General features: G+C 46.1%; 51 protein-coding genes (2 of these 51 running past the window's edge). 33 read left to right on the plus strand and 18 right to left on the minus strand.

From position 1 onward, the window contains the following. Together ACRD67_RS07660 and ACRD67_RS07665 are read left to right on the plus strand one after the other, a co-directional pair. A protein-coding gene (locus ACRD67_RS07660; protein WP_430966487.1) for a hypothetical protein crosses the window boundary here: on the plus strand, positions 1–342 show its 3' portion. The gene continues 807 nt to the left of window position 1, outside the view; only the last 342 of its 1,149 coding nucleotides appear in the window; its start codon lies off the left edge, out of view; its stop codon occupies positions 340–342. Between the two features lie 138 nt (positions 343–480). Then, entirely contained in the window at positions 481–657 is a 177-nt protein-coding gene (locus tag ACRD67_RS07665) for a hypothetical protein (protein WP_430966489.1), read from the plus strand. A gap of 269 nt (positions 658–926) precedes the next feature. Here the strand turns inward: ACRD67_RS07665 and ACRD67_RS07670 are convergent, their stop codons facing one another. Next, positions 927–2,243, minus strand: a complete 1,317-nt coding sequence (locus ACRD67_RS07670) for a hypothetical protein (RefSeq protein WP_430966491.1) — start codon at positions 2,241–2,243, stop codon at positions 927–929. A gap of 120 nt (positions 2,244–2,363) precedes the next feature. Between ACRD67_RS07670 and ACRD67_RS07675 the strand changes: the two genes are divergently transcribed. The 3 genes from ACRD67_RS07675 (at position 2,364) to ACRD67_RS07685 (ending at position 6,246) form a co-directional block, all read left to right on the plus strand. Continuing rightward, positions 2,364–3,473: a hypothetical protein gene (locus ACRD67_RS07675; protein ID WP_430966493.1), complete on the plus strand. Its 1,110-nt coding sequence runs from the start codon at positions 2,364–2,366 to the stop codon at positions 3,471–3,473. Continuing rightward, positions 3,473–4,528: an alpha/beta fold hydrolase gene (locus ACRD67_RS07680; protein WP_430966495.1), complete on the plus strand. Its 1,056-nt coding sequence runs from the start codon at positions 3,473–3,475 to the stop codon at positions 4,526–4,528. The genes ACRD67_RS07675 and ACRD67_RS07680 overlap by 1 nt, the downstream gene beginning before the upstream one ends. Before the next feature lie 410 nt (positions 4,529–4,938). After that, on the plus strand, positions 4,939–6,246 hold the full coding sequence (locus tag ACRD67_RS07685) for a ComEC/Rec2 family competence protein (protein WP_430966496.1): 1,308 nt from the start codon (positions 4,939–4,941) through the stop codon (positions 6,244–6,246). On the opposite strand, the gene ACRD67_RS07690 is transcribed toward ACRD67_RS07685, so the two are convergent. From ACRD67_RS07690 to ACRD67_RS07705, 4 genes are all read right to left on the minus strand, one after another. Next, the gene (locus ACRD67_RS07690; protein WP_430966498.1) at positions 6,243–6,608 is read right to left on the minus strand and encodes a nuclear transport factor 2 family protein; all 366 of its coding nucleotides are present in this window, start codon (positions 6,606–6,608) and stop codon (positions 6,243–6,245) included. The two genes, ACRD67_RS07685 and ACRD67_RS07690, sit on opposite strands and share 4 nt — an antisense overlap. 22 nt (positions 6,609–6,630) lie before the next feature. Further along, positions 6,631–7,131, minus strand: a complete 501-nt coding sequence (locus ACRD67_RS07695; RefSeq protein WP_430966500.1) for a DUF4199 domain-containing protein — start codon at positions 7,129–7,131, stop codon at positions 6,631–6,633. A 119-nt stretch (positions 7,132–7,250) separates the two neighbouring features. After that, positions 7,251–7,649, minus strand: coding sequence for a helix-turn-helix transcriptional regulator (locus ACRD67_RS07700; RefSeq protein WP_430966501.1), 399 nt, complete (start codon positions 7,647–7,649; stop codon positions 7,251–7,253). Between the two features lie 105 nt (positions 7,650–7,754). Next, entirely contained in the window at positions 7,755–8,681 is a 927-nt protein-coding gene (locus ACRD67_RS07705) for a GntR family transcriptional regulator (protein ID WP_430966502.1), read from the minus strand. A 112-nt stretch (positions 8,682–8,793) separates the two neighbouring features. Between ACRD67_RS07705 and ACRD67_RS07710 the strand changes: the two genes are divergently transcribed. From ACRD67_RS07710 to ACRD67_RS07790, 17 genes are all read left to right on the plus strand, one after another. Beyond that, the gene (locus ACRD67_RS07710; protein ID WP_430966503.1) at positions 8,794–10,704 is read left to right on the plus strand and encodes a tetratricopeptide repeat protein; all 1,911 of its coding nucleotides are present in this window, start codon (positions 8,794–8,796) and stop codon (positions 10,702–10,704) included. An 80-nt stretch (positions 10,705–10,784) separates the two neighbouring features. Next, positions 10,785–11,642: a helix-turn-helix transcriptional regulator gene (locus ACRD67_RS07715; RefSeq protein WP_430966504.1), complete on the plus strand. Its 858-nt coding sequence runs from the start codon at positions 10,785–10,787 to the stop codon at positions 11,640–11,642. A gap of 270 nt (positions 11,643–11,912) precedes the next feature. Further along, on the plus strand, positions 11,913–12,410 hold the full coding sequence (locus ACRD67_RS07720; protein ID WP_430966506.1) for an anthrone oxygenase family protein: 498 nt from the start codon (positions 11,913–11,915) through the stop codon (positions 12,408–12,410). A gap of 78 nt (positions 12,411–12,488) precedes the next feature. After that, positions 12,489–13,328, plus strand: a complete 840-nt coding sequence (locus ACRD67_RS07725) for an NmrA family NAD(P)-binding protein (protein WP_430966507.1) — start codon at positions 12,489–12,491, stop codon at positions 13,326–13,328. A gap of 407 nt (positions 13,329–13,735) precedes the next feature. Beyond that, the gene (locus tag ACRD67_RS07730) at positions 13,736–16,798 is read left to right on the plus strand and encodes a SusC/RagA family TonB-linked outer membrane protein (protein ID WP_430966509.1); all 3,063 of its coding nucleotides are present in this window, start codon (positions 13,736–13,738) and stop codon (positions 16,796–16,798) included. 11 nt (positions 16,799–16,809) lie between these two features. Then, a complete protein-coding gene (locus tag ACRD67_RS07735) occupies positions 16,810–18,369 on the plus strand; it encodes a RagB/SusD family nutrient uptake outer membrane protein (protein WP_430966510.1) in 1,560 nt (519 codons plus the stop codon). Positions 18,370–18,386: 17 nt separating this feature from the next. Continuing rightward, positions 18,387–19,838 (plus strand): hypothetical protein, encoded by a 1,452-nt coding sequence (locus ACRD67_RS07740; protein WP_430966511.1) that lies wholly within the window; start codon positions 18,387–18,389, stop codon positions 19,836–19,838. 98 nt (positions 19,839–19,936) lie between these two features. Beyond that, positions 19,937–20,983, plus strand: a complete 1,047-nt coding sequence (locus ACRD67_RS07745; RefSeq protein ID WP_430966512.1) for a glycoside hydrolase family 16 protein — start codon at positions 19,937–19,939, stop codon at positions 20,981–20,983. Between the two features lie 130 nt (positions 20,984–21,113). After that, the gene (locus ACRD67_RS07750) at positions 21,114–22,607 is read left to right on the plus strand and encodes a xylulokinase (protein WP_430966514.1); all 1,494 of its coding nucleotides are present in this window, start codon (positions 21,114–21,116) and stop codon (positions 22,605–22,607) included. Beyond that, positions 22,604–23,929, plus strand: a complete 1,326-nt coding sequence (gene xylA, locus ACRD67_RS07755; protein ID WP_430966516.1) for a xylose isomerase — start codon at positions 22,604–22,606, stop codon at positions 23,927–23,929. Before ACRD67_RS07750 ends, xylA begins: the two co-directional genes overlap by 4 nt. Positions 23,930–23,945: 16 nt before the next feature. Then, positions 23,946–25,562, plus strand: a complete 1,617-nt coding sequence (locus ACRD67_RS07760; protein WP_430966518.1) for a sodium:solute symporter — start codon at positions 23,946–23,948, stop codon at positions 25,560–25,562. Positions 25,563–25,616: 54 nt separating this feature from the next. Further along, positions 25,617–27,152 carry a sugar porter family MFS transporter gene (locus ACRD67_RS07765; protein WP_430966520.1) on the plus strand — a complete coding sequence of 512 codons (1,536 nt, stop codon included), beginning with the start codon at positions 25,617–25,619 and terminating at the stop codon, positions 27,150–27,152. Continuing rightward, on the plus strand, positions 27,149–28,744 hold the full coding sequence (locus tag ACRD67_RS07770) for a glycoside hydrolase family 43 protein (RefSeq protein ID WP_430966522.1): 1,596 nt from the start codon (positions 27,149–27,151) through the stop codon (positions 28,742–28,744). The genes ACRD67_RS07765 and ACRD67_RS07770 overlap by 4 nt, the downstream gene beginning before the upstream one ends. A 10-nt stretch (positions 28,745–28,754) precedes the next feature. Next, entirely contained in the window at positions 28,755–29,882 is a 1,128-nt protein-coding gene (locus ACRD67_RS07775; RefSeq protein ID WP_430966524.1) for a glycoside hydrolase family 26 protein, read from the plus strand. Between the two features lie 10 nt (positions 29,883–29,892). Next, complete coding sequence (locus tag ACRD67_RS07780; RefSeq protein ID WP_430966526.1) at positions 29,893–30,600, plus strand: phytanoyl-CoA dioxygenase family protein; 708 nt, start codon at positions 29,893–29,895, stop codon at positions 30,598–30,600. Between the two features lie 9 nt (positions 30,601–30,609). Further along, positions 30,610–31,593, plus strand: coding sequence for a Gfo/Idh/MocA family protein (locus ACRD67_RS07785; protein WP_430966528.1), 984 nt, complete (start codon positions 30,610–30,612; stop codon positions 31,591–31,593). A gap of 11 nt (positions 31,594–31,604) precedes the next feature. Next, entirely contained in the window at positions 31,605–32,633 is a 1,029-nt protein-coding gene (locus ACRD67_RS07790; protein ID WP_430966529.1) for a LacI family DNA-binding transcriptional regulator, read from the plus strand. Between the two features lie 34 nt (positions 32,634–32,667). Here ACRD67_RS07790 and ACRD67_RS07795 read toward each other — a convergent pair whose 3' ends face one another. Then, positions 32,668–33,174 (minus strand): hypothetical protein, encoded by a 507-nt coding sequence (locus ACRD67_RS07795; protein WP_430966531.1) that lies wholly within the window; start codon positions 33,172–33,174, stop codon positions 32,668–32,670. 343 nt (positions 33,175–33,517) lie between these two features. Here ACRD67_RS07795 and ACRD67_RS07800 point away from each other — a divergent pair, with 343 nt between their 5' ends. Beyond that, a complete protein-coding gene (locus ACRD67_RS07800; RefSeq protein ID WP_430966532.1) occupies positions 33,518–33,865 on the plus strand; it encodes a YciI family protein in 348 nt (115 codons plus the stop codon). Continuing rightward, positions 33,862–35,112, plus strand: a complete 1,251-nt coding sequence (locus tag ACRD67_RS07805) for an RNA polymerase sigma factor (RefSeq protein WP_430966534.1) — start codon at positions 33,862–33,864, stop codon at positions 35,110–35,112. Before ACRD67_RS07800 ends, ACRD67_RS07805 begins: the two co-directional genes overlap by 4 nt. 23 nt (positions 35,113–35,135) lie before the next feature. Here ACRD67_RS07805 and ACRD67_RS07810 read toward each other — a convergent pair whose 3' ends face one another. Continuing rightward, complete coding sequence (locus ACRD67_RS07810) at positions 35,136–35,993, minus strand: phospholipase A2 family protein (RefSeq protein WP_430966536.1); 858 nt, start codon at positions 35,991–35,993, stop codon at positions 35,136–35,138. A gap of 301 nt (positions 35,994–36,294) precedes the next feature. Here ACRD67_RS07810 and ACRD67_RS07815 point away from each other — a divergent pair, with 301 nt between their 5' ends. Continuing rightward, entirely contained in the window at positions 36,295–37,068 is a 774-nt protein-coding gene (locus ACRD67_RS07815; protein WP_430966537.1) for a hypothetical protein, read from the plus strand. A 2-nt stretch (positions 37,069–37,070) separates the two neighbouring features. On the opposite strand, the gene ACRD67_RS07820 is transcribed toward ACRD67_RS07815, so the two are convergent. From ACRD67_RS07820 to ACRD67_RS07830, 3 genes are all read right to left on the minus strand, one after another. Next, a complete protein-coding gene (locus tag ACRD67_RS07820) occupies positions 37,071–37,805 on the minus strand; it encodes a LytR/AlgR family response regulator transcription factor (protein ID WP_430966538.1) in 735 nt (244 codons plus the stop codon). A 117-nt stretch (positions 37,806–37,922) separates the two neighbouring features. After that, positions 37,923–38,432 (minus strand): ankyrin repeat domain-containing protein, encoded by a 510-nt coding sequence (locus ACRD67_RS07825; RefSeq protein ID WP_430966539.1) that lies wholly within the window; start codon positions 38,430–38,432, stop codon positions 37,923–37,925. A 197-nt stretch (positions 38,433–38,629) separates the two neighbouring features. Continuing rightward, complete coding sequence (locus tag ACRD67_RS07830) at positions 38,630–39,832, minus strand: MFS transporter (protein ID WP_430966540.1); 1,203 nt, start codon at positions 39,830–39,832, stop codon at positions 38,630–38,632. A gap of 166 nt (positions 39,833–39,998) precedes the next feature. On the opposite strand from ACRD67_RS07830, the gene ACRD67_RS07835 reads away from it, so the two are divergent. Beyond that, entirely contained in the window at positions 39,999–40,928 is a 930-nt protein-coding gene (locus ACRD67_RS07835; protein WP_430966541.1) for a helix-turn-helix domain-containing protein, read from the plus strand. Positions 40,929–40,956: 28 nt separating this feature from the next. Here ACRD67_RS07835 and ACRD67_RS07840 read toward each other — a convergent pair whose 3' ends face one another. After that, positions 40,957–41,994, minus strand: coding sequence for a lactonase family protein (locus tag ACRD67_RS07840; RefSeq protein WP_430966542.1), 1,038 nt, complete (start codon positions 41,992–41,994; stop codon positions 40,957–40,959). 256 nt (positions 41,995–42,250) lie between these two features. After that, a complete protein-coding gene (locus tag ACRD67_RS07845) occupies positions 42,251–42,646 on the minus strand; it encodes a response regulator (protein WP_430966543.1) in 396 nt (131 codons plus the stop codon). Between the two features lie 229 nt (positions 42,647–42,875). On the opposite strand from ACRD67_RS07845, the gene ACRD67_RS07850 reads away from it, so the two are divergent. Beyond that, entirely contained in the window at positions 42,876–44,366 is a 1,491-nt protein-coding gene (locus ACRD67_RS07850) for a S41 family peptidase (RefSeq protein ID WP_430966544.1), read from the plus strand. Between the two features lie 354 nt (positions 44,367–44,720). Continuing rightward, positions 44,721–46,022, plus strand: a complete 1,302-nt coding sequence (locus ACRD67_RS07855; protein WP_430966545.1) for a HEAT repeat domain-containing protein — start codon at positions 44,721–44,723, stop codon at positions 46,020–46,022. A 9-nt stretch (positions 46,023–46,031) separates the two neighbouring features. Here ACRD67_RS07855 and ACRD67_RS07860 read toward each other — a convergent pair whose 3' ends face one another. The 6 genes from ACRD67_RS07860 to ACRD67_RS07885 all read right to left on the minus strand — a co-directional run bounded on the left by ACRD67_RS07860 (position 46,032) and on the right by ACRD67_RS07885 (position 52,442). Then, entirely contained in the window at positions 46,032–47,195 is a 1,164-nt protein-coding gene (locus ACRD67_RS07860) for a serine hydrolase domain-containing protein (protein WP_430966546.1), read from the minus strand. A gap of 136 nt (positions 47,196–47,331) precedes the next feature. Further along, positions 47,332–48,804: an ArnT family glycosyltransferase gene (locus ACRD67_RS07865; protein ID WP_430966547.1), complete on the minus strand. Its 1,473-nt coding sequence runs from the start codon at positions 48,802–48,804 to the stop codon at positions 47,332–47,334. Continuing rightward, a complete protein-coding gene (locus ACRD67_RS07870) occupies positions 48,782–49,597 on the minus strand; it encodes a glycosyltransferase (RefSeq protein ID WP_430966549.1) in 816 nt (271 codons plus the stop codon). The genes ACRD67_RS07865 and ACRD67_RS07870 overlap by 23 nt, the downstream gene beginning before the upstream one ends. A gap of 16 nt (positions 49,598–49,613) precedes the next feature. Continuing rightward, on the minus strand, positions 49,614–50,168 hold the full coding sequence (locus ACRD67_RS07875; RefSeq protein WP_430966551.1) for a phosphatase PAP2 family protein: 555 nt from the start codon (positions 50,166–50,168) through the stop codon (positions 49,614–49,616). Between the two features lie 332 nt (positions 50,169–50,500). Continuing rightward, complete coding sequence (locus ACRD67_RS07880; RefSeq protein ID WP_430966552.1) at positions 50,501–51,775, minus strand: sensor histidine kinase; 1,275 nt, start codon at positions 51,773–51,775, stop codon at positions 50,501–50,503. Further along, entirely contained in the window at positions 51,768–52,442 is a 675-nt protein-coding gene (locus ACRD67_RS07885; RefSeq protein WP_430966554.1) for a response regulator transcription factor, read from the minus strand. Before ACRD67_RS07885 ends, ACRD67_RS07880 begins: the two co-directional genes overlap by 8 nt. Positions 52,443–52,618: 176 nt before the next feature. On the opposite strand from ACRD67_RS07885, the gene ACRD67_RS07890 reads away from it, so the two are divergent. The 5 genes from ACRD67_RS07890 to ACRD67_RS07910 all read left to right on the plus strand — a co-directional run. After that, positions 52,619–53,035 (plus strand): VOC family protein, encoded by a 417-nt coding sequence (locus ACRD67_RS07890; protein ID WP_430966556.1) that lies wholly within the window; start codon positions 52,619–52,621, stop codon positions 53,033–53,035. A 42-nt stretch (positions 53,036–53,077) separates the two neighbouring features. Beyond that, positions 53,078–54,184, plus strand: a complete 1,107-nt coding sequence (locus ACRD67_RS07895) for a DNA alkylation repair protein (protein ID WP_430966558.1) — start codon at positions 53,078–53,080, stop codon at positions 54,182–54,184. A gap of 117 nt (positions 54,185–54,301) precedes the next feature. Beyond that, positions 54,302–55,423: a chromate efflux transporter gene (gene chrA, locus ACRD67_RS07900; protein WP_430966560.1), complete on the plus strand. Its 1,122-nt coding sequence runs from the start codon at positions 54,302–54,304 to the stop codon at positions 55,421–55,423. 160 nt (positions 55,424–55,583) lie between these two features. Continuing rightward, positions 55,584–56,786 carry a PQQ-dependent sugar dehydrogenase gene (locus ACRD67_RS07905; RefSeq protein ID WP_430966562.1) on the plus strand — a complete coding sequence of 401 codons (1,203 nt, stop codon included), beginning with the start codon at positions 55,584–55,586 and terminating at the stop codon, positions 56,784–56,786. A gap of 545 nt (positions 56,787–57,331) precedes the next feature. Beyond that, positions 57,332–57,671: the 5' end (the start) of an EamA family transporter gene (locus ACRD67_RS07910; RefSeq protein WP_430966564.1), read on the plus strand. Its footprint extends 578 nt past the window's final position; the window shows 340 of its 918 coding nt (coding positions 1–340); the start codon lies at positions 57,332–57,334; its stop codon lies off the right edge, out of view.

The following is a 57,671-nucleotide window of genomic DNA, read 5'->3' on the forward strand; positions in this document are numbered from 1 at the left end:
TTGGTAACGTACGGGGATATTAAGCACAATACCAATAAATATGTGGATGGGAATGGAAGCGAACAAGCAGCATCGGTCAATTTTTCCTTTACGGGGACCTCTGCAGAATTTAAACTGATCAGTGTAAAGGACAACGACCTGGTGGGGTCGTATACTTTTTATTATACCCCTTGTGTGGACGGTTGTCGGTATCGGATAAACGCTGCCGGTACGTCCAACAAGTTGCATGCCATTAGCACCGATACCAAGGATACCCCCTACGAATATGTGGCGCCAGATGTGCTGGAAAACTTTTTCAAGGAATGCTCCATCCGGTTGATCAAGGAATTAAAAACCAAATAAATCCAGGCCAAAGAAAATTTAAGGGCATCGACAATGCCTTTTACCGGAACACATCCACCCGTGAATTCCATGACAAGGGTCATTTCAAAAACCCCCAGTTCGGAATATCTTGTGCCCAAACTTTTATATAACCAAAGTATGTCGATCAAGAAAAAAGATAGCGGGGGCGTAGCCATTGGAGGTATGCTCATTGCCGGGGTCGGAGTGGGACTTGCCTTTGTACAGCACTCCCCAATGTTGTTTGTGGCGGCCCTGCTTAGCGGTCTGGGCCTGGGATTGGTAATTGCTGCAATCTTTGCGCACAGAAGTAACTGACGTTCCTATGTTGCCCTTGTCCAAATTCCTAAGTGGCGTGTGCCCAAGCTAAAGGCCAACAGCGTTTAGCCTTTGGAATGGATACCAAATGTAGATCTGTAGCGATAGTAGCGATTCATGCACCAGCCGTTTTCCTGGCTGTAATACAAGCTGCGTTTCGCATAATTCATGTTTAGTGTTTTCATGACGATTTATGTCTTAGTCCTTAACTAATAGACGTTTGCGAAGGGATTTTGTTACAGCCTACGCCGCTCGAAACTGCCTTACGCCTAATTTACGGTTTCCGGTTCCCTTGCTTTGTGCGGTTCAAAATCTTCCGAAAAACGGAGCGTTTGCGTATGGTCCCATAGCCGAACATCATCGATCATCCCAAGCCCGTTAAAAAAGTAGCTTATTTCCTTTATGGCCCCGATAGGTTCGGTGTAGGTCGATGTAAAGATGGGTTTCCCGTTCAGCACAAAGTTCACCTTTTGGTCCACGACAGTAAGCTGCACCTCTTGCCATTGATACATTTCCGTCCCGAACATGGTAAGATCCTGGTATTTGCCAGGATGTTGCACTTCGCCCAGGCGTGTGTACAGTTCACTTTCACAACCTTTAAGTCCGAACATGATCCAATAGTAACCCGTTTCTCCCTGTACATGGAGGTTTATGTTGGGACAGGGAACGGCATCCAGAGGGTCCATCTTAAATAGGGTACTATAGCTAAAATTATCACCGTCCATACCAAAATCCCTCACTAGATAAAAAGCCAGTTGAAAGGCTTGGGAGGGATCAATATGACCTGCCCGAAGTACGTCTTCATCAATGCCCATATGAGGGGCATCCGACCAGTACTTACGGTCAAAGGCCCGTATCGTGGACATGGGTTGCCGTGCAGCCATAAACCAATCGTAATGTGTAATATGGATGGGTATTTCCTTGATGACCACGGTATCGGCCAGGAGTCGCGCCGTATAATAGCCTGGTACGTAGTAAATATCGGTTTGCTCCGTATTGCCCTTATAGATTTCCACCCTTCGGCTCTCATCCCAACTTTGCTGAAGAAAAAACCGATCGGCCGTCACGGATTCCACATTGTAATGAAAAACAACGGTATTGGGAATTATTCCTTCCACGGATTTTTTATAGGAGAAGGTCACAGCCTCCCTTTCAGCAGGGGATAGGGTAGGGGTTTTGTCCAATGCCAAGGAAAGGAGGACGCCCAGGCCAAACAGCAGACCTAGAATAACCACAATATAGATCAGCGGATTACGCTTCCCTTTCTTTTCACCTACTAAGGCGGGATCTGTCCAAGGCGTTCTGGACAGCCATTTTTTCTTTAAGCTTAGCCAGTCCATTTGATAGGCCAATTGGGCAAGTACATCCAAGGTGGAGATATGGGGCAGTCGGTGATATTCGTTTCGCCATATCCGTTTGATGGTGGAAAGACTTAGGGGTACCCCGGTCTGGTCCTCGATGTAAAAAACCAAAAACTCATAGTCTTTCTGCACCCAATCGGTCTTGCCCTCAAGGCCGGAAGCCTTAACGATCCGCCGCTTGATACTTTTCAACAATTCCCGGTCTATGGTCGCCAAAGTGTTCATTTACAGCCGTGTATAGTATTGATCGAAAAAAGGTCCTAAAATAAGTGTAAAACGAAAACAGGCCTTCCTACACTTCCTTTAGTTTAGGATAAAAATAAACGATTTTAAAACCTCTTGTACATGAAAATTCCAAAAACAGTACTTACCTTATTTTCCCTGGGGTACACACTTTGCGCTCTGGGACAGCAAAACCTATTTGAGCAGGATAAATGTACCATTCTATCAGAAGACAACCAACCCACAGCCTATATCGATACCATTTTTAAGGGTAAACAAAGCTTAAAACTGGACAGTAAAAAACAGTCCATTGCTTTGACAAAAGCGGTAGAAGCCAAAAATTTTAGGGTAGAGATGGATATTGCCGGGGCGGTCATGTCCGGTCTAGGATTTCATGTGGCCAACGAGCACAACTATCAGTTTATCTATTTTAGGCCCGGTTTGGGAGGAACCCGGGAGGCCATACAATATATCCCAATCTACAACGGTGCTCTAAGTTGGGTGTTTTATAATTATCCCACCTATGAGAAGGAGGCCGATATTGAATCCTTGGAATGGTTCCATGCTGCCTTTGAAGTTCAGGGAAACCGCTTAAAGGTCTTTGTGAACAATAGCAAGGAACCACAAATGGAGGTAAGGTTGTTGGACAAAGAACTAAACGGCGAGCATTTTCTATTGCGTAGTATGTTCGGCCCCTCTTACTTTGCCAATGTCACTTTCAAAGCCCTACCGGAGGTAGCACCCAAGGTCGCCAAGCCGCTCTCGGCATCTTTTTTGCGTGAATGGGAGATTTCCGTCCAATTTCCCAGGGATACCACATCCAGTCATTTGGCTGCAACAGTAGACCCGAACATCATGTCCGGTCCGTGGAAAAAGGTGTATGAACCCGATGATGCCTTTGTGAATCTATCCCGTTATTTTGAATACCCGACAGGGGTAGCGGTTGCCAAAACGCAGCTTATGGCGGAAAGTGCCCAGACAAAAATCCTGCATTTCGATTTTGTAGGCAAGGTACGTATCCTTTTAAATGGTGAAGAGGTATTTAGTTATGGGAAGATCAAGTTTGAGCGCATGTTCGATGGTATGTTCCGGACGACCCTCGACCTAAAAAAGGGAAGCAATGAACTACTGTTCATAGCGGATGGGGATGCTGCTTTTTTCGGGGAAGGCTTTAAGACCATGGGCCGTCTGCAGCATACCAACTGGGGTTTTATAGCACGGCTCCAAGACTAATGAAAATTCCTGTAACACGGACCAAAAGACATCACCTTTACAACAACATGGAAATGATCCAAAAAATGAAAACCTCCACGACCCTTGCACTTCCGCTTTTGATTATTGGTTTGTTGCTCGGGTGCGGACCCCAGAGGGATGTGGAAGAAAGCGTTGAGAACAGCCACCTGAAAATGAAAGATTGGTTTCTTTCCGCAGGAGATTGGGAGACCGATCCACAATTATACGTTCGTGAGTTCGGTGCTGGTAAGGATACCATTATCGTGCTTCATGGCGGGTGGGGAGCCGAACACAGTGGTCTTGTGACCGCCGTCAAGGATTTGGGGAAGGATTTTCATTTTTTCTTTTATGAACAACGGGGTTCCTTGCGATCGCCCTTTCCGGACTCCCTTATCACCTTTGATCACCATATTGAAGATCTGGAACTTTTACGGAAGGAATTGAAATTAGACCAAATGACGCTCGCGGGGCATTCCATGGGAGGGGTATTGGCCAGTGCCTATGCGCACCGGTATCCGGAACACATCAAGAAACTGGTACTGCTGGCTCCGGCCCGGCTCAGGGAACCCTTACCAGAAACGGACAAAGAACTTCAACACCAAGAATACTTGGCTTCCGTGGCCTACCGCAACCGACCTGAAACCGAAGAAGAATTGGACAAATATGGATTGAACCGGAAATCGCCACCCCTGAGTTCCAAGGAAGAAACCATGAAGTATCGTATCAATATGGGGAAACTTATGCTTTCGGATATTTCAAAATGGCCGCAAATGACAGGTGGGAGGGCTTTGTACAAGGCCCATGTTTACGGACTTACAGAGAAGAGCTATCCACCGGATGGCTGGGACTTCATTGCCGAATTTCGAAAAAGGGATTACCCCGTGGTCATTATCTCCGGCAACCATGATTGGTTGGCCTTCGGAAATCTGTTGAATAAAAAATGGACCTCAGATATCCCACATATGGTCTTCCACGAAATAGACAATGCGGGGCACCTTCTTTGGATCGATCAAGCCGACGAATTGACGCGGGCATTGCGTCAGCATTTAAAATAAAATACGATAAGATCGGTTTTTTTGTGACATTTTCCAACTTGTGGCTACTAATAGAATAACCACAAAATAAAAGGAATATGAAACGTATACCATCGTATAAGGAATTAAGAAGACGCTTCCATGAATTTTATGTGCGTGAAGTACGCACTTTTAACAAGATGTTGGGCATCAAATAAATCAGGGGACTTTATATCAAAGCTAAGCTCCGGAACGGGCCCGGGCATTGCGGGTGAATACCCATTGCCATCTATACACAAAATGGAGCTGGCTATACATATTCCAAACCAAAACCTAATGCATTGAGGTAACTTAAGGTATCTCCTACAGAATTTGTGAGCCGCTTGGAGACAAGAGCGGAATATGGGATTCTGAAGGGGACGGTTTAAACGGTTCAAATAGCGTTGCGCATCATGGCAAAAAAGTTCCTCGGTCAAAAAACGAAACGGTTTTATTTTAATAATGGCGTTGAAGACGTCAGTTATGTCGCCATCTATGGGGATCAATTTGAATTGGATACCGCCCAGGACGGTACGGCGGCCGACCGGCGTGACGCTACCTACCGGGGTCGGCCAGGTGAAATTGCCGCTAACACCCAATTTGTCCAGAAAAGGAGCCTTGAGCTTTATTTTTTGGACATTGGCCAGGGCGATGCTTCCTTCATTGTTACGCCGAACAATACCAAAATACTGGTCGATGGAGGACTCAAGGACAGGGCCCTAGGGTTTTTGATATGGAAATATAGACTGGACCAAGCTGCCAATTCTGTCATTATTGACCATCTCTTTTTGAGCCATGCGGACAAGGATCATGTCGTGGGACTGGTCCCGCTCTTAAACCATCCCCAGATTACTGTTAAAAACATTTACCACAACGGAATTGGACTCTATGAGTCGGGCCACAACGAGGTGCTGGGCACAAGGGTCAACGGAAAGCTCACCACCATCCATAGCAGCCTATCGGATCTGGATGGGGCTGACCTCAAGAGTGGGTTTAAGAATTGGATCGATGCGGTAAAGGCATCGCAAGCCAATTATAGAAGACTGGACAGCACGGAAGGCTTTATGGATGTTGGTGACCCCAACATCAAATTGGAGGTATTGGGACCTGTTTTGGAGACGGACGGTAGTTTTAAGTGGTTCGGAAACAAATCACATACCATAAACGGACATTCCTTGATTTTTAGGATCGATTATGATCATGTGAGGGCTTTTTTCTCGGGTGACATCAACATAGAGGGAAGTGAGCACCTGTTGCAGGTGGTAGGAAACAGTCTTAAAGTAAACGCCCATATCTTTAAAGCCCCCCATCACGGGAGTCATGAATTCTCCCAGGAACTCTTCAACGACATCAATCCCATGATTACCGTGATTTCTTCGGGCGAAACGCCAGATCACGGACATCCCAGGGCCGTTTTTCTTGGAGGTATCGGGAAGGCGGGGAGGGGGAAGAAACCTTTGATATTCTCCACGGAACTATCCGCTTTGTTCATAGATTCGGGCGACCCGGAGGCTGTGGACCATTCCGGGGTCGTAATCACCACCATGGGCGATTTGGATTTTTCACAGGCAGCATCCAACAAGGAAGCGAGACAACGTTTTAAGAAAGTTCTGCCCGGAATGATCAATGTACGCACAGACGGAGAACAGATATTTGCCTTTAGGCGTGTAAAAATGGGCTACCAATGGGAGTCCTACGAGATGAAATTTTCGGACACTTAAGCTTGGGGCTCGGAAAGTTTCCGTTCATCGCTGATTTCCCCCTCAATATTGTAGTAGGCAATAATTACCTGTATCAGGCCATTTTTCCGGTATAACCATTCGCTTACCTCCATGGTAAAATCGTCCTTGGATACGGTATAGCGAACACAGGCTTTATCGGGACCATAGATCTCGTCATGGACGAGGATACGGTTGCCCAAAAATTTGTCCCGGTTGGCTTCTACCAGCTTTAGGTATTCCTTTTTTGATGGTATGGTTCCGTATGGGCTAGTGTGCTTAAAATCGTCGGTTACAGGGATTTCTTGGAAGTTGCCCGTTTCCCAGACGGCAAACCATTTTTTTACTAAATCCTTTATTTCCATTGTACGTTATTTTTGGTTGAAACTATTGGTCATTTATTTCTGCACGCTTTAGGACGAGCGAACTGATAAGATTGATGATCAGACCGATCATGAATACCGTTAGGAACAGGACAAGACCCTGGAACCAGGGGGTAAGGACAAAATCGGGTGTTTGCGCTATTTGGGCCTGCATTTCAGCGAGCTCGGTTTCGGAAAGCCCTTTTCTGCTCCACTCGTCAAAGCGGTCACCGGCCATCGCAAAAAAGAGCATGCTGTACAAAAAGGTGACCAAGGAGGCGATAAAGGTGATGCCCAGCCCTATTTTGAATCCATGGACGAAAGTGAGCTTGCCGCTGTTAAGTTTGTCCCTGAAATACTTAATTCCCAAAGGGACACACATTAGGGACAGGACAATGGACAGATAGCCAATGGCCTGTGAAACCCCAGGGCCATAGATTTGTGCGACCGTAAACCAGTTGATCAAACCCAGTCCAATGGAGATGCCGCCTCCCCATAGGCCGTAACGCAGTACATAATTTTTCATAGGATATCATTTGAATAGTTGCCACAAGTATAGCCCATTGGCTCGAAAAAAAAATCCCCCTAAAGTAGGATTTTTATGTTCCAAGCATATTTCCTACTAAAGTACCAGGGCATATTTCCCTAGATGATATGGAGGTCGCGTCCTATTTTGACAGCCTCCGTCCTGCGTTTGGCCTTGAGCTTTACCAAAATATTGGAAACATGGGTCTTCACCGTACTTTCGGCAATAAAAAGCTGCGCTGCTATTTCATTGTTGGATAAACCGTCGTTCATAAGTAGCAGTACCTTGTGTTCCTGCTTGGTGAGATTTGACTTCCGTAAAATACGCGGTCTATGATTTTCCCTTTTTTGCTGGAGAAACCTATTGATGAGAAAACCGATCAGAATAAACAGCGCCCCCGAGAGGACAATGAACACGTTAGCGGCATCACCTGTGCTCCATAGGGAGAGTTTGTTCAGTTCGAACAGGATAAAAATAGCGGCCGCTAGACTTCCAAAGATCAGTATGGTCTTTCTCATGATGGATGGAAATGCACTATCAAATTTAATCATTCCATTCCCCATTGTCAACCATCCGATGTTTACGGAAGGTTTGGGACCGCTCCTCCACGCCTGGAATACGGACTAAAAGGGTATTTTTAGCGTTCCCGATACAATTTTCCATGAACTGTGGGATACCCTAAAGCGGATTAATTTTACCCGACTGTCCTTTTTGATTGCCCTGGAGCACCTTCCCCAAACCCTGGGGGATAGTAGTAGAAGTTGGTTGTCCGCGTCCTGCAGTATCTCGGTAATCTCGCGCTCGACATCGGTGATCAGTTTTTGCCGAATCTTCATATGTTTGGTCAAATCTTGCACGTCCTTGGCAATATTGGAGGACATATGCCCTTCTAGCTCAACGACCAGGGCCTGGTCCATATCGGTGCGACCTCCGAATTTTAGAAGAAGGTCCGGGTCTACCTCTATAGGAATGTTCACTACCTCCTTGCCCAACTGCTTTCCAAGCTGTTTCACCTCCTGGATGTGAAACCCGGTGGTCAACAAGGTTCGTACACTCTCCGGAATTTGGGAGGACCCGATTTCAATATCCGCTATACAGACAGGCAACACATATGCGTTCAGCTTTTGGTAGATTTCACCCGCATGGTCCTCGGCCTGTTGTTGTGTACACTCCAAAAAAGCATAGGCCGGACTGGTCCGTGCCTCGGAAATGGCCATGTTGTTAAAATAGCGGAAGGTATAGGAAAGATCAAAGTCGGAATGCTTGCCAATAAGTGCTTTCACTTTTAAATATAGTTGGTTTAAACCGGTATCGCCTACCTCATGGGCGGCATCTTCCTTGACATAATAGCCACTGCGGTCCTTGGAGGCTACCAAGCCTATTTTCTCCAGTTCCCTATAGGCGCCCAGAACAGTATGCCGGTTCACGCCCCAAAGCTTCTCCGCTTCCCGAACCGAGGGGAGTTTGAGCCCCGATGGCCATTTGCCCGTCGCTATCTCATAAATGCAATGTTGCACAATATCGGCCTGTTTGCCTTTGATCAACTCCATAGGACCTGTTTTCTGTTTCAAATATAACCAAAAGGAATAGTGTAATTAAATCTGTTATAAAAAATATTACAGATTAAAACTAATTTTGTATGTTTGTCACAAAGCAACATCCATGAAATTCATCAATCTACTCCTTACCAGTTTATCTTCTGTAATGCTTTTTGCATGCAACAACGACCCAGGTAGTGGGGTGGACCCAGGGAGTCATTCCCTTCAAGACGGGAAAAACGCCTATTTTTCCATGGATCATAGCGTAGCCTATTCGGTCTTTACCAATGTTTGGCAGGATACGGTACAGACCCTGGAAGACCGAACCGCCGCCGCCCGCTATTTGGCCAAGATGGACTGGCTATTCTATCGGAAAAACAAAAAAGCGCATGCCCTTCTGGATACCCTGGAGCAACTGGATCATGCCCTAAGTTGGACATACCTTTTACGGACAAGGCTCCTCGCGAAGGAGTTAAAGTGGGATGAGGCCATTGCCGCTTCCTCTTTAGCCTTGGAAAACGGCATTTCCGAAACTGAAAAATATCACGCCCAGTTGTTCTACGTCCAAGCCCTTTTTGAAAAGCAGAAAGCACTTGCCCTTGCTGGCGAAGATGTATCAACATACACCAACCCGAAGTCTCAACAAGCATATGAGCTGCTTCAAAATCTCGCCCGTGATAAGCCTGGAGATGTGGATATCGCGAAACGGTACCTGGGGTATTCCCTACTGTTGGGCAGGGGAGAGGAGTCCTTTACGGCCTGGATGTCCTATTACCGGCTCACCGATATTGATCAGGTGCATCCCTCCCTGTTAAAAGCTCCCCACGCGTTCCGGGACGCCCTGTTTCGTTATACCCCCAATTACAAAACAGAAACCGACCTTGTCGTTATCATCAAAGGTCTGGCGGAATCCGGGTTTTATGAATTTTCGCAAATGGTCAAGAAAGTTCACTTTGGTGATGGGCTCCATACCGATCCGACCATCAATAACATAGGCTCCTATGTTCATTTTCTACGGGGTATAGATAGCGTTACCCAGGCCTTTTATATAAAGACCATAAACGGGAATGAAAACAAAAAACACTATATGCAGGCCATGTTCGCCGAAGGAAAAAAATTATGGGATGCGTTGTCATGGCAAGGGGATAAACCACCCCTTTCTGAGGAAAACCTGGTGAAGGAGCTTAGGAAGCGATTTAAGGCCGTAGTAAAATTCATGAGCGCCAACGGCTATTATGGGCTACATATGGGACACGTGATGTTGGATGATAAAAGAACGATCGAGCAGTACAGGGAAAAAGCCGAGTTCAGGTATGTGGCCATAGACCATATGATATCCAACGGTTATTCCGGCTGGTTTTGGGATGGGGAGGCAGAAACCGGGGGCTGGGCAAACGACGATGGATCCTTTTTGCAGGTGCGAAGTGCCTATACCGGTGGACCTATACTTTCTTGGTTGACCGTAACGGATTCGGTAGAAATCCAAAAAACACAAAAGAAGATACGGAAACTTCGCGCCCTGGACGATTCCCTGGCTTTGGAAGATAAGCATGCCTACCTGCCGGGTTTAAACGAATGGATCAACTATAATGAAAAAAAGGAAATTCTGGACTCCCTGAAGAATACCGGACTAAGCGGTAGCGCGCTGCGGTTAAAGTTCATCAACGCCTTGGAACGTATTGTTTTGGAGTCCAGCATCTACGCGCATGAAGGTAGACATGCCATTGACAAAAAAAACAACTATTCCTATTCCTCGGAAGAGCTCGAATATACCGCAAAACTGTCAGAGATTTACTTTTCTCGAAAACCCTTACTTTCTTTTAATGCCGTGCTATCCAGGAATATTGGCGATGGAACATCGCACGGCAATGCCAACCTAAGGGTCATTAAAAAACTGGTGCAGTGGATTGAGAACCATGCCCATATCATTGCAGCCTATGACACCGACCAAGCCGCCCTGGTCCAGATCTACAAACTTACCGATGCACAGTTGCGCAGTGCGATCCGGGCAATAGACCCTATGGCAAAACAATAAATAGGTAAGGTCGCGGATGATATGTCTGCCGGGGAAACACGCATAAAAATCATATTTTTTGTGTAATTTACCCTGGTGCTATGACCAGGGACATAATAGATATCAATGATTTTACCATTCTAGTGGAAGAATCCGCTTCGGAGCAATCTACGACAGATAGCTGTACGTTTGATGAACCCGTAATTGCAGTGGCGTTCTATGGTTCGGGTAATGTGGACCTTTCTGTAAAATATGCAGATAAGCAAACGGATTTTAATCATACAAAAGGCTTGGCACTTTCATTCTACGCAAATGAAAAGGTGGTGTTCGTCCATACCGTTTCAGCCACGAAACCCCTTCAATGCATTGTCATCGCTACGGCGACGCGAAATCTGGAAAAACTTCCCAATGAGGAAGGGGAATTGTTTTCACAATTGCTGCACCAACTAGTGCATCCTGAAGATCACTACGTGGAAGGTCCTCGATTTTATATGACCCCTGAAATGCAGCACATCGTGGATCAAGTATTCAATATTCGTTATGAAGGAAAAACCAAAATGATGTTCTTTAGGAGCCAGATGACGGCTTTGTTGTCGCATTTTTTTGGGCAACTGGCCACGATGCATACCGATATGATCAAGGCATCCGAGCGCGAAAAGCTATTCGAAGCCAAGGAAATCCTCTCCAACAATCTTGAAACACCACCTTCGCTAACGGAACTGTCCAAGCAAATAGGGCTGAATAGCTTCAAACTGAAAAAACACTTTAAGGAACTCTTTGGGGTTCCGGTTTTTAAATACCTTCAGAACGAACGGCTCACCCGGGCGCACCAGCTATTGAGAAATCGTGAAGCAACGGTCCAAGAGGCGGCCTGGCACGTTGGATACGATTCCCTAAGCTCATTTTCCAATGCTTTTTCAAAAAAATACGGCTTTCGCCCCAGTGAGATAAAGCAATAATCCCTTTCGAACAAATCTTCATCCCTTTCGGACAAGCTCCCCGCTTGTCAATACATCAACTTTGTCCTATCAAAATCACTAAAGGACATGGACATGCAAGGCAATAGGGAAATCACTTCAAGGATACACCGGGTAGCAACCGGTTTTGGCACCCTTGGCACGTTTACACCCACTAACAAGAGGAGTGTTATCGGCTTTCCTGCACACCATTTCAAAACCGAAAAGGAGACATCGGAAAATAACGGCTAACATAACTTAAAATCACTACCCATGGAATTATCTATCAAAATTGTACTGCTGCTTACCGCAACCTTGCTGACGGGACTCTCGGCCGGTCTTTGTTTTACATGGACCAATGCTATAACACCGGGAATAGGACGTTTGGACGATGTTGATTATCTACAGGCTTTTCAACATATGAACAGGACCATTTTGAATCCGCAATTTTTTGTTGTTTTCTTTGGACCGCTACTTTTAATATTGGCGGCGGCCTATACCTATAGGGGATACCCTGGTCATATCCTCTGGCTGCTTCTTGCCGCAGCAGCTTGCTATGCGCTGGGGCTTGTCCTCGTTACCCTATTCGGCAATGTCCCATTAAATGAGGTCTTGGACGGAACAGATTTGATGGAAATAAGTCTGGAGGACGCCCACTCCCTTAGGGCCAGGTTCGAATCCAAATGGAACCGGCTGCACCTGATCCGAACAGTTTCTTCGACTATTTCTTTCGTATTGCTGCTCCTTGGCTGTTGCGTAAAAACAGTTTAGAAAGGCAAGGCCAGGAAGTGGAATTAGAAACTATACTCCAAAAAAAATCGAAACAATTATTAAATATAAAACAGTAAAATGATGACAAACAACGTATTAGTACTCGGTGGAAAGGGTAAGACCGGCCGCAAGGTTGCCCAAGGACTTACCAAATTAGATCAAATTGTTCGCATTGGATCGCGAACCGAAAGTCCGGCCTTTGATTGGCAGCAACCGGAAACATGGGAAGGAGCATTGGAAGGCATGGACAAGGTATACCTCTGCTTTCATCCAGACCTGGCCGTGCCCGGGGCTTTGGAGGCCATTGAAGGATTTACCAAAGCAGCCAAAAAAAGCGGCATTGTAAAGTTGGTACTGCTTTCGGGCAAGGGCGAACGTGAGGCGGAACTATGTGAACAGGTGGTCATCCATTCTGGAATAGATTATACCATTGTACGCGCCAGTTGGTTCAACCAAAATTTTAGTGAAAGTTTTTTCTTAGATCCCATTCTTGCAGGTCATGTAGCCTTGCCGCATGCAGATGCCAAGGTTCCTTATGTGGATACCGATGATATCGCCGATGTGGTGGTCGCTGCCCTTTTGGATGACGTGCATAGTGGTCAAATATACGAACTGACGGGCCCTAGACTCTTGACCTTTGAAGAGGCGGTAGGTGAAATAGCAAAAGCTACGGGAAGGGAAATTGCGTTTACGCCCATTTCCTTACCTGCCTATACCAAGATGTTGGAAGGTTTTGGTGTACCATCGGATTTTATTTGGCTGATCAATTACCTCTTCTCGGAAGTTTTGACCAACCCCAAAAACTCTGTGGTGACCAACGATATCGAAAAAGTATTGGGAAGAAAGCCCAAGGACTTTTCTGAATATACACGCAAAGTGGCTGCCAGCGGTGTATGGAACCAAACCGTCAATAGTTAGGCGAAGAGAAATTGGAAACCCTCGGCAAATCGATGGGGTTTTGGGGCAAGCTTTTGGGCTTGCCCTTTTTTTTTGTGAAAAGGGTAGGTAACAGGAACACGGCCTGTTTGCCTAAAAACAGGCATTTTAAAAAAACCGGGCCCTGAATTCAAAAAATTTACGAAAACGGTTTCGTGAATTTTCGCTCTCTCCTTCAAAGAGTTTGTAATAAACTCAAAATCAATAAATTATATTTTAGTAGATACCTACCTGTTGGGCTTGTAAAAATGGAGAGTGCCCCCTCCCGTATTGTTAAAATATCGAAAATCGCCTCATACATCCGATAATTTTGAAGGGACTGCTGCACATGTTTTATCGATTTTAAAATTACTGACAAAGTAAAAATTAGCTAACTAAACTTAAACTTTATGAGAAAAGAACAGGTGAAAATTATGGGGTCACTGGCCTTGTTGTTGATTGGTTTCAACGGCATGGGCCAGACCGTTTCCGGAAACGTGTCGGATACCTCCGGACCGCTTCCGGGTGCAAGTGTTTTGATGAAGAGCACGGCAAACGGAACCCAAACGGATTTTGACGGCAGCTATACTCTGGAAGATGTTTCGGGCGATGCGGTACTGGTCTTCAGCTATATTGGGTATCTGACCCAAGAGGTTGCGGTAAACAACAGAACGACCATAAATGTGATACTTCAGGAGGATACTCAGGCGTTGGACGAAGTGGTGGTGCTCGGATACGGCCAGACCCAGAACAAAAGAACCGTTACCACGGCAGTAGGAGTAGTGAAGGCGGAACAGATACAACTTTTACCCATATCCCAGGCAGAAGCTGCTTTACAGGGAACCATACCGGGTGTTGTGGTACAACAGAATTCGGGATCGCCCGGATCGCCCCAGACCGTTCGGGTCAGGGGTATAGGGTCACCGAACAACTCCAACCCCCTGTTTATTGTAGATGGGGTACAGGTGCCTAATCTAGGTTTTGTAAACCCCAATGACATTGTAACCCAAACGGTACTAAAAGATGCCACCTCAACAGCTATCTATGGTTCTAGAGGGGGCAATGGGGTAATTTTGGTAGAAACACTGAAAGGGAGCAAACGAAGTACTAAACCAGAATTTACGGTTCGGAGTTCCTACGGTATCCAAAGCCTCGCGAACAAACCGGATTTGTTGAATAGGGATCAATATGTACAATACTACAACGAAGGTGTTGCTGCTGCCGGTGGAGCGATTGTTGCGGGTTTTAGAGGGCAGTTTACCGAGGCGGAACGCGCAGCTTTGCCCGACACGGATTGGTATGATGTCCTTTTCGACGATGCGCCGGTTCAGGACGTATATGCCTCCGTGGTCGGAGGAGGGGAGAACCTTTCCTACGCCGTTTCAGGAGGTTATTTCGGCCAAGAGGGCATATTGGGCGGCAACAATAAGGCCGAGTTCAATAGAAGAAACATAAGGACCGCACTGAGCATTGATCTAACGGACCGCATAAACGTCAGCGGTATAGCACAATATCAGAATCAGGACCGCTTTACCATTGCCCAGAACAACGGTGGTGCAGGTGTTGGCATAAGTAGTTTTATTAATGCCTTACCTCCCATTTATCCAGCATTTGATGAGCAGGGCAACTTTTTTAATCCCGGCCTTCAGGGTATTGCCCCCGTAGCCAATGGCGTAACGCTCAACAGTTTGGGAGCCGTTCAAAACCCACTCTTTTCCGTTGCCTTGTCCGATACCCGGGCCATACAGGATGTGCTTAATCTGACCTTTGCCTTGACCTGGGAACCCATTGACAATTTAAAACTAAAGGGGACCTATGGCTCCTTCAATAATTTTTCCTTTATCAAAACCTTCAGTCCGTTGATTCAGCAACCAAGTCAACAGTACGATACCAGTACCGGAGTTGCTTATCAGGAGAGTACCAATCGTCAGATTAACAGACAGTATGGAGGAACAGCGGAATACGCCTTTGAAAAATTGGCGGAAAAGAACCATAATCTGGATGTATTGCTTGGATATGAGGTGGTTGAAACAGGTTTTTTTGGCGGACCCACCGTACGGGACGCCGGACAATTCCTAACCAACGATTTTAAAGAGGTAAATTTTGCACTTTCAGTTGACAATAGTGATGCCACGCTTACCCCCGGGGTTTCTACTGAAATAGGAATGGAATCCTTCTTTGGCAGGTTAAATTATAACTACAAGGAAAAGTATTTGTTCAGTGCCGTTTTGAGGAGGGATAAATCGTCCAACTTTGGGCCAGATAATAGAGAGGCATGGTTTCCGGCGATTTCGGCTGGCTGGGTACTGTCCGAGGAAGATTTTTTCCAGGGCCTTACTACCATAGATCTGTTTAAGATAAGGGGTAGCTGGGGGATAAGTGGTAATGACCGTTCGTCCAGAGCACTGGCTTTTTTATCTTCCGTGAGCACCAACGCGAGTTATGCAGGCCAACCGGGAATTGTATTGACGGGTTTGGCAAATCCAGATTTGGGATGGGAAGAGTTGACGCAGTTCAACATAGGCTTGGACATCAATGCGTTTAACAACAAGCTCGGCTTCACGTTAGACTACTACTACAAAGAAACCACAGATATATTGCTCTCGGCTACGACACCCTTGACCTCTGGTCTAACACCCGCCGTTCAAAACATAGGTGCTCTTGAGAACAAGGGTCTTGAAATTTTGCTGTCCTTTCGGGATACGTACAACAGTGGTTTTGGTTGGAATGTTGCGGCAAATGCCGGATTTAACGATAACGAGGTCACAGACCTCGGTGAGACTTCGTTCATATCATCGGCTCAAATACAACCGCAGTTCAATGACTTTGCTTCCAGGACACAGGTTGGAGACCCCATAGCCAGTTTTTATGGCTTTGTGGTAGAGGGCGTGGATGCCAACGGTAACCTGGTCTTTAGGGACCTTAATGGCAATGGCAACAATCAATTGGTCCCGGATGGGGGCGATAAGGCCATTATAGGAGATCCCAATCCTGACCTTACTTTTGGATTTAGTTTTGGGGTAAACTACAAGGGCTTTGATTTCACCACGTTCATGTCAGGAACCGCAGGAAACGATATTTTGGATGCGACCATTAGATATGACGCCCAAGGAACCAGCAGACCGGCATCTTACGTTACCGAACCAGGGGCTCCGCGAAATGTTGTTGTAAGCAGCGCTCCCAACAACGGGGAGCAATTGATATCGGACTTTCATATCAAGGATGGAACCTATTTAAAGGTAAAAAATGTTACCCTGGGTTATAGCCTTCCAGAAAGTGTATTGGACGCATTGGGGGCCAAGGAGGTACGGGTCTATGTTTCGGGCCAGAACCTGTTCGTCCTTACTGGATACACCGGAATAGATCCTGAAATAGGCCAGAACAATATCAACACTCCGCTCAATATCGGAATTGACCAGGGCTTTTTTCCACAAGCCCGTCAGGTGCTACTCGGATTTAATTTTAAGTTTTAAAAAGAAGGAAAATGAAAAAATTTCAAAGAAATATATCAAAAAACAATGCACTAAATTTTCTGTTTTTGGCCTTGAGCACTGTGCTACTTCTTGGTTCCTGTTCGGATGATATCACGGATAAAGAGCCCATAACGGAAATTGTTGCGGAAACCGCTTTTAAAACGGAACAAGACGTCCTATCGAGCCTCAATGCCGCTTATGATCCCTTACAATGGCAGAGTGTCTTGAACAACCAGACTTTTCCTTTGATGCAACAGGGGGTGCGGGCTGATGACCTACATTCGCAGTCGGCCAATTTCTGGGCCATCGGGCAACAATACGACCAATTCAGTACCATTGTTTCCACCCTGCCATCGGTCGCTTCGGTATGGAGCAAGTGGTATCAAGGTGTGGCAAGAGCTAATTTTACCATTCAACTGGCTGAGGATTTTGAGGATTTTCAGACCGCTGGATTGCAGGAGCAGATCATTGCCGAGGCAAGATTTCTTAGAGGGCTTTATTATTTTGAGCTCGTTCGCTTATTCGGCGGTGTGCCGCTTTTTCAAGAAGCGGTTACCTCCGCGGACCAAGAGCTTTTCAAGCCCAGGTCTTCGGCATCGGAAGTCTATGCTTTTATAGAATCCGATCTACAGGCCGCTGCTGCCATATTACCGTTTAAAAATAGTGAACGGGTATTGGGTTCGGCGACTTCGGGCGCAGCCCTGGGATTGCTTACCAAGGTATTCCTATACCAGGAAAAATGGGCGGCCGCTGTATCGGCCGCGGAACAAGTAATTGGCCAAGGCGTGTATTCGTTGGAAAGTGATTTTCGAAATAACTTCCTGCAAACAACCGAATTTGGTCCGGAATCCCTTTTTGAGATTAATTATCAAGATGGCCTGTTCGCAGGAGGTTTCAACGGTACAGGGCAACAACAGGAAGGTTCTGGCATGTGGCGCTGGTCCTTTCCCTTCCTTTCCGGGACGTATCCTTCCTTCAACAATTTTATTCCTAGGCAGGATTTGGTGGACTTTTTTGACGACAGCGACCAGCGGAAGGAAGCAACTTTCCTACTCCCAGGCCAAGTGTTGAACTCCCCAGGTTTGGCAGCCTTGAACTTTGACCCCGTACCGGACAACTTTGGTTATGCCATTGGGGTGAACACGGGGGCCAAGAAGTACTTTCTGACCTTCGAGGAGGTTCAGCCCTTATTGAATGTGGAAGGTTCTCCTTTGAATGAAAAAATACTCCGTTATGCGGATGTGCTGTTAATGCATGCCGAGGCATCCTTGATGGGCGGCGGCGGTAATGGGGCCTCGTCATTTCAACAGGTTTTGGATAGGGCCTATGGGCCCGGTAATCCTGCAGCCCCTTCCTATACGCTTCAAGGTGTAAAGGATGAACGTAGAAGGGAGCTGGCCACAGAGGGATGGAATCGTTTTACGGACTTGGTTCGCTGGGGCGATATTCAGGCGGCCGTAAATGCGGTGGGTAAGGATTTTACTGTGGGACGTGATGAACTTCTCCCCATTCCTCAGCAAGAAATAGATACCTACCCGGAAGGCATGTTGGAACAAAACCCTGGCTACTAATTATAAAGAAGAAAGCAATGAAAAAAATGATCAAAATAAAAACATTTCTAAAGGCCAGTAGTATAGGGTTGTTGACCCTGGGGCTTTTTTTTACCACCTTTTCCTGTGAGGAGGATACAGAATTTAATTTGGGCCCTGTATTGGCCTCACATCAGGATGGCATCCAGAATTTGGATGAGGAAGGAATTGACTGTGGGGGCAGTAGTGGGGTGGTGTGCCCTTCCTGTACCGATGGAATACAGAACCAGGGCGAAGAAGGCATAGATTGTGGCGGTCCCTGTATGATGTGCATTCCTACCCCAAGGGCTGATGCCCTGGCCAGCAGTACCATTCCGTATTACTTTACCTTTGAGGCAAACGATGCCGCTTCGGGAAGAAATTTGGTGCCTTTGCCCCAGGCCAATCAAGGAGTTACCTTTAATTTGGGAGCCGCCGATCCGGCGGGGAGTGATGATCTGGTGGGTCAAATCCTTCGTCCACAGAACGGTCCTTTCGGAGGTTTTGAGGATTTTAAATTTCAGCCACAGCCAGGACCCATAGATTTTTCTACCTACGACAAATTCACCTTGGATGTTTACATTCCTTCCAGCAATGATTTTTCTGGGAATTTGGAGCCTTTGGTCGAAGTTATTCTGCACGATAATGTGGATGGCAATTTTTTCCAAAGGTGGACGGTAATTGGGGTCTCTGTGGATGCCTCCGATTTTGATTCCTGGGTCACCTTAAGGTTCGATGGTACCAATGCGGTATCTGCAGATACGGGCACTTTCCTGCGGGATAATACCACCTATGATAATATCACTCTCCGATTTGGCGGAAGCGGCCACACCGAGGCCGGGGAATTCTTTATCAAGGATTTAAAGACCACCACGAGTTTTGTAGCCCCTGGAACCCCTAGGGCAGATGCGCTGGCCAGCAGCGGACTGCCTGTTTACTACACCTTTGAAACTGGGGATGCAAGCTCGGGACTTAACCTCATTCCTGTTGCAGATGCCAATCAGGGGGTAGTACCCAACTATGGAGTAGCCGATCCGGCAGGCAGTGACAACGGGGTGGCAAGAATATTGAGGCCCGCTAACGGACCCTTTGGCGGCTTTGAGGATTTTAAGTTTCAACCTCAATCGGACCCCATAGATTTTTCTGTATATCATAAGTTTAAATTGGATGTCTACATTCCTTCGAGCAATGACTTTTCGGGAAATTTGGTGCCCTTGGTAGAACTTATTTTGCACGATAATGTAGATGGGAATTTTTTCCAACGATGGACGGTCATTGGAGTTACCGTGGATCCCGCGGATTTTGACTCCTGGGTAACGGTGGAGTTCGATGGAACCAATGCCATGTCGGCGGCGGATGGAACCTTACTTCCCGCCAACGATACCTATGACAACTACACCCTGCGTGTCGGAGGTTTCGGCCATGTTGAGGCAGGGGAGTTTTTTATCAAGGACTTTGTACCCTTTGAATAAGTAATGTGTTAGTAGTTTAATTCAGTCAGAAAGGGGCTGGTGCATTGCGCGGCTCCTTTTTTAAAACCGCTTAAAAAAGTGCCCTAAAATACGCTAAAATGAAGAAGATCATCTTGTTTTCCTGGTTCATGTTATTTATTTCTTGTTCTTCCTGCTCATCCAGTTCCTCGGATGGCGATGGGGAACTTGCAGCGAGCTGTTCGGATGCCATAAAGAACGGTAATGAGATCGGAACAGACTGTGGTGGGGACTGTCCCCCTTGCACATCCTGCAGCGATGGTATCCAAAATGGCAATGAGACGGGAGTGGATTGCGGTGGCGATTGCAAGGATTGCCCTTCCCTGGTGTCCCTGCCCGATAAAGGTTATACGTCGCCCACCTCCTACACCGGTTATGACCTGGTCTGGGGCGATGAATTCAGCGATACCGAACTAAGCACGGATAAATGGGGCTTTCATTTGGGAAATGGATGTCCCAATCTCTGTGGATGGGGAAACAACGAAGCGCAATACTTTACCAATAGTGATCGGAATGTCTATCTTTTGGAGGGCAACTTGGTGATAGAGGCCAAAAATCAGAACATCTCCGGGAGTGCCTATTCTTCGTCCCGGATTCATACCGATAATATTTTCGAATTCCAATACGGACGGGTAGACATTCGCGCCAGCATGCCCTCGGTACCCGGAACCTGGACGGCACTTTTTATGTTGAACCACAACTACCGTGTAGATGCCCCTGATTTGTGGTGGCCCCGTGGCGGTGAAATAGACATCATGGAATATTTGGGCGAAAACCCGAACGATATTCTCGGAACAGGCCATTACGGTACGGATTTCCCAGCCAACCATCGTTTTAATTCGGTCCATTTTGATGCGCTGAATGGAGAGGGTTTTGATGAAGTGTATTACGTGTTTTCCATAATCTGGGAAGAAAATAGCATTAAATGGTTGGTCAATGATATAGAATACCATTCCATGACCCCGGCAACGACTGCGGCGAACGGGCAACCTTATCCATTTAACGATGAATTTTATTTGATTTTTGCACTTTCGGTGGGGGGCAACCTTCCCCAGGTAGCGCCCACGCCTACTAATTTCCCCGCCTTTTTGGTAGTAGATTATGTCCGGGTATTCCAAAAAAACTAAAAGCATATCAATAACTGGGAAGTGCTATTGGGAAACGGCTGGATGGGTGAACCTATGGCAACCGTACAGCGAAAAAGAGCATTTAACCATAAAGTAGCCAAAGGGTATCGAAAATTTGCAACAAACAACTATGTATTATTTAGGTCTGGATATTGGCAGTTCGTCCATCAAGGCGGCTTTGGTAGAGGTTTCTTCCGGTAAGAGCATCGGGGTCGTACAGGAACCGGAGACAGAAATGTCCATGCAAGCGCTAAAAAATGGATGGGCAGAACAAAAGCCGGAAGCGTGGTGGATCCATGTCTGCCAGGCCATACAGCAGTTGAAGAAGAAGTATGCCGTTTCCAGAAAACAAATTTTGGGCATCGGAATTTCCTATCAAATGCATGGGCTGGTACTATTGGACGAAGCCGGTAACAGTCTTAGAAAATCCATTATCTGGTGCGATAGTAGGGCAGTGGACATCGGCAACAAGACACTTGCCCAACTGGGAAAGCAACAGTGCAGCGACCATCTGTTGAACGCCCCCGGGAATTTTACCATTTCCAAATTGAAATGGGTCATGGAAAACGAACCCGAGCTGTACACCAGGGCCTATAAATTTATGTTGCCGGGCGACTACATCGCCTATCGGTTTACCCAGGTAATGAACACCACTATTTCGGGGCTGTCCGAGGCGGTGCTTTGGGATTTTAAACAAGCCGGTATTGCCCAGTTTTTACTGGATCATCACGGAATAAGGCCGTCCCTGGTACCGGATATCGTGGACACTTTTGGCATACAGTCTACTGTGAGCAAGCTGGGAGAAGCCGAGAGCGGCATCGCCGAGGGAACCCCTATTTGTTACCGGGCTGGGGACCAACCCAACAACGCACTTTCCCTGAACGTGTTCCGGCCAGGGGAGGTAGCGGCGACGGGAGGTACTTCAGGGGTGGTTTACGCAGTGACCGATAATTTGTCCGTAGTGGAGAGTTCCCGGGTCAATAATTTTGCCCATGTAAACTATGCGAAAGGGGCCGAACCACGGATCGGAAAACTCCTTTGCATCAACGGTGCAGGGATACAGTACCGGTGGCTGATGAACAATCTTGCGGTACGGTCCTACGAGGAAATGAACCATTTGGCCGCGGACATCCCTGTGGGCTCGGACGGCGTCTGCCTGATTCCCTTCGGGAACGGATCGGAACGCATGCTGGATAATCGGGATATCGGTTCCCGTTTGGTCAACATCAACCTAAATAACCACAACAAGGCCCACATCTGCAGGGCAGCCCTGGAAGGGATTGCCTTTTCCTTTGTTTATGGCATGGAAATCCTGCAATCCGATGGTATCGATATTTCCGTACTCCGGGTAGGGAACGATAATCTATTCCGGTCAGAGATCTTCGCGAATACTATCGCCACGCTAATTTCATACGAAATAGAGGTCTACAATACCACAGGTGCCATTGGTGCAGCTAGGGCGGTAGGGTTGCGTGATGGGGACTATGCCAAATTTGGATCTTATATCATGGATAACGATCACGTCATGACCTTTATGCCCTTTAAGGACAAAGAACCTTATGCGCGGGCCTATGAAAATTGGAAACAGGAACTGGAAATAATTAACAAACAACAAGTGCAATGATAGTATTGGGAGACAGGGAATACTTTAAAGGGATAGGTGAAATCAAATACGAGGGCAGGGATTCTGACAATCCTCTGGCATTTAAGTACTACAATCCGGAACAGGTAGTGGCGGGTAAGAGCATGCGCGAGCACTTTAAATTTTCTGTTGCCTACTGGCATACCTTCTGCGGACAAGGCGCAGATCCCTTTGGTCCGGGCACCCAAAACTTTCCCTGGGATAGCGCTTCGGACCCGGTGCAGGCTGCCAAGGACAAGGCCGACGCTGCTTTTGAGTTTATTGGTAAAATGGGTTTTGACTATTTCTGTTTTCACGATTTCGATTTGATCCAGGAAGGGCCCACTTTTTCGGATTCCGAAAAAAGATTGGCTACCATTACGGACTACATCAAACAAAAACAGACCAATTCGGGCATTAAACTCCTTTGGGGCACCGCCAATTGTTTCTCCCATTCTAGATATATGAACGGGGCGGCCACCAATCCGGATTTTGATGTTGTGGCCCGGGCAGGCGGACAGGTAAAACTGGCCTTGGATGCCACCATGGCCCTGAATGGGGAGAATTACGTATTTTGGGGCGGACGAGAAGGATATATGTCCCTCCTGAATACGGATATGGGCCGTGAATTGGACCATATGGGACGGTTTTTGACCATGGCAAAGGATTATGCCCGTAAGCAGGGATTTAAGGGCACCTTCTTTATTGAGCCTAAACCTATGGAACCATCCAAACACCAGTATGATTTTGATACCGCCACGGCGATCGGTTTCTTGCGCGAGTACGGATTGGACCAGGATTTTAAGATCAATATAGAGGTGAACCACGCCACCTTGGCACAACACACCTTTCAGCACGAAATAGCTGTGGCCGCCAATGCAGGGATGTTGGGCAGCTTGGATGCCAATAGGGGCGATTATCAAAATGGCTGGGACACCGATCAATTTCCAAATAACATCCAGGAAACCACTGAAGCGATGCTCCAGTTTCTCATGGCTGGAGGCCTGCAAGGTGGTGGGGTAAACTTTGATGCCAAAATTCGGCGCAACTCCACCGACATGGACGATGTATTCCACGCCCACATTGGCGGGGCGGATACCTTTGCCCGGGCCTTACTTGTTGCGGACAGCATCCTTTCCTCATCGTCCTATAGCACCATGCTTCAAAATCGGTATGCTTCATTTGATGCGGGAAAGGGAAAAGATTTTGAAAACGGGAAACTGAGCTTGGAGGACCTATACTTACTTGCTGGGGAGCATGGGGAATTGAAACTAAGGAGTGGCAAACAGGAATTGTTCGAGAACCTTGTAAATCAATATATCTAACTAAAGAAAAACGCGTATGGACTCTATATTGGAAACAGCGGATTGGTGGGTGTTGGGCTTGTATTTTGCAGCACTGATGGCCGTAGCAGCTTGGGTAATCCTCCAAAAAAACAAAGACACGGCCGATTATTTCCTGGCGGGCCGAAATGTGGGCTGGTTTGTTATAGGAGCCTCTATCTTTGCTTCCAATATTGGTTCGGAACATGTGGTGGGCCTTGCCGGCACCGGAGCGGAGTCGGGTATGCCCATGGCCCATTACGAATTGCACGCCTGGATCGTACTGCTGCTCGGATGGCTGTTTTTGCCCTTTTATTTTAGGAGCAATGCCTTTACCATGCCAGAATTCCTGGAAAAACGTTTTGATGCCCGATCGCGCTGGTTCCTGTCCGTATTTTCTTTGGCGGGCTATGTGATCACCAAGGTTTCCGTCACCATTTATGCCGGGGGTATTGTGGTTTCGGAATTGTTGGGGATCCCCTTTTGGTACGGGGCTATTGGCATAGTGGTCTTTACCGGGGCCTATACGGTCATTGGCGGAATGAAAGCCGTAATCTATACGGAAACCTTACAGACCGTGATTCTCATCATGGGATCGGTTGTGATTACCTATTTAGGTTTACAGGAAGTAGGGGGGTGGTCTACCTTGCGAGCTACCGTGGGTTCGGAGCATTTTAATATGTGGCGGCCCATTACCGATCCTGATTTTCCCTGGACAGGGATGCTTTTTGGGGGTACCATCGTCGGTATCTGGTATTGGTGCACCGATCAGTACATTGTGCAGCGTACCTTGGCGGCCAATAATATCAAAATAGGGCGACGGGGTGCCATCTTCGGGGCCTATCTAAAGATTTTGCCCATTTTTATTTTCTTGATTCCCGGCATCATAGCGTTTGCACTGGCCAAACAGGGCGTGTTGACTTATGATAAAGCCGATGAGGTTTTTCCGGTGTTGGTAAAAACCTTGCTCCCCACGGGACTTAAGGGATTAGTGGCCGGTGGTCTGATGGCCGCTTTGATGAGTTCCCTGGCCTCGGTATTCAACTCCTGTTCTACCATATTCACCATGGATATCTACAAGAAGCTCAAACCCGAAACCTCCGAACGTTTCTTGGTAAACATAGGAAAATTTGCCACCACCATCGTGGTGTTATTGGGTATCATTTGGATTCCCATAATGGAAAAGATCGGGGGAGGTACCCTGTACAAGTATTTGCAAAGTGTACAATCCTATATAGCGCCCCCTATCACTGCGGTATTCCTATTGGGTATACTTTGGAAAAGGGTCAATGCCAAAGCGGCCATCGTCACCTTATTTTCTGGCCTGATCGTGGCTGCGCTCCGGATTGTTGCGGAGATCAATGTGGACAGCCTATCCGGCTTTTTGCACGACTTTGCTACGATCAACTTTGCCCATATGGCCATATTCATGTTCGTTTTCTCCACACTGGTGTGTGTGGGAGTAAGCGCACTGACCACTGCACCCAACTATGCGCGGATCAAGGGCTTGGCCTTTGGGACCCTAACCGAGGAGCAGCGGCAGCAGGACAAGGAAAGTTTTGATAGTATCGATATTGTCCTTTCGGTGGCTTTGGTGGCGGTAATAGTAATGGTACTCACGTATTTCACAGGATAACCCCATATGTTGAGAACAGGGTTGAACATAAAACTATAGTTAAAAAAAGTAAAAATGTCCAAGAGAACGTTGTTTATCGCTTTTGTGGTTTCCCTAGGGGGATTCTTGTTCGGTTTTGACGCTGGAATCATCTCAGGAGTTATTTCCTATGCGGGCCCGGAATTTGATTTAAACGACGCGCAGACAGGCTGGGCCGTAAGTTCTCCTTCCTTTGCGGCGATGTTGGCCATGTTGGTTGCTGGCCGGCTGAGTGACCGTATCGGAAGAAAAAAAATACTGATTATTGTGGCCTTGCTATATGCGGTTTCCGCTTTATTTTCGGCATATGCCATTTCCTATGAAATGCTGTACATCGCCCGGATGATAGGTGGGGTGGCCTTTGGGGCGGCCCTTATCCTGGCGCCCACCTATATTGCCGAGGTCGCCCTAGCTGAGAATCGCGGAAAATTGGTATCTATTCAACAGTTGAACATTGTGCTCGGTTTTTTTGCCGCCTTTCTGTGCAATAACTATTTGAATAGCCTAAATACTTCTGGTGAAAGCTTTCTGACCGATGAAACCGTATGGCGATGGATGTTGGGCATTGAATTGGCACCGGCACTACTGTACATGGCGCTACTTTTTTTTGTGCCCAGGAGTCCCCGTTGGTTGTACCTGACCAACAAGGTGGAAGAGGCAAAGAGGGTTCTCAACGCACTTCATGGAAACGAGAGGGCACGCGGGGAAATAGCGATTATCGAAAAAAACATACGCGAACGACCCAAAAAGGATAAGGCTAGCATAGGCCAACTGTTTGCTCCCGCCTTGCGTTTTATTGTTGTTGTAGGCCTGGTAATTGGTGTGCTGCAACAGATTACAGGCATCAATGCCATTTATTTCTATGCTACCTCAATTTTTAAGCAAACCGGGATCGGCACGGACGCTTCCTTTACTTCCGGGGTATTGTTGAGTTTTACCACGGTGCTATTTACGCTTGTTGCCATGGTATTGATCGATAGGATGGGAAGGCGGCCATTATTGTTAGTGGGTATTGCTGGAATAGCGTTGAGCCTAGGGCTTTGTGCATATGGGTTTAACAAGGCTACCTACGAACTTACCACCTCAGAGATCGCACAATTGGAAAAGTTCGATACCAGTAAGTTGAACGGGATAGCAAATAAGACTTATGCCAACGACCTGGATTTTAAGGAAGCCATGATATCCGCGTTGGGCAGCCAGACCTATGGAAAAAATGAAGGAGACATCCTAGCCCTGGCCACCAATATGAACGCTACTTTGGTACTTATAGGTATTTTAGGCTTTGTGGCATGTTTTGCCTTTTCCCTGGGGCCGGTGATGTGGGTCATGTTGTCCGAGCTGTATCCGAATAAATATCGAGGTTTGGCCATAGGGTTCATCGGATTTGTCAATTCCTTTTCGAGCTGGTTGGTACAACAGATTTTTCCATGGGAACTATCCAATCTTGGTAATGCCATGAGTTTTTTAATTTTTGCCGTAACCGCGTTGTTAGGCTTTTTTGTTTTACTGAAAATCCTGCCGGAAACTAAGGGAAAATCCCTGGAACAGATAGAGGCAGAATTGGTTAAATGAGTTTTATGATAAGGAATCCCATACTAAAAGGTTTTAATCCCGATCCCTCCATTTGCAGGGTGGGGGACGACTATTATATTGCTACCTCCACTTTTGAGTGGTTTCCGGGTGTTCAGATCCATCATTCCAAGGACCTGAAAAATTGGAAGCTTATCGCAAGGCCCTTAAATAGGGTTTCTCAATTGGATATGAAGGGCATTCCCGATTCCTGCGGGGTTTGGGCCCCATGCCTGTCCTATAGCGAGGGCACCTTCTATCTGGTCTATACCAATGTAAAATCCTTTGATGGTGTTTGGAAGGACACCCCCAATTATCTGGTTACGACAAAGGACATTACCGGCGATTGGTCAGAACCCATTTACATGACCTCACGGGGCTTTGATGGCTCGCTCTTTCATGACGACGACGGACGAAAATGGTTTATGAGCATGTTGTTGGATCATCGCAATGGTAAGTTTTTTGGGGGTATCGAATTGCAGGAGTACAGTGCTTCGAAAAAGAAATTGATAGGAGAGGCGCATTACCTTACGCCGGGCACAGAACTGGGTCGTACCGAGGGGCCCCATCTTTACAAAAAGGACGGTTACTACTATATAGTGCTTGCGGAAGGCGGCACCGAATACGAGCATGCCATGACCGTGGGTCGTAGCAAATCGATTTACGGACCCTATGAATTTCACCCGGATAACCCTTTTGTATCGGCGGCGGAGGATAAAAACAATACGCTTCAAAAATCTGGGCATGGCGATCTGGTACAGACCCGGGAAGGCGATTGGTACGTGGTTTTTTTGGTCGGCAGGCCCTTGACCCCACACGGCAAATGTACCTTGGGCCGTGAAACGGCTATAGAGGAATTTGTATGGAAGGACGATTGGCCCTATCTAAAAAGTGGAAGTCGCGTACCCCGCCCGGAAATTCCGTCCCCTCGCTTGCCCGAACAACCCAATGGAGAGCCCGTGGTCCGGACCCATTTTGATCAGGACCAAATCCCTATGGTATTCCAATCGTTACGTGTACCGATAACCAAGGACTGGTGCAACCTCGATGTGAGGAAAGGATTTTTGCGACTTTATGGCAAGGAATCCTTGAATTCCCTGCATCACCAAAGTTTATTAGGCCGAAGAATACAGAGCTTTAATGTGCAGGTATCCACATCGCTCGAATTCCACCCCAAAAACATTCACCATATGGCGGGATTGGTTTTTTATTACAATGCCGGACATTACCACTATGCCTGTATTACCTCCAACCCGGAAGGAACCCGGAAGTTCCTTTGTATCATTTCATCCGATAATTTCAAAATGAGTTTTCAGGAGGAATTGGAAGATGTTACCAGTAGTACCCGAGTGGTCCTTCGAGGGGATATGCATCGGGACCGTCTCCAGTTTTATTTTAGTCTGGACAATAAGGAGTTCAAGAAAATTGGAAGTTCACTGGATGCGAGCATTCTATCCGATGACCACGTTCGCAATGGCAGAAGCCGCTACCGACCGGCCTTTACGGGGAGTTTTGTCGGTATTTGTTGTCAAGATTTGGCGATGAACATTCACCATGCCGATTTTGAATGGTTTGTATATAAGGAAATTGAATAACAATTGGATTATGAAGAAAGTTGCAATTTTAGCTAGCATGGTGCTGGCCTTGTCCTGTGGACAAAAAAAGGAGGGACAGCATGCCCTGGAAGCTTCCGTAGAGGGGATGCCCCTGGTACAAAATTTGGCCAAGTTTGAACCGAAAGACGGTGAGGTATTGCTCTTTGTAGGGCAGGAGTTGGAGGCCGTTGGGGGTCTGGAAGCGTACAATGATGGATATTTAGATCATTTTGAGAGGCCCGCTGGATGGACCACTTACACCAACATCAACCCAGGGGAAGAGTCCTTTGGGCGTGTGCAGGAGGGATTGGATGGCCTGTTCGACACCCATGATTGGGGAGACAATGATTACAATGCCACCCTGCAATTGCAAGACGAGGATTTTAAGGATATGGCCTTGGCCATCGGCCTTCAATTTGTAAACCATGAAGAAAAGGTTGCCGATGGCACCCACGATGCCTACATTGATATGCTGGGCAAATTTTTGTTGTCCTTGGGCAGGCGACCGGTTTTTCTGAGGATTGCCTATGAGTTCGATGGCGATCCCTGGAACCACTATGACCGGGAGAGTACGATAAAGGCCTACAAGCGTATGGTAGATAGGTTGCGGGCCATGGGCGTGACCAACACAGCCTATGTCTGGCAATCCACAGGTTTTATTTCAGGCCAAGAACATTTGGAAGGATGGTATCCCGGAGACGATTATGTAGATTGGTTGGGGGTTTCCTTCTTCAATCGATGGAAGGAAATTGAAATGTTCGAATTCGCCAGAAAAAAAGGAAAACCGGTGTTTATCGCTGAGGCTACCCCAACGATTTCCGACTATGGGGGAAAACTCTATGGGCTCACCAAGGAAACGCAATTGGGCGATCCGGTACAGGCCCAGGAAGCATGGGACAAGTGGTTTGTGCCATTTTTTAAGGCCATAGATGAAAACCCCGACGTGGTAAAGGCTGTGCATTACATCAACTGTCACTGGGATTCCCACCCCATGTGGAAAGCTAACCCCACCTTCAAAGGGATAGATGCGCGCTTGCATTTGAATGATACCATCGCCAAGCGATGGCGGGAGATTACCTCCCAACCCAGGTTTATAAAATCGTCCCCGGGGCTATATGATAAGCTATACAACGAATAAACGAGATCTCATGAACACACAACAGTTGGCAAAACGGTTTTGGGAAGAGGGTTACCTGGTTTTGGAGAATTTCTTCGACGAAAGCTTGATGGATACCTATAACCGGTTGATTTTGGAGCATTTTGGAAAGGATCCTGACTGGGAGCATACCGACGAGTTTATCAGCAAGTCTGCCGTGGAGGTAGTGCCGTGGTTTCCGTATAGGGAGGGCAAGCATTATTTTGATGGAGTGGACAAAGACCTTAGGTTCAATCGGCTCACAGAAACCATCCTGGGTAAAGGTTGGGACAATCTGTACTGCATGATGATGTATTCCAAACAGGGAAGCAAGGGACAGGCCTGGCATCAGGACTGCCCTCCGGAAGACAACAAGCTATTTAATCTGAACCGACTGGTCTATACACACGATATTACGGAACATACTGGGGGTGAAATTGTAATATTTCCCAGGGCCCATATCATGGGCGAACTACCTGCGGGCGATCCACATGACGATTTAAAGGGGCAAAAGGTGTTTCGGCCAAAGAAAGGAACCGTGGTGTTCCTGCACGGCCATTGCTGGCATCGGGTACTGCCGGTGAAAGCAGCCTATCGGGTTTCCTCCAACTTCAGGGCCATGCCAATGGATACGCCCGAGGATATTACGGACATCTGTGTATACAGAAATATGCGCTATAGGTTTTCAACTTCAGAAGTTATTGAGGAACGGGTTTTGTAAGAAGGAGGCATGGCAAAAAAAATAAAATGGGGGATTGTTGGCCTAGGACGCATAGCCAAACTTTTTGCCGATGATTTGACGCTCGTACAGCGGGCGGAACTGGTGGCTGTAGCTTCCACGGATCGGGAGCGTGCCAAGGTATTTGCAGCACAGTACGGCGTCCCCAATCACTATGATAGTTATGATGCACTTTTTAAGGACGGGGAGGTAGATGTGGTCTATGTGGCGACCTTCCACCATACGCATGCTGCGGTAAGTATAGCGGCAATGGACCAAAAAAAACACGTGCTATGTGAAAAACCTATAGCCATAACTGCCAAGGAAGCCAAGGAAATGATAAGGGCATCCAAACGAAACAAGGTGTTTTTTATGGAGGCTTTTTGGAGCAGGTTCAATCCGTCCATTGCCAAGGTAAAGGAATTAGTAGCAGCAGGGGCTCTTGGAAAAGTAAGATATATCAACGCTGAATTTACCTTCTATAAACTGGATGACGACCCCAACGCCAGATCCCTCAATATCGCTTTGGCTGGAGGTTCCCTGCTCGATATGGGCGTTTACCCAATTTTTTTGTCTTATCTTTTATTGGGGAAACCCAGGGAGATTATGGCAAAGTCGAAGTTTTTCCATACGGGGGCCGAAATACAGACCTCCATGATTTTCGATTATGGGGAGGCCCAAGCCTTGCTATACAGTGGCTTTGCCAACAATACGGATATGAAAGCCAAAATCTGTGGGGAAGAAGGGGAGTTGTTCATTCATCCCATTTGGCATGAGACACAAGGTTTTACGTTGGTAAGGCACGGTAAAAAAAAGAAATATGAGCTACCTACGCTTGGAAAAGGCTTTTCCCATGAAATTATGGAGGTAAACCAATGTGTGGAAAATAGGAAACAGGAAAGTGATTTTTGGAGCCATAAAAATTCACTGGAACTAATAACGATTGTTGATGCGGTGCGTGAGAAGGCCGGTATTCATTTTCCATTTAAACGCTAACGCCCGATGCCATGTCCAAACTCACCCTAAAAGAAATAGCCGCCCACTTCAAGGTTTCCGTATCCACGGTATCCAAGGCCATTCATGATAGTCATGAAATAAGTAGGAGCCTCAAGGCCAAGATCCAGAAATTTGCTTTGGAAAACCACTACAGGCCCAACAAGGTGGCGCTTAATCTAGTAAACCGAAATACCAAGACCATAGGCGTGGTTATTCCGAATATTTTAAACTACTTTTTTGTGCAGGTACTGTACGGGATAGAGAAAATAGCGGATGCAAGGGGATACAATATCATAACCTGTATCACCAACGAATCCCTGGAGAAAGAAACCGGGAACCTGGATTTTTTGAGCGCAGGATCCGTGGACGGTATTATCATTTCCTCGGCGGCCGAAGAATCAGAATTGGATGTCCATGCAGAACATCTGAAGGAACTCTCGGAAAATCAGATTCCCTTGGTCATGTTCGATCGGGTAACCGATCTTGTGGAATGCGACAAGGTTATCGTTGATGACTTTGAGGCTGGTTATAAGGCCACTAAATTTTTTGTGGATACGGGCTGCCGTACCATTGCCATAGTTACACCCATAGATGATTCCATCATCAGCAGATTACGCGTTGAGGGATATAAGAAGGCCCTGGAAGAATACGGCATTGCCTTTGATGAAAAACTGATTGTTCCGACAGATTCCAAGGAGGACCTGGAACTGACCATGTCCTTTCTGTTGAATTACAAAAAAATTGAAGGTATAATGGCACTTGACGAAATTACGGCCGTCAAGGTCATGAACATTGTCAAGTCCAGGGGGTATCGCGTACCAGAGGATATCGCCATCATAGGTTTTACCAATGGGGAACTTTCCCGCTATGTTAGCCCGGCACTCACTATGGTAAGTCAGCACGGTACCTATATAGGGGAGATGGCATCCAAAGTGCTGATAAACCGTATAGAGAACAAGAATCCGGAAAGACCTTATGAGACGAAAATTGTCAAGACCAGTTTGATTGTCAGGGATTCCACCAAGAAATTACAGCCTTAGCCGCAGCACGGAAAGGTTTGGACCCTACCATCGGCTATCTCTTAGGGGTAAAGGTATATAGTATGCCCAGGGTAACGGTTGTCCAGGACCGGTCGTCCAGGTCTATCGTGGTATAGGAAAAATTCAGTTCGGTTTTGGCGCCTAAAAGGAATCCGATGAGTGGGCGATAATAAAGGCCTCCATCGTTTCCATCATTAATGCCCAAGGCTTGCCCCCCGTCAATTCCAAAAGAGAACGAATCCGAAGGCCATATACGCAGGGAAGCGGCCAGAGGTACAAATTGGACGTCAGATAGGCCGGTAAGCACCGTCCCGGTCTGAAAGGTCTCGGCAAATCCGTGAATGTATCCTGCGCTCACACCCAGGTCTACCACTTCCCCCAACGCCCACATATATCCTACATCGGCACCAACTACAACACCTACCTCGTCGTTAAAATCATTAAAGGGCAGACCCCCTTGTATCCCAACCTTGAATCCTTGTTGGGCGTGCATTCCCAATCCCATTACGGACAGGAAGAATACAAAAAAAATATGTTTCATTTGGCTTGGTTTTACGTATAGAAACGTAAAACTTGGCAGTTGCGTGAAACTGACCCCAGTTTTGTTGCAAAACCTACCAAACCTGTTGTAGAAAGGCAAGTTTACATAAAATTAGGCAAGGACGGTCCCACTTTGAAGCATACGGAGGTCTGTCTTGTGTGCCTGCAGATTAATTGCAAGGGGCACCAGGTTTTTGCCCGTGAATTTCATTACCTTGTAATTCAATAAAAGCAGGGGAAATGGAACCAAAACAAAAAGAATGGTTCAAATATATGTCCCCAATTTGATCCGCAGCTTCGTTATAGGTTTGAATGTATTTATTAACGTATAAAACAGATTTAAAATGAAAGATTTTATGATGATTTTCATCGGGGCCGACTATGAGGAGTTGGGTCTATCACCGGAGGAACTGCAGGGAAGAATGGGCAAATGGTGGGCCTGGAACAATAAAATGGAAGCCGCCGGAATTCTAAAGGGCGGCAATGCCCTGATACCTACGGCCAAACGTGTTTCCGGACCGGATAGGACCGTCTCGGACGGCCCTTTTGTTGAAGGGAAGGAATTAGTGGGGGGCTATTATATAATAACAGCGGAGAACGCGGATGAGGTAGTGAAAGTTGCCGAGGATTATCCAGATTATGATTTGGGGGGTACGGTAGAGATTCGTGAGGTTATGGTATTTGATCAATGATGAACCCAAAAGTCGTAGACCATCTTTTCAGACATCACTATGGGAAGATGGTCTCTATTTTAACCCGTATTTTTGGCCTTTCCAACCTGGAGATTATTGAAGATGCCATTCAGGATACCTTTGCACAGGCCATCCTTAAATGGAGGAACCAATTTCCCGAAAATCCCGAGGCCTGGCTTACCCAGGCGGCCAAAAACAGGGCCATTGATCTTTTGCGCCAAAGCAAAGCGACACAAAAAAGGATCGAACGGGTGGCAAGCGGTCCTGCTGTGAGCCAACTCAACGAAATGTTTTTGGACCATGAAATAGAGGACAGTCAACTTAGAATGATCTTTGTGGCCTGCCATCCAAACCTCGATTCCAAGGAACAAATCGCCTTTGCGCTAAAAACAATATCTGGATTCAGTACCCGGGAGATCGCTTCGGCCTTGCTCATCAATGAGGATACGGTTAGCAAACGACTGAGCAGGGCGAGAAAAAAAATTGTCAAGAAATCCATTAGCTTTAACTTTCCCGATGCCCACGAACTACCCAAACGTATGGCTAGGGTAATGGAGGTCATTTACCTGACCTTTAACGAGGGTTTTCACTCCAACAATAAAAAGATTCTGGTACGACAGGATTTGTGCGGCGAGGCCATTAGACTCTGCAAATTGATGCTAAAAAAAGAAAAGCTTAGATCGGGAGAACTGTATGCGCTGTTCGCCCTAATGTGTTTCCATGCGGCGCGTTTGGAGAGCAAAATAAGCGCGAACAACGAAATTATCGACCTACGTCATCAGGACAGGAGCAAATGGCTATTTCCACTCATTGTACTGGGTAATGATGCCATGAACAAAGCCATAGAAACAGAGGAGTTTTCACCCTACCATTTTGAGGCTGCCATTGCGGCGGAACACGTTAGATCTCCCTCCTTTGAGAAGACCAATTGGCACAAGATTCTTACCTACTATCAACGATTGAACGAATTGCAGTTTTCGGAAGGCTCATTGGTAAACATGGCCATGGTACAGCTTCAGCTAGGCGAATATGAAGCGGCCCGTGCCAATCTGGAACGTGTTCGCATCAAAGAACTGGGACAAAGGGCCTATCTCTATTACGGATGTTTTGCCGAGTACTACACCAAAGTGAAAAACATACCAGAGGCCGTATCCTATTTGGATAAGACAATCCTTAGGGTCACCAATGAACTGGAAAAAGAACACCTACTCAAAAAAAGAGACCACCTGAGCGCGCTCATCAAGTGACGAGGGAAGGGCATAAGAGCTATCTATCGCACACATTCCCCACTCAGTTCCCGTTTCCACATGGTAGCATCGCAATAGAAGTTCACATGACGATTTGGGTCGTTGCCAGGAACCATCAAAGCCGTGGGCTTTCCGTCCCAGGGCCCCGCTAAAGTCCATCTGCAACGACATCCCTGGGAACACCTTTCTGTATAATCTATGGTACCAATGCGTTCTGCTTCTGCCTCCAAATCCGCCTTGCCGCTATTGGAAACAAAATTTAACAGCACCTGGCTTGGTCTTCGGCCTACGGTTTGGAAATTTCTTAAGTTGGTGACCCGATATTCGATACCCCGACAATTTCCGGAGCATGGTGGTGGTTCAGGGGTAGGGGTGGTTCCGGTTTCATCGTCATCGCCTCCCCAGTCGAACGTAAACCAACCGAATAGAACTACAAGGACGCCAAAGACCTCGGCAATGATGTCCAAACCTGCATTTTTAAGGCAGATATAAAGTTCCAGATCGCATTTTAACCGGTCTAAATGACCTCCTCCCGCATTGTAGCAGCGGTCATGGGCAAAACAGCATTCGTCCCAGGGTCCGGAGGGGAGGGGAGGTAACCAAGAAGGACCGCAACCATTCACTTCTTGCTTGCGCATATCTGCCGAACAGGCAATCGTATAGACGATCGGCATTCGGTATATGCCATTTTTCCCGCTCAAGGTCTTATCCAGGGTTTGGAAGGATTTTAATCTTTTATCGGGATCTATACGGTGATCTACCAGGGCATTGATCGCTGCAAAGGTGTCTTTGACCACTTTATTCGGGAACCCCCGTTCTAAAAACTGTTCAGGGGTAAGATCGCTAAGGTGATAGACGGCATTTGGAAAATTATTTCTCATAATGGTATGTATTAACAAAAAACCCCCTCTTGATGGGCTAACGAATTAGCCAGCAAGGGGGGAATTGAACTTATAAGATACAATTTTCTTTTTTTAATGCCTTAAAAACGGGAGGTTTTATGAAGATGGATCGAAGGTTATTGGAGTATGGGGATATTCAAAAAGTAGGCTGGAAAACAGAAACAAAAACCTTAATTTTTCTATGGTTTTTCTGTAATGGGTATTCGGGATTCCTGGCTATCTTACCCCCGACTAAGAAAAGTTCCCCCATTATTTTTACCACAATCCTGCGCGAACTGCCTTGCTAGGGAAGACGGTTTACAAAGGAATAAAGAAATCCCCGGAAAACTCCGGGGATTTATTGTATAAAGAGGCCTTAGAAATTAAAACCAATGCCTTTTTTCAGGTGACCACCATTGACGGCGATATGTGCCGTAGACTTATGGAATTTGACAAAAACCTGGAGGTAAGAGGATTACAGCATAGAGCGAACAGCGAGGCGCTGCTCCGGGAAATGGTGCCTGCAACCTACTTGGAACCTTTGCGCAAGCTGGTGGATGTTTTGAATGAGGACAGGTTTTTCAATAGGATGACCCTATACGATCCACAGCTATATACCACCACCCCCTTGAACAGAATCGTGGATGCCGCTCCACCCGAAAGTTATGTGAGCTATCGTTTCAACAGGGACGTTGACCTTTTCCTGGAAGCAGCGGACCCCGATGCAAAGAAACGGATCAAGGCACAGTTGGAAGGTTGGTCGGCAAATCATGACCGCTTAATGCCACTATTTGGCACCGTGGACGATTTTATAGAAGATGATAACATCACTGTTTCCATATCTGCCTATTCGGAGAAAATGGAACTGCTGCGGGAAATTGAGCCCCACTCCATAAACTTGTCCACCCTTTCCAAGCATGCGCTACAAGCATTGAATGGCAATCCAAAAGGTGGGGGACAACAGCAACTCGATACGCTTTTAATCAGGGCAAGGAAGGCCCATGGAGCAACGCTTCTTTCCATTGCGGACGGACTCTCTAAACTGATCAAGGACAAGCAGGGAAATTTGGAATAGGGTTACCAGGATACCGGCTTATAGGATTGCCCTATTTTGAGCCTTTTCCCCGAGTTGAGCACGAGGTACGCGTCTCGTTGTTGTTTTTCTTTTGAATGGATATGTTCCTTGTTTACCAGGTATTTTCTATGGATCCGTATAAAATCGGGGGACAATTGTTTGGCTATCGCTCCCATGCTGTACCTCTTAATAAAGGTGTCCGTTTCCGTATGAAATTTTAGATAGTGGTCATCGGCCTCCACCCAAAGCACCGATACTAGGGGAAGGGTAACCGTCTTTCGGCCCTTGGAGACCAGAATCGTCCGTTTTTTTTCCTTGGTGTTATGGACATATATCGCGGCTGCGATGATTAAAAGCAGATGATAGAGCGCCTCACGACCAAAATAATAACGGGCGTATTCCTGATCTATGAAATGATCAAAGTAGCCAAAACTGTGCAGCACCACATTGGATAGAAGATAGAAAACGAACAAAATGACCGGGACGGAACACACGATCAAAACCCAATATATTTTAGGATATCTTTTTTGGATGATCTTTTGAATGCGTAAGCCAAGCATCAAAAAAGGAACAAACAAGAGCACGGAAACACAAAGGTAACCAATGGAAACCCAGATACTATAGCTCGAATGGTCGCTATAGCGAATTACGTTCTGCACCAAGGTGATAACAAATATTGCAACCAATGCAATGGTGGCTAGGTAATAGAACCGCTTTTCACTTCCGATCTTCCACATGGTTTATGATATTTCAACGCATTTGGTATCAGACCCAGAATGGACCTTCCAACAAATATAGGCAGCGAACGGCAAAATTTCTTGGCTTGGGCGAAAAATGATAGCGGCCCTTTGAATTTATCCAAAGATTCCCTTGAACATTTTTTCTGTAAGTCCTTTAGAACGCAACCAATCCGCCAGTTTGGCTCGTCCGCCCACTTCGGCATGGTGCAAAAGCGTGAACCCGTGTGGTCCTGGAGCATTGAGTAAATGAGGGTGATCGGTGGTGATTTTTCGGATAAAATCATCATATCCAAGGAAGGTGTAATTAAAGATATCCAAACGGGCACCCTTGGCCAATAAAAGCTCCGCAATGTCTCTTCTACCCATGTGACAAGCACCTCCCATAGCGGTCTCAAAATCCCCTTTTTTGAACTGGCTGGTGCAGTTGAGCAGTAACGGATGGGACTCAATGATTTTTTTGGTTTCCTCGAGACTTTTGTGGGCAGCGAAGACAAATTCAAGTATTGCCTCGGTACTGTAAAGGTTGTCCTGGGGTTGCATTTGGTTCGCAGTGACCAGGTATGGGGCACTAAGGGCCATACCCCCCAACAACGCACTTTTTTTAATAAAGTTCTTTCTATCCATAGGAGCAACGGTTTTAGGTGACCATAAATCACTTGGTATTTTCGCGTAAATCAAAGGAAAGGGCTGCTTTTGTCGCAAAGTTGTTTTTGGCCGACGTGAAATTACCGTCATAAAAGAAAGAAATTCCTTGATCGAGCTAGGCGAAGCTTGTTCCTTTTAAACTAACCCACGTTGGTATTGCGCTAATGTAATCCTCCTTAGTCCTCCGATTCCCTCAGGTTGGGCAATAGCACGGCCACTACACCCAAAAGAGGTAAGAAAGCACAAAGCTGAAACACATATTCAATTCCGGTTTGGTCGGCCAGATTTCCCAGCAGGGCAGAGCCCACACCTCCGAGACCAAAAGCCAGACCAAAAAATAGGCCAGAGACCATACCCACCCTGTTCGGTAGCAATTCCTGCGCGAATACCAGAATGGCGGAAAAGGCCGAGGCGATAATAATTCCGATACAGATAGACAGTACCAAGACCCAAAACAGACCTACATAGGGCAGTAGTAGTGTAAATGGAGCGGCTCCGAGAATGGAGCCCCAAATAATTTTCTTCCGGCCATATCGATCCCCCAAAGGCCCTCCAAAATACGTACCTATCGCAACGGCCCCCAAAAAGGTAAACAGGTATAATTGGGACTGTTGTATGGAAACCTGGAACTTTTCAATGAGGTAGAAGGTAAAATAGTTGGTCATACTGGCCATATAGAAATACTTGGAGAAGATAAGTACGATCAATACGGCGATGGAGAGCCTAATACGACCTTTGGTAATCTGGTTTGGTTTAGTGGACAATTGCTGACGAGGCGTTAGGTTTTTTTTGGTCAAATAGGTACTGTACCATTTACCTACCTTGTATAAGGCCACAATACCGAAGAACGAACCTACAACAAACCAGAGGACATTCCCCTGTCCATAAGGAATAACCAGCGCGGCCACTAGTAGAGGCCCTACGGCACTGCCGGAGTTTCCCCCGATCTGAAAGATCGACTGTGCAAGCCCCCTTTTGCCTCCGGAAGCCAGGTTGGCCACCCGTGAGGATTCTGGATGAAAAATAGCGGAGCCCAATCCAATGAGGGAAACAGCAACTAGAATCCATACAAAGGTATTGGCACGCGAAAGGGCGGCAATACCTACCAGGGTGCACAATGCCCCACCGATCAGGGCAAGAGGTTTTGGTTTCCTATCCGTAATGCTGCCCACCAAAGGTTGGAACAGAGAAGCCGTAAGTTGGTAACTGAGCGCTATTAGTCCTACCTGGGTAAAGCTCAGGGCATAATTGTTTTTTAGTAGGGGATAAATGGCCGGGATTACGGATTGCAGGGCATCATTTACGAAATGGGCAAAGCTCAACATATACAGTACGGTGTATGCCGGTCCATGGTTTTTGGAAGTGTGCAGTTGTGCCATTTTAAATCAAAACATCAAATGTAAACAGCCAGTATAACTTATTGTAGCACGAAACGCGCTAGTTTTTGTGTAAATCGATCATTTTTTATCCTTCCGTCCTCCAATATTTTATATCTTCATTCAGCATGGGGCAAGCCGTTGAGCAGGCTTCATCCACATAAATCACATGGGAACAGCAAAAAAGCACAGATTAATCGGGGGTATTCCGCTCTACGGTATGGAAAATAGACCTTCAATGGATTTCCACATCTATGAGTTAGGTGCATTTAGGAATGGCCGTCCTGAGCAGCCGCATGGGATGACCGAGATACCACATAGACATGATTTTTATGAAGTTATGGTCTTTCTTACGGCAGGCGGGGAGCACTTGATCGACTTCAAAAACTACCCTATACATGGAGGCAGTCTTCATTTTATTTCACCAGGACAAGTACATCTCACTACACGAAACCAGAACTGCAAGGCCTTCCTGTTGGTCTTCTCTGCTAACGTTCTCCGGACGGTTTTGAATATGCCTAGGAAGCCCGTCGCTCTTCCATACTATCAGGTCGATTGCCATCCCGTTTTACAGCCCGCTCCGAATGAATTTAAAGAGTATGCCGAACTGACTATGAAAATTTACCACGAGTATCACCGTCAAAACCCTTTACGGGAAGAATTGATACGAGGCTATCTGAATATCCTGTTATTACGTGCCAAAATGCACTATTTGGAGGCCCATCCGGTGCTTAAAGTGAACAAAAGCCGATATACGGAGATTTTTTCGACCTTTCAGACCTTGATCGAGGCACATTATACACAAGGGGCCCGAGTGGGTTTTTATGCGGAGAAGTTGCATATTTCACCTGGCCACCTAAGTAAAGTTTCCAAATCCTTAACGGGGAAAAGCGCCTCGGCACATCTTATTGACCGTTTGGTTTTGGAAGGGAAACGCCTGTTGTCCACCGTCAATCTTACCCAAAAGGAAATTGCCGGTCAATTGGGCTTCTGTGATACTTTTTATTTTAATCGGTTTTTTAAGAAAAACACGGGTATCACGCCAGGGGCGTTCCGGACAAGGAACCGCGCTTACGAGAATAGTGAGCAGATTGTATAAAGGAACAGGATTTATAATGCCTTAAGGATTAAAACAGTATGCACACCGGGGTGGGTGCATCCACAGTATCCGCGTATTCCAATAGTCCTGTGTTCTTGTCGCGTTTAAAGGAAACAATATTGTTGGTGTTTTGATTTGCTACCAAGAGATACCGTCCGTCTGGAGAGAGGGAAAAGTTTCTTGGGTGATCTCCCCGGGTAGCTTCATGGCCAACCACTTCAAGAGCACCCGTCTTTTGATCCACAGCAAAGATGGCAATACTATTATGCCCACGGTTGGACACATATACAAACTTGCCATCTGCCGAAATGCGTATGTCTGCACAGAAACTGGGTTCCGTATAGTCTTTTGGAAGTGTTGTTTGCGCTGCAATGATCGTATAGGCCGTAGAATCGTTTTCTTTGACCAACTGGGTCACGGTGTTGGAAAGCTCGTTTACTACATAAATCCATTCCTCGGTAGGGTGAAAGACCAGATGACGGGGCCCGGCGCCCTGAGGCAGCTGCAGGGTAGGGGGGGCTTGGGGCAAAAAGATTTTTTTCTCCTGATCAATTCTGGAGAACCAGAGCGAGTTGGTGCCCAGATCCACGGAAATGATGTCACCATTGTATGGAGAAAACCAGGCCGAATGGGCATGGGGTCCTTGCTGGCGCTCCGTACCGCCATTACCAAAATGCTGCTGTACATCCAATAAATCGGATAGGCTTCCATCTTGCATTAGTTGTAGCAGTCCCATATTTCCTCCCGTATAATTCGCTGTTAGGACCTGCCCGCTGGTATTTAGGTTAATATGGCAGGGATGGGCCCCTCCAGAGGACTCCTTGTCAATAAGGATGAGACTGTCTTTCTGGATGCGAAAGGATTCCACAAAACCAATGCTGTCCTTGGTATTCACTTCATTCACGGCTAAAAGATAATTGCCATCCGCACTTTTGGCCAGAAAGGAAGGATTGTCCGATTTGGCCACCAGGCCCTTTTGTTCCAACTGCCCATTTTCGTGGAGGATATATTCATAAATACCCTGACTTTCCTGTTGAGTATAGGTTCCTACATAAAAGGTGTTCATGCTGGGTGTTTTGGTTTCTTTTTGTCCGCACTGCAAAAATAAAGGGAGTAACGCGAGCAAAAGGATGCGATGAAGGATAATTTTTTTCATAGGGTCTAAGGTACAACTTTCCAAAGCATGTCGCCAACTCAAAAGGCACCTTCTATATGCTAAAATTGTCATTTGAAACTCATAATTCATTCACTGATAACAGCCCTCTTTTAACTGTTTATCAGGGACAGTTCCGTCAAGTATAGATCTATTTGGGAAGAAGGGATCAGTCCGCTTTAGGAACAAAAATTTTATCGACATCCTTTTTGGACAAGGGTTTGTCAAAGTAACCCTGGATCATGGGATGCTCCTTGGCGCGGGCCCGGTCTTTGGAATTGGTAAAGGCAGAAAGGATGTAGATATCCGTGGTTTTGGGCCACTTGGGGATCGACTTGAATTTCTCTAGAAATTCCCAACCGTCCATTCCGCCCATTTGCAGGTCTAGGAACACGATATCCGGAACATCCTCGTGGTTCTGCAAGAGATTGTAAAAAGTGTCCAAACCGTCCTCCCCGTTGTCACAAGTAATGATTCTGCAACTGCTGTTGGATTGTTCAATACTATAGCGTGAAGCAAACTGGGACACGAGGTCATCATCAATGATGCAAACGTTCAATTCCATAAGGACGGTAATATAGCCGAAGCATTTTTATTTTCCAAATTCGTGTAAAATTGGCCAGGAGAAAGCACAATAATGATTCAAAAATAATCTTAAAACGGTTACGAAATGCAAATCTTACTTTGGAACAAATTGATTGGGAGTCCAAAAAAAGTAAATGGGTATACCGTCCGGAAGTCCACAGCGATGTAACAGCTTGAAAAAATTGTTATCTCTTATAAAACGAATGACTATGAAAACACTGCCTATTCTTGCTATTTTGTTTAAGGTGATTGCGCTAACCGCCCAGAATCCGGTATTTCTTAGCAAGGAAGAGGCCATGGAAGATTTTAAATGGTTACGAACTTCCTTGGAATACGTTCACCCAAGACTTTATAAATACGATAGCAGAGAAGCCTTTGATTCTAGATTCGAGAGTACCTATAATTCGATTCGCGATAGTATGACCGGGTTGGATTTTTTGAGTATGGTGAGCAAAATAAACGCCTCGGTAAACTGCGGCCACCTGTATACCATTCCCCAGGGAAAGCTAAAGGAGCAGGTGTTGAACAAAAAAGTACTGCCGCTTTATTTGAAGGTAATCAACGATGAACTCTTCGTACGATACAATTGTAGCGAGGAAAAATCCATTCCCCAGGGTTCAAAAATCCTTTCGATCAATGGAAAGGATATCGCCGAAATATTGGCATTGATGTTTGAAGGTATCGCTACGGATGGTCATATAGAAAGCAGGAAAAGAAGGTTGATCGAAAGATATCTGTTCTATGACATTCACGGATTTGACCTGTACTATCACTTGCATGTGGACAGAAGTACATCCTTTGCGGTTACCTATCAGCCTTATAAAGAGGTAGGGCGGAAAACCGTAAAATTGAACGGTGTTTCCATAGGAGAACGTAAAAAATTATTGCAAGACCTGTATAACCGGGACGAGGAAGCATGGTTGAAGAAACCATCGCCACAATTTGAATTGTTTGAAGATGAAAACTATGGTATTTTGACGGTTTCCCGATCGTTTTTCGATGAAAAGGTCGATCCGGATTACGATGCTGTGCTAAGAGAAACCTTCAAGACGCTCAAAGAGAAGAAGATTGGGAACCTGATCTTGGATTTGAGAAACAATGAAGGAGGCAGTGAGCACCACCAAATTGAACTGATGTCCTATTTGTACAACAAGCCCTTTAAGTTATACCAGAACATCTATTTGAGCCATTTGGATTTCCGTCCATTAAAACCGGTGGTGATTGAACGGGATAGTGTAGATTTCTTGTTCAACAATGATGATGAGTATATGAGAAAGCTGGGCAATAGTTTGTGGATCAACAACTACGAATATAGCCGCAACCTGAAGTTACAGCCCCCAAAGTCCGATGTTTTTAAGGGAAAACTATATGTGCTAATGAATGGCATCAGTTTTTCGAGTGCCGCCGATATCATTTCCGATATCAAAAAAACCACCAACGCCACTTTTATTGGGGAGGAAAGTGGAGGAACCTTTGAAGGACCTACCGGCGGTAACAGCATAGTTGTTCAACTTCCAAACAGCAAGATTATGGTACGTATTTCGCCCAATATACAGATGGGATATATGTATCAAAAACATCCTATTGGCAGGGGAGTACTACCCGATCATGAGGTGGAGTATTCCATCCAGGATGTTCTTGCAGGCAGGGACCTGGAATTGGATAGGGCCAAAACATTGATTTCTGAAAATAAAAAATAACTTCCGCATTCCCGTACAAAAGCTATAGGAAAATGCCTTTTTTATGTCAATTTTTCTTAACTTATTGCACGCTTTTGATGCCATACATGGTTTCTGCAAACTTCGAGGTGCTCATTACTATGTACTTCCCCCATCACACCTTAGAGTTCGGTAATTGGCAAATTGATCACGGGGCATTGATTGCTCGACATCCTGTCTAAGAAATAGGATCAAAAACGAATGACCTAGGTGGTTCTTTCAATACACCTTAGGAGATTCTAGACCTTTTTACCCTTTTATGGGTTGATAACCCCATATGGGAGATCTACCAGATACTAAAAACAAAAACTTGCCTATAGGGATAGGCCAAAAACCATGGAAACAGAGATACCAAAGGATACGGAACTAAGTATAGAAGAGATCAGAAGTCTTACTGCAACCGATCAGACCATTGATAAGGTCAATGCAACCTTGTTGGGAATTATGAACGACAAAGCCAAATCAACCGATTTTAGGCGTGAAGCCCTTTGGAAATATGGCAATTTAAACAGAGAAAAGGCCCTGCCGCAACTGCTACAGATTCTCGAGGACAAAACCGATGAAGCTCTTCACTATAATGCGATATACGAACTTTCTGGAATTCAGCACGAGGATGTCATTGCCCCTTTATTGGCTTTTTCCAAAGAAAAAGAGTTTAAAGCCCCGGCACTTGAGGGATTGGCACGAATGGGAGTAAGGGACTGCTGGCCCCAGATCATAGATCAGATTATTAATCTCACCGATAGTTACAAAAAAAAGTATTTGGCCGAAGCCTTTCGCCAGGGCGCGGAAAGCGATTGGGAATCAAGGTTCAAGGCGATGGTCCAATTTTTGAAAGAAAAAAATGTTTCCAGTGGAAATGTTGATTCGTTTGCGGTAGTGGAAGCTATTCGGCCAGAGCAAGGGTGGCCTAAAAATCAGGATGTCCTAATTAGCTATTTGATAAAGGAATCTTTGGACCAAGGTCCTAAAATGACCCAAGTGATTGCCAAGCTTATCATCGAATGCAGTAGTGGAAGTCAAACCATTGCGGGCCAAAAAATAAAGGATTTCGAAATAAGCAATAAGATTCCACCCGATAAGTTAAAGAATTTGAGGATCAGTGTCGGCGGGGAAATTGCCTTGGACCCCATAATTAATCTTCTGGAAATCAACTTACGGGAGAATTTTCAAAAACCCATCACCGAATTGAACGACAACACTAAGAACATGTGGCAAAAGACCATAAAATTTGCCCAGCGCGCTTTCGTGGTCAGGATCGTAATGAGCGTCATTGTTTTTATTACCGGAATCTGGCTCCTAACGGTGTCTTCCTGGGAAATCCTCTATGGCAGTTTGAGCGGGGAAAAGATCTATGGAGTAGGGGTATCCTTTGTTACCGGAGTGGGGATGATGCTGGCCGTAGTATATAGAGGTCCCTTAAAGCACATTAGAAAATCCATGAACGACCTCGGAATAGCCAGCGCGGCGTTTATTGCTTATATCCATAGGGTATTGGAAATAAGCCATACCTTCACCTTCTATTATCTAAAGCAAAAAATCACCTTTGACGAAATGAAGATCTCTAGCGATCTTATAGATGATGCAATGAGAAAAACGGTGGAGATCCTGAATATTAAGGACGCCAAAAAAGAATAAAAATAGGTGTCAATTTAGGAAAGCAGGATAAATAAAATCGCTTAACAGTGCTTCCGAGTCTTTTTTAATGGTCCACAGGTTGTAATTCCCGGCGGTGACCACAACGATCAGCTGATGGGTATGGTCCATATAGATCCGTTGATCGCCATTTCCAACAGCGGCAATTAAGGGATGTTTTTGGCCCTGGTAGATGGTCTGTGCGTCAAAAATCCAAAATTGGTACCCATATCCCACTTGGCCGTTGCGTCCGAAGTTAACATAGGACCGCTCCGAGGCTTCTACCCAGGCGTTTGGCAACAGCTGCTTCCCCTGCCATTGTCCCCTTTGCGCATAAAGCATTCCAAATTTCAATAGGTCCCTGGAGGTAAGCCTAAGGCCAGACGCTGCCGCTGGCATTTCTGTTTCAGGAAAATTGGTCCATTCAAATCGTTCTATTTCCAAGGGCTCAAAAAGGTACTTAGCCGCAAAGGCATCAATTTGGAGGCCTGTGGTTTTTTTGATGATGGCGGCCAACAATTGTGTGGTTCCGCCATTGTACTTCCATACCTTGCCTGGAGGTGCTTCCATGGGCCTGCTTAAAACATATTCCATGGGATTGGGGCTAGCGGTCATCTGTATCTCACTATTTTCCGGATCTGAATACGGCACGTCTTCGTTCCATTCCAGTCCTGAGGTCATGGTCAGCAGATGTTCCAAGGTAAGATCCGATTTTAGTCCCACGTTGTATTTTGCATATTCCGGAAAAAAATCGAATACCTTTTGCTGAACATCCGCAATCTTGCCCTGTTCAATGACAAGACCTACGCAGGTCGAAACTACAGATTTGGATATACTACGTACGTCGTGAAGTTTTTCCTTGCCATGCTGAACTATACCCAGGCTATCTCCCCATAGTTCGTCCCTTCCCTGGAAATAGTTTTCATGGATCAGTTTGCCGTCTTTAGAAATCAAAACACTATGGATGTTGGGATATTCCTGGGAAGCAATCGCTTTTTCCATCGCTGCGAGTATGGCACTGTCCATGCCCATTGCTTTGGGCGTAACGGTTTCGATAGTTTCCTGTATGCTGTTTTCTTCAGAATTGGTCGGCTTTTGTCGCCCGCAACCGAGGATTAGGATGACAAAGGCATTTAGCAACAAAAATTTTCTGATACGCTCGGAAGGTTTTTTCATGGGAAATTAGGTCGATTGGTTTTCCTAAAAGATGAAAAATTCAGCGCGGTGTTACAGCAGTTCTATACTATGAAGTATAAATTAGGGATTACATTTTTAAAAAGTGGTTGTTACCTTCCTATTTTGACTTTTATCACTATTCATCAATATTGAATAGTACGGTCCGTTCTTGGTCAACTTCGGTTCCTTGGTTCAAAAGAAATAGGGAAGTCCTATGGTTGGAATCAATGAGCAAGAGTTTCGGGAGGTATTTTACCGGCAGCTCCTTGCGCATTTTGTTCGGCACCACAAGAAATAGCTTATCCTTGGTTTGAAGAACGGAATCCAAAGCGGCCCCGCTGCCAATGAGTTGTATCTTAGCGCCCGTATAAAATTGCCCGGAATACGATTTCCTTTTCCAATACAAAGTGGACAAGGGAACGTCCGAGGTCCGTATCATCCGGTGCGATAGCAAGTACTTGTCGGAATTGAGGTACTTTTTGGTTCCGTCCCAGCTGAAGAAAACTATGGTTGAAAGGATAACAAAGACAGGAAAGAACGAAGCGAGGGCCAACCAACTTTTTCTAGGTTTCAGATCGCCCCACCAATGCAGTACCAACAGGGCCATAGGGACCATGGATGGTAAAATATAGGTATGCAGTATGTTGCTGGAGAAGGTAAAAAAAACAGGAAGCCAAAGCAGCCAAAGCCCCAGGAAGGAAACCCATTTGTTTTGCAGGATTGTTTTTCTTTCCTTCCAAAATTTGTACAGCACAAACTGTATCCAGGGAAAGGCGAAGATAAACAGGAAGCCCCAGATGGTGCCCAGGGCCTGGGATTTGGGATTTCCGTAACGATCCCCCGGCCATTCTGGGTTAAAGAAACGCTCAAAGTGTTCCCCGATCAGGAAATAATCTATAAAGCCCGGAGATCTTTGTTCGGTCATGATATACCAGGGCAATGCGATGAACAGTGTAGTAAACAAGCCTATTCCCCAGGGTAATTTTTTGATGAGTACCCTTAATCCCACTTTATGTAAAGCTATCCAGACCAAGAGGGGAGGAACTATCAACATGAGGGTTATAGGCCCTTTGGCCAACAAGCCAAAGCCCAAGGCAACAAAAAAGAGATACTTCCAATAAAGAGCAGCATTGTCCTGCAGTGCCTGCCAAAAGGAAAGCATGGCCAGGGCCGTACAACATCCCAAAGCGGTATCTGTGGAAACTACCCCGGTGTGAAGGAGAAATTCCGGCGTGCTAAGCAAAATAAAGGCTGGTAGATAAATGGATATCCTTTTTTGCTTGACCCAAAACCCTAATAGTACCAGTAGCAGCAGATGGAGTAAAAAAGAAGGAAGTCTTGCCGAAAGTTCACTGATTCCGAAGGCCTCAAAGCTCATGGCCGAAAGCCAGGTAGAGAGGGGCGGTTTTGCCCAGAAGGGAAAACCATAGTCTACCTGAAGTACTACCCAGTCCTTGGTCTCTACCATGAGTCGGGCAATTTCCGCGTACCTGGCCTCGGTCTTATCCAATAAGGGAACCGTTGCTGCCAGTAAAAGCCGCAACAGCAACAGCACCATTACCGCAAGGGGTATATAATTTAGGGCACTAGGTGATGCTCTCCTGTACATAGGTAGTGATTGGTGCAGGTACCGATAAATCGGTTTCCAGCGGTTCCTTATATCTTTTTCGAATCTTGTACAGGTCTTTCCATAGCTGTAAAAAGTAGGAGGGCCGTACTTTGGAATTACCATAGTCTATCCATTGCTGTAGGGGCACCTCGACCATTTTATGGACCGCTCGCTCCCTTCCGTAAAAATGAATCAACCGATGAAAAATCTCCACATCAAAGAGCCATCGCGAGGTGAAGGTGCTCTCAAAGATTGTTTTTGAAAGTTCACGGGTAAAAAGTTTACAGCCACATTGTGTATCGTAGACCTTTAGTTGAAGTGAAAGACCGATAATACTGGCCAAAATCCGACCGATGACAAACCGGTACGGGCTTCTGATGATAGTAGACCCCATTTTCATGATCCGGGAACCGAAAACGAAGCTTATATGTCCTTCAAAATAGGCGGTTAAGCCAGCGCATTCCCAAAGGGAGGTGGACAGGTCGGCATCGAGATAGGCAATATGGGTATAGTTGTGGCAAATGTAACAACGTATGAAACCCCTCCTAACTGCCTCTGCCTTTCCCATGTTCTTTTCATAGGAAACCACATCTACCTGTTGTGGAAACTGTATATGCAGGCCTTCCAATACATCCTTGATCCTATCTGTAGAGCCATCATTGACGAAGCATAGCAATACCTCGGGATGGTGGTCCAAAAAATCGACGTAGCGTGCACGTTGGAAATGCTTTTCCTCGTTGTAGCACGGAACTACGATACAGAGACTACTTTTTATGGACGGTCGCTTTTTCAAAATATGGTATGTCGTTTTAAAACTTGTAATTGAACCCAATCATATAGGAGCCTTCGCTTGCTGAAAAGGTGAGCTCAAAATGCTCCCGTTGATAAGGAGTGGTAAACAGGTAGGTACTTCCCACGCCAACGACCATGCCGGCCAACACATCCCACCCATCATGCCTGTCTGCCGCTATTCTGCTGTATCCGGTGAATCCGGCCAAAACATAGGCCGGGATCCCGTATTTCCAACCGTATCGTCTTTGGATGAAGGAGGCGCCCTGAAAGGTGGCAGAGGTATGGCCCGATGGAAACGCCCTTCCGCCACTGTCAAAAGGGCGCGACTTGTTAATAATTTCCTTTAGCCCAGAAGTCAGGCCCCGGTTCAATAAAAAGCTTTTACTAAACTGCCACATACCCTGCGTATCCCCCAGAATAACCGTACTCCCAAGCGCTGTGGCAGGGATGGTAATCAATAAAACATCACCTATCGTTTCCACGGTTTCGTTTTGGGCGCTGAGGTTTCCCATGGAAAATAATGACAGGAGCGATATCAAGTGAGCTGTGCCGGTTTTCAGTATACGATTCATCTAAAAGTGCATTAACAAGGAAGTAGAAATGCTCCGGATAGGGTGTGTTTTAATGGTTCTGTAAATATGGGCTTGGATTCTAAAAATGCTTTTAAGGAATTCTAAAGGAAATCTTAAGCCTCCTTCACAGCGATTGTAAAGTTTGATCAAAAACATATGGTCCGAAATGCCTAAAACTGTAGGATCTGAGGATTGTATTTCTGGATATGGCATGCATGGGAAGGAACAATAGGGTTATTTTCCATTGGTTCAGCACAGAAGAATCGATTCTAAATATGACCATAAGCACAAGGCCCTATGCCGAAGGAGAGTTAAAGGAAATCTAAAAACACCTAATGCTGCGGAAAATAGACAGAAAACTGGTGGTACTGCGCTTTAAATGCGTATTGAATTTTCAGGCCATAGCTGTCGCAAATTTTCTTTACAATGGCCAGTCCCAGCCCCAGGGATTTTTTAGTGTTGTCCTCCCTATAAAAGCGGTCGTAGAGCTTTTCGGGCGCTGCTATGGGTTGATCCCCAGTATTGGAAACCGTAAAGGAAGTGTTGGTGACATTGACGAAGATCTGCCCATCTTCCGGGGTGTATTTTACCGCATTTGACAAGAGATTATCGGTAAGTATTCTTGCCAAGGTCGGGTCCATATGCACTTCAACGGGATCTGCAGCTTCCATGTTAATGGAAACGGAACCCATTTCCTGATGGTCCTCGATCGATTGTTGTAAAACCTCAACGATATTTAGGGTTCCGGAAGAGGCAAACTGTTGATTCCCTATTTTGGCCAACAGCACCAGTTTTTTGTTGAGCCTGGCCAGACGCTGTACATTTTGCTGCAGTTCCGTGAGCTGTTGGAACTGCTGGTCGTTTACCGCATTGTCATCTATAATGGTCCCAATAATGGCCTGCATAATGGCCAGGGGATTCTGAATCTCATGGGAAACATCCTCTGTAAACTGTTTTAGATTCTTGTAATCCAAGGCCACCTTCTCGGTGAGCGTGTACAGTTCGTTGTTCAGTTCTGAAAACTCTAGGATGTCGGTCTCGATCAGCTCTATTTTCTTTCCGGACAACAGGGAGAAGGTCTTGATCCTGTGCAGATTTTCAAAAAAAGGCATCCATATGGTTTTGGTATGTTGGCGGGTAAAGTAATACTGGGCCAGGAAAATTATAAGTATGATGCCCAAAAAAGCCGTAAGAATGGCAAGCACAATGTCCTCGGACTCTACCAATAATATCCGTACGGAGATTTGATACATTTTGCCATTGGCCTTTTTATAGGCAGAGAGTTGGCGGAAGCGCTCCATTTCGCTTTCTAAGGGGTCATAGATCAGGGTATCCTTTAGTGTTATGCCTCCGGTCAATTCGGTCTCCTGTACTTCTATAATTGGATGGATCGATTTTACCGGCTGTCCCTCGCCAAGGAGTTTTTCTATTCTGTACAGGGTAGATTTTAAGGAATCATCGGTTTCGTCACGGATAAAATGTTGTGTCACAAAGTAGAGGGGTACCAAGCTTACCAACATTAGCACCACCGCAGAAATCAGGTATTTCCGGGAAGTCCTCTTAAGCAGGTTTACTTTTTTTTGCCTGTTTGCCATACGCTTAGCCATCGGTAAATCTATAGCCTATACCGTAGACCGTTTTAATGTAGTCTGCGGCCACTTTGGTCAACTTTTTCCGCAGGTTATTGATATGCACGTAAATAAAATCAAAATTATCTGCCAAGTCAATATGATCTCCCCATAGGTGTTCCGCGATGACCTCCTTGGAAAGCACCCTATTTTTGTTCACCATAAAATAAACCAGCAGATCGTATTCCTTTCGGGTCAAGGGCATGGTACGGTCGTTCACATAAGCCTGTCTGTATTCGGTATTCACGGTTATCTCGTTATGGACAAGACAAACATCCCCACCGTATTTGCCACGCCTGAGCACCGCTTTGATCCTAGCGTTCAATTCCGTTAGGTGGAAGGGTTTGGTGATATAGTCGTCCGCTCCCAGATCTAGGCCTTCCAATTTATCGTCCAAGGAATTATTGGCCGAGATGATGATCACGCCGCTTTTTTTGCCTTCTTTCTTTAAGGCTTTTAGCACGTCCAGGCCACTACCGCTTATTAAATTGATATCGAGCACAACAACATCATAATCGTATAGGGATACCTTGTACAGTGCCTCGTCATAGTTGGATGCGGCTTCGCACACAAAACCTTCCCGCTTTAAAAATTTGATAATGGACTCCTGCAGGGCAACTTCGTCTTCTGCGATCAGTAGTTTCATCGGTCCTTTCTTAATCCATAAAAATACCACTTAAATCTAAACGAAACTTAAAGTATGGGCCATAGTTACACAATGAATTTCCTGTTGACATACCGCTGTCACTTTTCTGTCCTACTTTTGTTTTAACGGGCCACAAATGGCAGAATACTTTTTGAAAATATACTAAAAGGAGAAATATGGAACAACGACTTACCATTGTCGGACTTGGCGTAGCCGATCTTAAAGTCTCGACAGCGTTTTACGAGGAAAATTTTGGGTGGAAAAAAATGGATACCAACAATGAAGGGATTAGCTTTTTTCAACTGAACGGGCTACTGTTATCGCTCTATCCAAGGGAAAAACTTGCCGAGGATGCCGGGGTAGCTTCCGAAGGCAGTGGTTTCAAGGCCTTTTCACTGGCCTACAATACCCGGACCAAGGAGGAGGTGGATGCCTTGATCGAACAATTGGAATCTAAGGGAGTAACAATCGTAAAAAAGCCCGAGGAGGTCTTCTGGGGCGGATACAGCAGCTATATTTCCGACCCGGATGGAAACCTGTGGGAAATCGCATACAACCCCTATTTGCCCATCGATGAAAAAGGCAACGTCTGATCCTCACCACCCGTATGTGCAATACATTAAACCCGACTTGTAATGGCAGAACTATTCAAGAACATCTATTCTACGGAATTTTTTGAAAAATTCACGGCAATTGTAGAACTACACCTTCCCCGTTTTGATCGCTCCGCATTCCTGGAGCAGATCTATGACGATGAATGGGAAAATAGGGAGCTGAAACAGCGAATGAGACACATAAGCCTGGTCCTAAAGGACCAACTATCAGATGACTTTGAACAGAACGCGGAGTTCATTTTAAAGATAATCCCGGAATTACGGGAGGCCGGATTCAGGGCAGATAAGCTGGAGTTTATCTTTCTCCCCGATTTTGTGGAAATATACGGCCTTAAAGCCTATGGGACCTCCGTGAAGACGATGGAGCAACTTACCCAATTTGTGAGCTGTGAATTTGCCGTCCGTCCTTTTGTCATTACTTATGAAAAAGAGATGATGGCGCAAATGCTATCCTGGTCAAAACACGATCATCCGGCAGTTCGAAGGCTTGCCTCCGAGGGTTGCAGACCCAGACTCCCTTGGGCCATGGCCATTCCGGCCTTAAAAGATGACCCGGCTTTGATACTCCCCATTCTGGAAAATCTAAAGAACGATGTATCGGAGGATGTTCGCAGAAGTGTCGCCAACAACTTAAACGATATTTCAAAGGACCATCCCAATTTGGTGGTTTCCCTGGCAAAGAAATGGAAGGGAAAGCGTCCGGACACAGACAAGCTCCTCAAACATGCTTGCAGGACGCTCCTGAAACAGGGAAGCCCGGAAGTCATGCAATTGTTCGGTTTTGGTGATGTAAGGAAAATTAAGTTGGAGGACCTCCAGATCCTTACGCCCAAGGTAAAAATTGGGGAATCGCTCGAATTTAGCTGTAAACTGATCAATACCGCCAGGATTCCAACCAAAGTGCGATTGGAATACGGACTGTATTATCAAAAGGCCAACGGTACCTTATCCAAAAAGGTTTTTAAGATAAGCGAAAAGGATTATCCTGAAAGCACCTCCCATATTATCCGAAGAAAACAACCCTTTAAACCCATAACCACCCGGAGGTTCCACCTTGGGAGGCACCAGTTGTCCATCATCCTCAATGGACGGGAGTCGGACCGGCATGATTTTGAGCTGGTAGGGTAGTTGGTGTTCAGGATGTAATAGCAAACGGGTTCATGTTTTCGCGGGTCTCGGTTATCTAAAAATTAAGTAAATTCGACACCGTTGTGATGCTATGAACCAAACGGAACCGAATTTAAAATGTCCCAAACGCGTGAGCTAAAAGAAATTGCCAAACTTTTTTTTAAACTGGGAAGTATTGCCTTTGGGGGCCCAGCGGCCCATATCGCCATGATGGAGGACGAAGTGGTAAAAAAAAGAAAGTGGATGACCCAAGAACACTTTCTGGATCTCGTAGGCGCTACCAATTTGATCCCAGGTCCCAATTCCACCGAAATGACCATGCACTGTGGGCATGAAAGAGCCGGTTGGAAAGGGTTATTTGCTGCGGGCCTTAGTTTTATTTTTCCCGCGGTGGTCATCACGTCGGTATTTGCCTGGTTATACCAGCAATACGGTCAATTACCCCAGGTAGCACCGTATATTTATGGCATTAAACCTGCAGTGATCGCCATTATCGTAATGGCGGGCTATCGACTGGGAAAAAAGGCCGTAAAGAGCACCAAACTTGCTATTTTGGGAATAGTGGCCCTAACGTCCAGCCTTTTGGGGATCAATGAAATTGCCGTGCTGTTTGGTTGTGGTTTCCTGGGTTTACTGATCTACGCTCTTGAAAGAGGCGGAACAAGGTTGAACAGTATTGCCCCCTTTTTGATAATGCAGGCAGCGGCCCCTATAAAACTGGAAGCCTTAAAAATATTCTTGACCTTTTTAAAGGTCGGTGCCATTCTGTACGGCAGCGGGTACGTGCTGTTTGCCTTTCTGGATTCGGAGTTGGTGGCCCACGGGTGGCTTACACGGCAAGAATTGCTCGATGCCGTGGCCGTAGGGCAGATTACCCCAGGTCCGGTATTGTCTACCGCAACCTTTATTGGATGGCAGATGCAGGGTGCTTGGGGAGCCTTGGCGGCAACTATTGGTATTTTCCTCCCATCCTTCCTGTTTGTTCTTATCTTGAACCCCCTAATCCCCAAAATGCGCAGATCAAAGTGGATCGGCACCTTTTTGGATGCCGTGAATGTTGCCGCGGTAGCCTTGATCCTGGCGGTCTGTTTTGAAATGGGCAAGGATACACTTATCGATTGGAGAACAATCGTTATTGCGATTGCCGGATTGATCACCGTATTCGTTTTCAAAAAACTAAACAGCGCGTTTATTGTTTTGGGAGGAGCATTGATCGGTTATCTGCTAAGTTGGATATGAGCGTATGTCTACATCCAATAGGCCATAAATTATTTGATGACACTCGTTGGTATGAGGCCTGTTCCCACCCAAGGATGATAAAATTAAAGATGACTTTGTCCTGTTTTTACTATGTGCGAATCGTTCTTAATAGTATTTTAGCAGCCAAACAACTACGTAAATGAATACAACTAAAGCACTACAGGGAATTGCCTGTCTACTGGTTCTGTCCCTATCGGCCTTTTCATGTAACCAAAAAAAGAAGGCTCCAGCCGAAACGGACACCCAAAAGGAGGTACCGGAGCTTGGATCTCATTTGCCGCTGGACAGCCTGAACCTTCCTGACGGATTTAAGATTGAAGTGTTCGCTGACAATATAGATGGTGCACGCTCCATGGCCATGGGAGGGAATGGAACCCTTTTTGTAGGCACCCGAAATGAAAACAAGGTGTATGCCATCCAAGATTTGGATGGGGATTTCAGGGCCGATAAGACATTTGTTCTAGACACTACCCTGGAAGTTCCCAATGGCGTGGCCTTCAAGGATGGCGCCCTGTTTGTGGCCGAGGTCAACCGACTGCTTAAATACTCCAATATAGAAGCACAATTATCCGATCCACCGAAGCCCGAGGTAATTTATGACGATTACCCAACGGAATTCCATCATGGTTGGAAGTACATTGCCTTTGGACCCGATGATAAACTGTACGTGCCGGTAGGTGCCCCCTGCAATATATGCGACAGTACAGTGGTTGATGCAAGGTACGCCACTATAACCCGTATGGACCCTGATGGTAGCAATAGGGAAATCTATGCCAAAGGGGTTCGAAATACGGTAGGCTTTACCTGGCATCCAGAAACTGAAGAACTGTGGTTTACAGACAACGGAAGGGACATGCTAGGTGATGATATCCCGCCCTGTGAACTGAATAAGGTGACAGAGGCCGGTCAACATTTTGGCTACCCCTTTTGCCATGGAGGTACGGTAAAAGATCCCGAATTTGGGGATCAACATCCCTGTTCGGATTTTGTGGCCCCGGTACAAGCCTTGGGCGCACATGTGGCGCCACTGGGGGTCAAATTCTACACAGGAGACATGTTCCCCGAAAAATACAAGGGCGTAGCCTTTATTGCCGAACACGGTTCCTGGAACCGCTCTTCCAAAGTGGGGTACAGGATTACCTTGGTAAGCCAAGCCGAGGATGGAACCGTGGCCTATGAGACCTTTTTGGATGGATGGCTCAACGAGGCTACCCAAGAGGCCTTTGGCAGACCCGTGGACCTGTTGTTCCTGGAAGATGGCTCCCTATTGATCTCGGACGATTTTGGTGATGCCATCTATCGGGTGTCCTATAGTGATACCCGTGTGGCGAGCACGCATTAAGGTTTAAAGTTCAAGGTTTAGGGGTCAAGAGCAAGCTCAAGTCCAAGGTCAATTGCTTATTGTTCACTGTCATTATACACCAAAGCTTTAGCGAAGGTGTGCCCACTGCCTATTGTTAACTGTTTCTGGTTTCAGGTTTTTCGTTTATTGTTGTTTCTTACTGTAAACTGATTACTGACTACTGACTATTGCTTCGAGATTCTTCGCTTCGTTTCACTCAGCTCTGAATGACAATATAGAATCATTTGTCATTCCGAGCCTGCGAGGAATCTTTAGTTTCATTATTCCCTGCCGATTGTCCAGGTTCAAGGTTTAGCGTTTGGAATTTGGTGTTTAGGGTTTAGGGTTTGGAGTTCAAAGTTTAAGGTTCAATAGCAAGCTCAAATTCAAGGTCAATTGCTTATTGTTCACTGTCATTATACACCGAAGCTTTAGCGAAGGTGTGCCCACTGCCCACTGTGTACTGCCAACCAATAATTGTTCACTCTTCATTGCCTTTCCTCACCGGAATGCGCTAATATTGCAGTTCATTTTGTAACAGACACATGAGAACCGGTCCCAAGGTACCCTTGATAATCGCTGCTTTTTTCTCCATTTATGTCATTTGGGGATCTACCTACCTGCTCAATAAAATTGCAGTAGCGGAATTGCCTCCCTTTATGCTGGCGGGACTGCGCTTTGTAACCGCTGGGGTATTGATCTTTGCCATAGCGGCCCTGATGGGCAAAAGCCTCCGTATTACCAAAAAACAACTGGGGAATACCATACTTGCCGGTTTTCTTTTCCTAAGTTTCGGAAATGGGGTAGTGGTATGGGCGTTAAAATACGTGGATAGTAATTTTGCGGCTTTGGAGATTTCCGCGCAGCCCTTGATTATCCTGTTGA

The sequence above is a fragment of the Eudoraea algarum genome (assembly GCF_050589645.1).
Lineage (GTDB): Bacteria > Bacteroidota > Bacteroidia > Flavobacteriales > Flavobacteriaceae > JBNGOQ01.

Coding starts and splice junctions, on each gene's coding strand:
- ACRD67_RS07665 (WP_430966489.1), top strand. CDS start 481: ATGTCGATCAAGAAAAAAGATAGCGGGGGCGTAGCCATTGGAGGTATG.
- ACRD67_RS07670 (WP_430966491.1), bottom strand. CDS start 2,243: ATGAACACTTTGGCGACCATAGACCGGGAATTGTTGAAAAGTATCAAG.
- ACRD67_RS07675 (WP_430966493.1), top strand. CDS start 2,364: ATGAAAATTCCAAAAACAGTACTTACCTTATTTTCCCTGGGGTACACA.
- ACRD67_RS07680 (WP_430966495.1), top strand. CDS start 3,473: ATGAAAATTCCTGTAACACGGACCAAAAGACATCACCTTTACAACAAC.
- ACRD67_RS07685 (WP_430966496.1), top strand. CDS start 4,939: ATGGCAAAAAAGTTCCTCGGTCAAAAAACGAAACGGTTTTATTTTAAT.
- ACRD67_RS07690 (WP_430966498.1), bottom strand. CDS start 6,608: ATGGAAATAAAGGATTTAGTAAAAAAATGGTTTGCCGTCTGGGAAACG.
- ACRD67_RS07695 (WP_430966500.1), bottom strand. CDS start 7,131: ATGAAAAATTATGTACTGCGTTACGGCCTATGGGGAGGCGGCATCTCC.
- ACRD67_RS07700 (WP_430966501.1), bottom strand. CDS start 7,649: ATGAGAAAGACCATACTGATCTTTGGAAGTCTAGCGGCCGCTATTTTT.
- ACRD67_RS07705 (WP_430966502.1), bottom strand. CDS start 8,681: ATGGAGTTGATCAAAGGCAAACAGGCCGATATTGTGCAACATTGCATT.
- ACRD67_RS07710 (WP_430966503.1), top strand. CDS start 8,794: ATGAAATTCATCAATCTACTCCTTACCAGTTTATCTTCTGTAATGCTT.
- ACRD67_RS07715 (WP_430966504.1), top strand. CDS start 10,785: ATGACCAGGGACATAATAGATATCAATGATTTTACCATTCTAGTGGAA.
- ACRD67_RS07720 (WP_430966506.1), top strand. CDS start 11,913: ATGGAATTATCTATCAAAATTGTACTGCTGCTTACCGCAACCTTGCTG.
- ACRD67_RS07725 (WP_430966507.1), top strand. CDS start 12,489: ATGATGACAAACAACGTATTAGTACTCGGTGGAAAGGGTAAGACCGGC.
- ACRD67_RS07730 (WP_430966509.1), top strand. CDS start 13,736: ATGAGAAAAGAACAGGTGAAAATTATGGGGTCACTGGCCTTGTTGTTG.
- ACRD67_RS07735 (WP_430966510.1), top strand. CDS start 16,810: ATGAAAAAATTTCAAAGAAATATATCAAAAAACAATGCACTAAATTTT.
- ACRD67_RS07740 (WP_430966511.1), top strand. CDS start 18,387: ATGAAAAAAATGATCAAAATAAAAACATTTCTAAAGGCCAGTAGTATA.
- ACRD67_RS07745 (WP_430966512.1), top strand. CDS start 19,937: ATGAAGAAGATCATCTTGTTTTCCTGGTTCATGTTATTTATTTCTTGT.
- ACRD67_RS07750 (WP_430966514.1), top strand. CDS start 21,114: ATGTATTATTTAGGTCTGGATATTGGCAGTTCGTCCATCAAGGCGGCT.
- xylA (WP_430966516.1), top strand. CDS start 22,604: ATGATAGTATTGGGAGACAGGGAATACTTTAAAGGGATAGGTGAAATC.
- ACRD67_RS07760 (WP_430966518.1), top strand. CDS start 23,946: ATGGACTCTATATTGGAAACAGCGGATTGGTGGGTGTTGGGCTTGTAT.
- ACRD67_RS07765 (WP_430966520.1), top strand. CDS start 25,617: ATGTCCAAGAGAACGTTGTTTATCGCTTTTGTGGTTTCCCTAGGGGGA.
- ACRD67_RS07770 (WP_430966522.1), top strand. CDS start 27,149: ATGAGTTTTATGATAAGGAATCCCATACTAAAAGGTTTTAATCCCGAT.
- ACRD67_RS07775 (WP_430966524.1), top strand. CDS start 28,755: ATGAAGAAAGTTGCAATTTTAGCTAGCATGGTGCTGGCCTTGTCCTGT.
- ACRD67_RS07780 (WP_430966526.1), top strand. CDS start 29,893: ATGAACACACAACAGTTGGCAAAACGGTTTTGGGAAGAGGGTTACCTG.
- ACRD67_RS07785 (WP_430966528.1), top strand. CDS start 30,610: ATGGCAAAAAAAATAAAATGGGGGATTGTTGGCCTAGGACGCATAGCC.
- ACRD67_RS07790 (WP_430966529.1), top strand. CDS start 31,605: ATGTCCAAACTCACCCTAAAAGAAATAGCCGCCCACTTCAAGGTTTCC.
- ACRD67_RS07795 (WP_430966531.1), bottom strand. CDS start 33,174: ATGAAACATATTTTTTTTGTATTCTTCCTGTCCGTAATGGGATTGGGA.
- ACRD67_RS07800 (WP_430966532.1), top strand. CDS start 33,518: ATGAAAGATTTTATGATGATTTTCATCGGGGCCGACTATGAGGAGTTG.
- ACRD67_RS07805 (WP_430966534.1), top strand. CDS start 33,862: ATGATGAACCCAAAAGTCGTAGACCATCTTTTCAGACATCACTATGGG.
- ACRD67_RS07810 (WP_430966536.1), bottom strand. CDS start 35,993: ATGAGAAATAATTTTCCAAATGCCGTCTATCACCTTAGCGATCTTACC.
- ACRD67_RS07820 (WP_430966538.1), bottom strand. CDS start 37,805: ATGTGGAAGATCGGAAGTGAAAAGCGGTTCTATTACCTAGCCACCATT.
- ACRD67_RS07825 (WP_430966539.1), bottom strand. CDS start 38,432: ATGGATAGAAAGAACTTTATTAAAAAAAGTGCGTTGTTGGGGGGTATG.
- ACRD67_RS07830 (WP_430966540.1), bottom strand. CDS start 39,832: ATGGCACAACTGCACACTTCCAAAAACCATGGACCGGCATACACCGTA.
- ACRD67_RS07835 (WP_430966541.1), top strand. CDS start 39,999: ATGGGAACAGCAAAAAAGCACAGATTAATCGGGGGTATTCCGCTCTAC.
- ACRD67_RS07840 (WP_430966542.1), bottom strand. CDS start 41,994: ATGAACACCTTTTATGTAGGAACCTATACTCAACAGGAAAGTCAGGGT.
- ACRD67_RS07845 (WP_430966543.1), bottom strand. CDS start 42,646: ATGGAATTGAACGTTTGCATCATTGATGATGACCTCGTGTCCCAGTTT.
- ACRD67_RS07850 (WP_430966544.1), top strand. CDS start 42,876: ATGAAAACACTGCCTATTCTTGCTATTTTGTTTAAGGTGATTGCGCTA.
- ACRD67_RS07855 (WP_430966545.1), top strand. CDS start 44,721: ATGGAAACAGAGATACCAAAGGATACGGAACTAAGTATAGAAGAGATC.
- ACRD67_RS07860 (WP_430966546.1), bottom strand. CDS start 47,195: ATGAAAAAACCTTCCGAGCGTATCAGAAAATTTTTGTTGCTAAATGCC.
- ACRD67_RS07865 (WP_430966547.1), bottom strand. CDS start 48,804: ATGTACAGGAGAGCATCACCTAGTGCCCTAAATTATATACCCCTTGCG.
- ACRD67_RS07875 (WP_430966551.1), bottom strand. CDS start 50,168: ATGAATCGTATACTGAAAACCGGCACAGCTCACTTGATATCGCTCCTG.
- ACRD67_RS07880 (WP_430966552.1), bottom strand. CDS start 51,775: ATGGCTAAGCGTATGGCAAACAGGCAAAAAAAAGTAAACCTGCTTAAG.
- ACRD67_RS07885 (WP_430966554.1), bottom strand. CDS start 52,442: ATGAAACTACTGATCGCAGAAGACGAAGTTGCCCTGCAGGAGTCCATT.
- ACRD67_RS07890 (WP_430966556.1), top strand. CDS start 52,619: ATGGAACAACGACTTACCATTGTCGGACTTGGCGTAGCCGATCTTAAA.
- ACRD67_RS07895 (WP_430966558.1), top strand. CDS start 53,078: ATGGCAGAACTATTCAAGAACATCTATTCTACGGAATTTTTTGAAAAA.
- chrA (WP_430966560.1), top strand. CDS start 54,302: ATGTCCCAAACGCGTGAGCTAAAAGAAATTGCCAAACTTTTTTTTAAA.
- ACRD67_RS07905 (WP_430966562.1), top strand. CDS start 55,584: ATGAATACAACTAAAGCACTACAGGGAATTGCCTGTCTACTGGTTCTG.